Source organism: Streptosporangium sp. NPDC048047 (assembly GCF_040653115.1).
Taxonomy (GTDB): domain Bacteria; phylum Actinomycetota; class Actinomycetes; order Streptosporangiales; family Streptosporangiaceae; genus Streptosporangium.
The window spans coordinates 228,088-285,758 of the sequence record NZ_JBEZNH010000002.1; the positions used below are offsets into that span (position 1 = coordinate 228,088).

Here is a 57,671-nt window from a genome sequence, read left to right on the forward strand (position 1 = left end):
TGATCCGGGTTTCCGGCCTCCGAATCGGCCGGATCGCGGACGACCGAGACGCCGCAGGGATGGCCGAGACCGGGTTCTTTACTCCAGACTGGGAAGGTCACCACCTCCGCTTGGCGTCCGGGGCCGCCGGGAACGGGGAGGGTGGCGCGGGGGCCGGGCCGAGGCTTTGCCGTACGTGGGCCTAAAATTCGCCTTCCGAATGCTTGACGTCGGTGCCGGTGTCACCCACTGGCCAGGCGAGGGTAATCTGCGTTAACCGTGCATTCCCCCCGAAAACTCCCAGACGGCGTAACGAATGAGGGGCCATGAAAGGACGCGTGCTGGTCGTCGACGACGACGCCGCTCTCGCCGAGATGCTCGGCATCGTCCTACGGGGAGAAGGCTTCGAGCCCTCCTTCGTTTCCGACGGCGACAAGGCGCTCGACGCCTTCCGCGACACCCGGCCGGATCTCGTCCTGCTCGACCTGATGCTGCCGGGGGCCGACGGCATAGACGTCTGCCGCCGCATCCGCGCCGAGTCCGGCGTGCCGATCGTCATGCTGACGGCCAAGAGCGACACCATCGACGTGGTGCTCGGCCTGGAGTCCGGCGCCGACGACTACATCGTCAAGCCGTTCAAGCCCAAGGAGCTGGTCGCCCGGGTCCGCGCCCGGCTGCGCCGCACCGACGAGCCGACGCCGGAGATACTGCAGATCGGCGACATCACCATCGACGTGGCGGGACACTCGGTCAAGCGCGGCGAGGAGACGATCAATCTCACGCCGCTGGAGTTCGACCTGCTCGTCGCGCTGGCCCGCAAGCCGCGCCAGGTCTTCACCCGCGAGGTGCTGCTGGAGCAGGTGTGGGGCTACCGCCACGCGGCCGACACCCGCCTGGTCAACGTGCACGTCCAGCGGCTCCGGGCGAAGATCGAGAAGGACCCCGAGCACCCTGAGATCGTGGTGACGGTCCGCGGGGTGGGCTACAAGGCCGGACCTGCCTGAAGACCCGTCGCGGCCTCCCCGGGATCCCGACATGCCCTCCGGTAAGCGCCTCCGCACCTCGCGCCGGGTGGCGCGGGGCCTCCGCCGCCGGGCCCGATGGGCTGCCGGCTGGCTGCGCCGCGTCTTCTGGCGTTCCCTCCAGCTCCGCGTGGTCACCAGCACGATGGTGATCTCCATCGCGGTGGTCGCCGTACTGGGGGTCTTCCTCATGCAGCAGATCGTCGCGACCACGCTGGAGTCCCGGGAGCGCGCGGCCAGGAGCGAGGCGCAGGCCGACCGGAAGGCCGTGCTGGGCTACCTGAAGAACCAGCCCGACGGTGAGACGCCCAAGCAGCAGGCCGACATGGCGGGGGCGCTCCAGGCGGGCGGGGACAGCCCGCTCGGCCAGGCGATCGTGGCGCTGGCGGGGCGGGCCGGCGCCGTCCCCCGCTACTCGGTGGTCATCCGCAACGACAACCGGCCCGGCGAGTTCTACGTCACCACCAACATCGACCCGGTGAGCATCCCCGAGCGGCTCCGCGCCGACGTGCTGAAGAAGCAGCCCGAGGAGGTCACCACCTACTACGGCAGGCTGCGCTACGAGGGCGGCGACTCGCGGCCCGGCATGATCCTCGGCACCCGCCTGGACACCTCCGGCACACCCCTGGACAGCGGCTACGAGATCTACCACCTCGTCCCGCTGGACCAGGAGGAGAAGACCCTCACCTCGGTCCTGCGGATGCTCATCCTGGTCGGGGTCGCCCTGGTGCTCCTGCTGGCCGCCATCGCCTCGCTGGTCACCCGCCAGGTGGTCACCCCGGTACGGCTGGCACGCCAGGCCGCCGAGCGGCTGGCCGCCGGGCGCCTGGACGAGCGGCTCAAGGTCCGCGGCGAGGACGACCTGGCCCGGCTGGCCGCCTCCTTCAACGAGATGGCCGCCAACCTGGCGCTGAAGATCCACCAGCTGGAGGAGCTGTCGCAGGTCCAGCGGCAGTTCGTCTCCGACGTCTCGCACGAGCTGCGCACCCCGCTGACCACCGTGCGGATGGCCGCCGACCTGCTCTACGACGCCCGGGAGGACTTCGACCCGATGGCCGCGCGGTCGGCCGAGCTGATGCAGAACCAGCTCAACCGGTTCGAGACGATGCTCGCCGACCTGCTGGAGATCAGCCGCTACGACGCGGGCGCGGCCGAGCTGGACATCGAGCCCGTCGACGTGAGAGACGTGGTGCTGAGCGCCGTCGCCGACTCCGAGGCGCTGGCCGAACGCCACTCCACCCGCTTCGACCTGCGGCTGCCCGGCGAGCCCTGCATGGCCGAGATGGACAGCCGGCGGATCGAGCGTGTCCTGCGAAACCTGCTGTTCAACGCGATCGAGCACGGCGAGGGCCGCGACATCATCGTCACGGTCGGCGCCGACCGCGACGCGGTGGCGGTGGCCGTGCGCGACCACGGCGTGGGCCTGAAGCCGGGCGAGGAGAACATGGTCTTCGACCGGTTCTGGCGGGCCGACCCCTCGCGGGCGCGCACGATCGGCGGCACCGGCCTGGGGCTGGCGATCTCCCGCGAGGACGCGATGCTGCACGGCGGCTGGCTCCAGGCGTGGGGCTCGCCGGGGGAGGGCTCGCAGTTCCGGCTGTCGCTGCCCAGGACGGCCGGGTCGCCGCTGCGCGGGTCGCCGCTGCCGCTGGTCCCGCCGGAGGTGGAGATGCGCCGGACGTGGCGGGCGCACATGACGCCGGTGCTGTCGCCGGCGACGGCCGACGGGGGACGCGATGCGGACTGAGACGCTGTTCCGGGAAACGGAACGGCCCGCGCCCCCCGAGCGGGCGGCGGGCGGCCGGCGGCCGGCCCGTACCGGGCGGCGCGTGGGCGTGGTGGGCCTGGTACTGGCGCTGGGCTGGATGTCCGCCGCCTGTTCGGTCATCCCGGTCGGAGGCCGGTCGGCCGTCGTGGACGACGTGCGCAAGGGCAACCCGCTGGGCGACCCGTACGCGCGGGTCATCGCCGTGCCGCCGGAGCCCGGCTGGACGCCCGAGCAGGTCGTCGCCGGGTTCCGCGCCGCGATGGCCAGCGTCGACGACCGCGACCGCGGCATCGCGCGCAGGTACCTCACCGACGACTTCGCCGGGAAGTGGAAGCCGCAGAGCGGGGTGACGGTCTACAAGCAGGGCGAGGTCCAGCCCCCGCCGGAGCAGGGCGACGGGACGGCCCGGGTCGTCCTGAAGGGGACCCTCACCGCGATCATCGACCAGGACGGCCGCTACCGGCCGACCGGCGGCCCGCTGAACGAGCCGTTCAGCCTGGTCAAGGGGCCGAACGGATGGCGGATCAACGCGGCGCCCGACGGGCTGCTGCTGTCGGAGGCCGACGTCGAGCGCGCCTACCTCAAGGCGGACCTGTACTTCCTGGACTCGGCGTGGAAGGGACTGGTGGTCGACCAGGTCCGCGTGCCGATCGACCCCACCGCCAACTTCGCCAAGACGATCGTCCAGAGGCTGCTGAAGGGGCCGAGCAGCCTGCTCAAGGGCGCGGTGAACACCGCCTTCGAACCCGACACGCAGCTCCTCGGCGTCGACACCCAGGACGACCGCGTGGTCATCGACCTGTCCAAGCCGGTCGACTCCGACCTGATCGGCCCGATGTCGGCCCAGATCGCCGGGACGCTCGCCGAGCTGACCAAGGGCGGCTGGGACTTCGAGGTCCGGGTGAAGGGCGAGCCGTACTACTCCGACAGCCTGCTGCCGATCGACGCCCAGGAGCACATCGACTTCGACGCCTGGATGACCCCCGGCGACATCCACCCCTACTTCCTCGCCGACGGCGCGCTGCGCACGCTGGGCCGGGACAACGTCGGCCAGCCGGTGCCCGGCCAGGCGGGGGGGAAGGACGGCTCCCGCACCCGTCCGGCGATCAGCGACCAGTGGCAGGTGGCGGCGTTGTCGTCCGGCGACCGGGAGGTCGCGGTCGCCCCGATGAACCCCGGCGGCCAGTGGCGGCCCTGGATCTCCGGCACCTCCCTGACCCCGCCCTCCTGGGACCGCTACCACACCCTGTGGACCGTCGACCGGCCCGACGACCACACCTCGAAGGTGCTGCGGCACGACGGCCGGAAGCAGTACGCCGTCTCCGCCCCCGACCTGGAGACGGTCTACGTCAAGGCGCTCCGGGTCGCCCGGGACGGGGTGCACGTCGCGGCGGTGGTGCGGAGCGGCACCGAGGAGGAGGTGAAGATCGGCACGGTCATCGGCCAGGGGGCAGCCACCAAGATCACGAACCTGCACCCGGTGGTGAACGTCGAGCCGAACCAGACCATCAAGGACATCGCCTGGAAGGACGGCGCGACCCTCTACGTCCTCACCGGCAAGTCCGAGCTGCTGGAGGCGTCCGTCGTCGCCGAGCCCAAGCAGCTGCCGTCCAACCCGCAGATCCAGAGCATCACCGCGCTGAACGGCTCCCTGCTGGCCGGGGCGAAGGACGACGACGGCAACTGGCAGCTGCTCTCCTGGAACCGCAACTCGGCCCAGTGGGAGGCCGTGGTCAAGAACGAGAACGGCTCCGCCTCCTTCACCAAGGACGGTCCCGCCTACCCCGCCTACCCGCTGGGCTGAGCCGCGGCACGGCGCTCCGCCGGAGACGCGGGCCGTGCCGGGCGGTCCGGCCGGAGGCGCGAGCCGTGCCGGGGAGCCGCGTGCGCGGGCTCACGGGCGTTTTTGTCGGTGGCGCGTGAAACCGTGGGCACGTGTCGACCGCTCTGCTCGATCTGGTCCTGCCGCCGCGCTGCGCCGGGTGCGACGCCCCGGGCGCCCTCGTCTGCCCCCGCTGTACGGCGGAGCTGCACGGCGAGCCCGCGCGCCGGATGCCCCATCCCCGCCCGTCCGGCCTGCCCGAGTGCTGGTCGGCGGCCGAATACGCCGGCGGCCCGCGGCGGGCGATCCTCGCCTACAAGGAGCGCGGCCGTACGGCTCTCGCCCACCCGCTGGCCGGTGCCCTGGCGCTGACGGTGGCCGCGGCGGCGGGCGAGCGGCCCGTCATCCTGGTCCCGGTGCCCAGCGCCCGCCCCGCGCTGCGGCGGCGCGGGCACGACCCGGTGGCCGGGCTCGCCGAGCTGGCCGCCGGATACCTCCGCGCGGCCGGGTGGCCGGCGACCGTCGCCCGGGTCCTCACCCAGCGCCGCCGGGTCGCCGACCAGGCGGGCCTGAGCGCCCGCAGGCGGGCCGAGAACCTCGGCGGGGCGTTCCGGGTCGCCGGAGGCCACAACCGCGCGCGGCTCGGCTTCTGGGCCGGGCGAGGGGCCGTCGTGCTGGTGGACGACGTCCTCACCACCGGTGCGACGCTCGCCGAGGCGGCCCGGGCGCTGCGCGAGGCGGGCACGGAGGTCCCGCTGGCCGCCACGGTCGCCGCGACACGCCGAGAGAGCGGATTCCGGAACGATCACCGTACGTAATGTAACGGCCGGAAAACGGTCTCGTCCGGTGCCGGCGTCCGTCTGTCCGGATCGGCTCCGTCCGATCCGCCCGGTCCCCTGAGAAGCGGGCGCGCGCCGCGGCCGCGCCGGGGAAACGGCCGTCCTCCCCTCTCGGCCGCGCGGTGAAGATCACGCAAAGTGACCGGCAAAGGCGGGGCCAAGCTGACATTCGGCCGCGATGCGGATAGCGTCTGAACATGGCACCCGCCCGGGTCCGTGGTTGCGCCGGACCGGCCCCCGCGAAGGGGTCGGCCCGGCTAGCCGATGCCAGCCGCAGGCTAAACGGTCCACGTAAGACGACTTCTCGTCGATCGATCACGGTGCGGCTTAGAGGTAAGTCCTGCCTTCCCGGGGAGCCAGATGTTCCTCGCCAGAAGAGAAGGGCAGTAGTGGCAGAGAGCTGCGAGACCCTCAGCAGGCGGATGTGGGGACGAAGACCAGGTCGGCCGGGTGGGTGCCGCCGCTCCAACACCGTCGAGGTTTCGAAGGGGGGCTGTGCATGGACATCATCGTCAAGGGTCGGCACACGGGAGTGAGTGACCGGTTCCGAGACCACGTGAGCGCCAAGCTGGCCAAGATCGAGCGTCTGGACAACAAACTGATCCGGATCGATGTGGAGGTGTCGAAGGAGACGAACCCGCGCATCAGCGGCCAGCGAGAGCGGGTCGAGCTCACCATCCACTCCCGGGGTCCCGCCATCCGTGCGGAGGCCTCGGCCGACGACCGTTTCTCAGCCCTCGACATCGCACTCGGAAAGCTCGAAGGCAGGCTCCGGCGCCTCGCCGACCGGCGCAAGGTCCACTACGGCAACCACTGTCCTCCCTCGGTGGCCGAGCTGACCGCCGGCGCGCTCGCCGAGTCCTTCGAGATCGACCCCGCCGGGGTCCGCGTCGAGCCCGCGACCGTCGGTGGTGGCGGCGACGAGTACCGCTTCGAGCCCGGGCCGTCCGCGGAGGCCGACGACCTCTCCGAGGACAGCGCGATCGTTCCCATCCAGATGGACGGCGACGGACCGCTGGTGGTCCGTGAGAAGACCCACAAAGCCGATCCGATGACCATCGACCAGGCGCTGCTGGAGATGGAGCTGGTCGGCCACGACTTCTACCTCTTCCGTGACAAGGAGAGCGGCCTGCCGAGCGTCGTCTACCGTCGGCGAGGCTACAACTACGGAGTGTTGCGACTCGTCGAACCCTGACGAACCCGGACGAAGATCCTCTCCGACCACCCCGAGGACCTGAAACCGTGTAATCATGGCGGTCCAACGGCTCTGGCCCCCCGAGGAGGAGGCGTGACGGAATCCGATGAGACGACCCGCCCTGCCAGGAGCGGTGACCCGATCCGCGTGCTGATCGTCGACGATCACGCGTTGATCCGCCGCAGTCTGGAGATGGCGCTGTCCACGGAGACGGACATCGAGGTGGTCGGCGAGGCGAGCGACGGGCAGGAGGCGGTCGAGCTCGCCGACCGCCTCACCCCGGACGTCATGCTCATGGACGTACGGATGCCCCGCCGGAGCGGCATCGAGGCCACGCGCGAGATCAAGGCCTCGGTGCCGAGCACGCGGATCATCATGCTGACGGTGAGCGACGAGGAGGAGGACCTCTTCGAGGCGATCAAGGCGGGGGCCACCGGCTACCTGCTGAAGAACGTGCAGCTCGACGAGGTGCCCGAGGCCGTCCGCGGTGTCCACGAAGGGCAGTCGCTGATCAACCCGGCGATGGCGGCCAAGCTCATCACCGAGTTCGCGAACATGAGCCGCAAGGAGGCCGAGCGGCCTCCCCAGCTCCCGGTCCCGCGCCTGACGGACCGCGAGATGGAGGTGCTGCGCCTCGTCGCGAAGGGGATGAACAACCGCGAGATCGCCAAGCAGCTGTTCATCGCCGAGAACACCGTGAAGAACCACGTCCGCAACATCCTGGACAAGCTCCAGCTCCACTCCCGGATGGAAGCGGTGGTCTACGCGGTCCGCGAGCGGATGCTCGAGATCACCTGACCGGCGGGGCCCCGTGAGCCCTTCCTCACGGGGCCCGTCCGGCGTGGTCTCCGCGGTCCTCGGCGGTGTGCTCCGAGTCCGCCGTAGGTCGGCCCGGGGCGGTCCGGGTGGTCAGAGCGCCTCGTCGAGTGCCGCGGACAGCGCGATGGTCACGGCCGGATCGGCCCGCTCGACGCGTACGGCGTCGCAGCCGACCCAGGCCGCCGCCTCCGCGAGGGCCCCCGCCAGCGCCTCGACGGCTCCGCGGCCCGCACGGGGTTCGAGGCCGACCTGCCGGGCGACCAGGGTGGTGCCCTCCCGCGCCGGGTCCACCCGGCCGATCAGGCGGCCGCCGGCCAGGACCGGCATCGTGAAGTAGCCGTGGACCCGCTTGTCCTTCGGGACGTACGCCTCCAGCCGGTGGTCGAAGCCGAAGACGCGCGAGGTGCGGGGGCGGTCCCAGACGAGGGAGTCGAACGGCGACAGCAGGGTGGTGCGGTGCCGTCCCCGCGGCTCGCTCTCCAGCGCCGCCGGGTCGGCCCAGGCGTCCGCCGCGCGGTCGGGCCAGCCGGAGACCCGCACCGGGACCAGCCCGGCGGCGCCGGTGGCGAGGGCCCCGTCCAGGAACGCGGCCTCGGGCGCCTTGAGACGGAGGAAGTCGACCAGGTCGGCCCGGGTGGCGACGCCCAGGGCGCGCCCGGCGGTCCGGGTGAGGCGGGTGACGCACTCGGCGTCGGAGAGGTCCTCGGCCAGCAGGTGGGCGGGGACGGCCCGCTCGGTCAGGTCGTAGACCCGCCGCCATCCGACGCGGCGGGCGCAGACGACCTGCCCGGTGTCGAGCAGCCACTCGATGGCGATCTTCGCGTCCGACCAGTCCCACCAGGGGCCGCCGTTCTTGGCGCCGCCGAGGTCGGCGGTGGTGACCGGGCCGTTCTCCCGCACCTGGTGCAGCACCTTGTCGACGGTCGGCGGCACCTCGTGCCAGCGGTACTTCCTGGCCGCGTAGTACCGGCGGCGGAAGGCGTAAAGGGGCCAGTCGCCGATCGGCAGCACGCACGCGGCGTGGCACCAGTACTCGAACGCGCGGGCCGGGTCGTCCCAGTAGGCGCGCTCGACCTTCGCCCGGCCGACGGCGCCGAGACGGGAGTAGGCGACGAGCTCGTGGGAGCGGGCCAGGACGGAGATCGTGTCGAGCTGGACGGCGCCCAGCCGGCGCAGCACGGCGGGGACCCCGCCGCGGCGGGCGTCGGCGCCGAGGAAACCCTGGGCGCGCAGGATGATACGGCGGGCCTCGTCGGCGGAGAGCGTGACCGTCATGAGCGGCCCCGGGGCAGGCATCGCGTCAGCATGACGCCGAGACTAGCGCCCCACACCGACGAAAACGGTATGCCGGTTAGCGGCTCGGGTGAGGAGACGGGGGCGGGCCGGTCAGCCGCGCGGACCCGGGGCGGCGCGGCCGGTCCGGGCGTCCGGGAACTCGCGCGGAACCTCGACCGAGACGTCCTTGAACGCGCCGAACGCCGCGACGAGGACGCCGCCGAGGACGCAGACGGCCGTGCCGGCCCAGAACAGGAACCAGTCGGGACCGCGGCACAGGCCGATCCCGGCGGCGGCGAAACCCAGGATGAGCACGGTCACGGCGAGCCAGGACGAGGCCCTGCCTCCGTGGCCCGCGCCGTGGTCGGAATGAGGGGGGCCAGGTGCGCCGTCCGGCATGGCGGCGTCTCCTTCCGAGGGGGTGACCCGAGGGGGCGACGCGCCCGTACGGCACCGGCCGTCATCGTGCGCGTGGGGCAATCGGCATACCCTTTAGTCTGGGAAGTAGTCCTGATACACGGACACGATGGACCCCGCGGTCGTGGAAGGCGTCGCCGAGGATGGCTGTGCCGGGTGGCGGAACCGCCTACGATGGCTGCGGAGAACCATGTCTCGTCCTCATCCGGGCCCGTCCGGTCCGGAAGACCTGCGAGGAGCCTTACCTAAAGTGCCAGCCTTTCTCGACAAGATTCTTCGCGCAGGCGAAGGCAAGCTTCTGCGTAAGCTCAAGCGGATCGCCGACCAGGTCAACTCCATCGAGGACGACTTCACGAGCCTGACCGACGCCGAGCTGCGCGCGCTCACCGACGAGTACAAGCAGCGCCACGCCGACGGCGAGTCCCTCGACGATCTGCTTCCCGAAGCCTTCGCCACCGTCCGCGAGGCCTCCCGGCGTGTGCTGGGCAAGCGCCACTTCGACGTGCAGATCATGGGCGGGGCCAACCTGCACATGGGCAACATCTCCGAGATGCGCACCGGTGAGGGCAAGACCCTGACCTGTACGCTCCCCGCCTACCTCAACGCCATCTCCGGCAAGGGCGTGCACGTCATCACGGTCAACGACTACCTCGCCAAACGCGACGCCGACGAGATGGGCCGCATCCATCGCTTCCTCGGCCTGGAAGTCGGCGTGATCCTGGCGAACATGGCGCCGGAGGAGCGTCGCAGGCAGTACAACGCCGACATCACCTACGGCACGAACAACGAGTTCGGCTTCGACTACCTGCGCGACAACATGGCCTGGTCGCTGGAGGAGTGCGTCCAGCGCGGCCACAACTTCGGCATCGTCGACGAGGTGGACTCGATCCTCATCGACGAGGCCCGCACGCCGCTGATCATCTCCGGCCCCGGCGAGCAGTCCGGCAAGTGGTACGCCGAGTTCGCCAAGATCGCGCCCCGGCTCCGCCGCGGCACCGAGGGCAAGGACGGCGAGGAGAGCACCGGCGACTACGCCGTCGACGAGAAGAAGCGCACCGTCGGCATCTTCGAGTCCGGCGTGGAGAAGGTCGAGGACTGGCTCGGCATCGACAACCTCTACAAGCCCGAGCACACCCACCTGGTCGGCTTCCTCAACAACGCGCTGAAGGCCAAGGAGCTCTACAAGAAGGACAAGGACTACATCGTCGTCGAGGGCGAGGTCCTGATCGTCGACGAGTTCACCGGCCGCGTCCTGCACGGCCGCCGCTACAACGAGGGCATGCACCAGGCCATCGAGGCGAAGGAAGGCGTCAAGATCAAGGACGAGAACCAGACTCTCGCCACGATCACGCTGCAGAACTACTTCCGCCTCTACACCACGCTCTCCGGCATGACCGGCACCGCGGCGACCGAGGCCAACGAGTTCCACCAGACCTACAAGCTCGGCGTCGTCCCGATCCCGACGAACCGGCCGATGATCCGCAAGGACCAGGCCGACGTGGTCTACAAGACCGAGGACGCCAAGTTCCTCGCCTGCGTCGAGGACATCAAGGAGCGCTACGACCGGGGCCAGCCGGTCCTGGTGGGCACCACCAGCGTGGAGAAGTCCGAGCGGCTCTCGAAGGAGCTCAAGCGCCGGGGCGTCCAGCACGAGGTCCTCAACGCCAAGAACCACGCCCGTGAGGCGGCGATCATCGCCGAGGCCGGCCGCAAGAACTCCGTGACCGTCGCCACCAACATGGCCGGTCGAGGCACCGACATCATGCTCGGCGGCAACCCCGACTTCCGCGCCGACCTGGAGCTGCGCAACCGCGGCCTCGACCCGGTCGAGACCCCGGAGGAGTACGAGAAGGCCTGGCCAGAGGCGCTGGAGAAGGCCAGGGCCGCCGTGGCGGCAGAGCACGACGAGGTCACCGAGCTCGGCGGCCTGTACGTCCTGGGCACCGAGCGCCACGAGTCGCGGCGCATCGACAACCAGCTCCGCGGCCGGTCCGGCCGTCAGGGCGACCCGGGCGAGTCGCGGTTCTACCTCTCCCTCGAGGACGACCTCATGCGCCTGTTCAACTCGGCCCGGGTCGAGATGATCATGACGCGGCTCAACATCCCGGACGACGTGCCGATCGAGTCCGGCATGGTGTCGAAGGCCATCGCCTCCGCCCAGCACCAGGTCGAGCAGCAGAACTTCGAGATCCGCAAGAACGTTCTGAAGTACGACGAGGTCATGAACCGGCAGCGCAAGGTGATCTACGCCGAGCGCCGCCGGGTGCTGGAGGGCGCCGACCTGCACGAGCAGATCCGCGGCTTCGTCGGCGACGTCGTCGACGGCTACGTCACGGGCGCCACCGCCGAGGGCTTCGCCGAGGAGTGGGACCTCGACAAGCTGTGGAAGGCGCTGGGTCAGCTCTACCCGATCACCCTCACCGTCGACGACGTCGTCGAGGAGGCCGGCAGCCGCGAGGAGCTCACCGCCGAGGTGCTCTCCGAGAAGATCAAGGCCGACGCGCTGGCCGCCTACGACCGCCGCGAGGAGGAGCTGGGCTCCGAGGCGATGCGGGAGCTGGAGCGCCGCGTCATCCTGTCGGTCCTCGACCGCAAGTGGCGCGAGCACCTCTACGAGATGGACTATCTCCAGGAGGGCATCGGCCTGCGCGCCATGGCGCAGCGCGACCCGCTGATCGAGTACCAGCGCGAGGGCTTCGAGATGTTCTCCGCGATGCTGGAGGGCATCAAGGAAGAGTCGGTCGGGTACCTGTTCAACCTCGAGGTCGAGGTGCAGACCAACCCGATCGTCGAGGAGCACGACCACGCGCACGAGGACTCGGCGATCGCCGAGACCCGTTCGATCATCGCCCGCGGGCTGCGCGGCCCGGAGCGTCCCTCCGAGCTCGAATACTCCGCGCCCGGTGAGAGCGGCGAGATCGAGCACACCCGCGTGAGCACGAAGGCCGAGCGCGACGCCTACGGCGACGTGGAGCGCAACGCCCCCTGCCCCTGCGGCTCGGGCAAGAAGTACAAGCGCTGCCACGGCGACCCGAGGAACGTCCAGGCCTGACCTCGCCACACACCCGAAAAGGGGCTCGCACGGCCGACGTGCGGGCCCCTTTTCGGGCTTTCCGGGGCTTTCCGGGGCTTCCGGGGCTTCCGGGGCTTTCAGGGGGTGGTCTCCACGTCGGTGCACAACCACCGCGCCCCCCGCCGTTCCAGGCGCAGCGCCAGGACGCGAGGCCGGTCGCCGCAGTGCACCAGGACGCACATCTCCACCACCCCGTCCTCGGGCTGGGACACGTGCGGGGTGCCGACCAGCGGCGGCCGGGCGCCTCCGATGACCTTCCCGGCCCGGACCAGCTCGGCGTGGGCCCGGACGGTCATGTGGGCGGACAGGCTCGCCGTCGGCCGGCGCCCGGACAGGGCCTCGGCGACGGCCTGGCCCAGGGCGCGCAGCCGCCGCCCGTCGGGGACCGGGCCCGGCTCCCCCCACACCGGCGGCAGACGGTCACCGCGCCCGGCCGGCCGGGGCTCCCGGACCCGGGCCGGCCCGGGCTCCCCGGTCCGGGCCGGCCCGGTTTCGCGGGCCCGGGTCGGCTCGGGCTCCGGGACTCCGGCCGGTTCGGGCTCCCGGGCCCCGACCGGCTCGGGCTCGCCGGCCAACGCGAGGGCGCCTTGAACGTACGGCGGGCCGGGCGGCGGGTGTTCGTCGTCGTAGGGCGGCTCCGCCGAGGGGTGCGGCGCGAGCCGGGGGAGCGGCACGGGACGCGGCGGACGGGAGAGGCGCGGCGGGCGTGGCGAACGGAGGGAACGCTGCGGGCGTGGAGGGACCGGCAGGCCCGGAGGGTGTGGAGGACGCGGCATGGGGGGCTCCGATCGTCGTCGGCTTACCTGACGCGTTCAGGAGTTTCCGGCCACCCGTCCAGATACCGCCGCCGCCAACTTTCCACTCGGCCGTGCCGGTTCGTCCCGGTAGGAGAGGAAGGCCACGTCGACCTGGTGCGGTCCCCGGCCGGGCGGGACGGGTTCCGGGACGGCTCGCGATGGCCGGCGGACGTCCGGAACGCCCCTCAAAAGGCCCGGCGGGACCTCGGAAGATCCCGGCGGGACCTCAGGGTTCGGCGGGACCTCAGGGGGTGGACTCCGCCGAGGGAGCGCCCTCGTCCGGTTCCCGCCCCGGCGTGGCGAGGTTCATCCTCCTGATCAGCACGGTGAACAGCAGGTAGTAGACGACGAAGTAGACCAGGCCGAAGCCGATGACCAGGACGAGCCGGTGGGTGTTGGACTTGCCCGCGTTCAGCAGCATGTCGATGGCGCCCGCGGAGAAGGTGAACCCCAGGCGGGCGTCCAGCTCGGCCATCAGGGCCATCGACAGGCCGGTGAGCAGCGCGTGCACCACGAACAGCACGGGCGCGACGAAGATGAAGGCGAACTCCAGCGGCTCGGTGATGCCGGTGACGAAGGCGGTGAGGCCGGCCGACAGCATGATCCCGCCGACGGTCGCGCGTTTGCCGGGCGGGGCCGCCCGCCACATCGCGATGGCCGCGCCGAGCAGGCCGAACATCATCACCGGGAAGAACCCGGTCATGAAGATGCCTGCGCCGTCCTGGCCGGCGAAGTAGCAGTTCAGGTCGCCGGCGGCGTTCCTGGTCGCGCCGTCGACGCCCGCCCGGCACTCCGGCAGGGTGAACCAGACGATCGTGTTCAGGAAGTGGTGCAGGCCGACCGGGATGAGCAGCCGGTTCGCCACGCCGTACACGCCGGCGCCCACCGGGCCGTGCAGCGCGAGCCAGTCGCCCGCGGACGCCAGCCAGTCGCCGACCGGCCGCCAGAGCAGGCCGAAGACCACGCCGAGGAGCAGCGCGGCGACGGCGGTGACGATCGGGACGAACCGCCTGCCGCCGAAGAAGGCGAGCCAGGCGGGGAGCTTGATGCGGTAGTAACGCTGCCAGAGCAGGGCCGCGACGATGCCGATGACGATGCCGCCCAGGACGCCGGTGGGGTTCTGGGCGCCCAGGTCGAGCGCGGGCGCGGGCCGCCCCTCGGGCCCCACGACGGTCAGCGCGACCTTACGGTAGACCGCCGAGTCCTGCGGGGCGGCGAAGAACAGCGTCCGGGAGACCCGGTCGAAGACGAGGTAGCCGACGAGCGCGGCCAGGGCGGTCGAGCCGTCGCCCTTGCGGGCGAACCCGATCGCCACGCCGATCGCGAACAGCAGCGGCAGGTTGTCGAACAGCGCGCCGCCCGCCGCCGCGAACACCCCGGCCACCTGGTCGAGGACGGGATTGTCGGTACGGCCGAGCAGGTCGTCCTGGCCGAAGCGGAGCAGGAGCCCGGCGGCGGGCAGCACCGCGATCGGCATCATCAGCGAGCGCCCGACCCGCTGGAGCACCGCGAAGACCGACGACCACGCCGACGACCATGGCGACGGCCGGTGCTCCGCCGCCGCGCTCATCCCGCGCCTCCCTCACCGCGTGGGGCGCGGGGCGCGGGACGGGCCGCCGGGCCGTCCGGAAGGGTCGCCGGGCCGTCAGGGAAGGCCGCCGGGCCGTTCGAAAAGGTCGCCGGGCCGCCCGGGAAGACCGCCGGGACGGGAGCCGGGAAAGAGGATCGCTTCACTGGTGTTGTCCCTTCCGTTCGCAGGCGGGCGGGGGCGTGTCAGGCGCGGCGCGGCGTCTCCAGGACGGTGCGCAGCTGGTAACGATCGGCTCGGTAGGTGGATACCCCCAGCTCGGCGCAGACTCCCCCGGCGAAGGAGCGCCGCTGCAGCAGCAGCACGGCCCCGCCGCGCGGCAGCTTCAGCAGGTCGGCGTCGCCGGGGTCGGCGATGCCGCCGTCGATGGTCAGCTCGCCCGCGTCGAGCACCAGCCCGTAGCGGGTCTCCAGCAGGGCGTACAGCGAGCGGCCGCTCAGGTCGTGGTCGCCGAGGTCGGGTGCGAGGGAGACCGGGATGTGGGCCCGCTCGATGCACATGGGCTCGGCGTCGGCGGTCCGCAGCCGTTCGATGAAGTGCACCTCCTCGCCGGGACGGATGCCGAGTTCCCTGGCGAGGTGGGCGCTGGCCCGGACCACGCGGCGGTCGAGGTCGCGGGAGCCGGGCTCCATGCCCCGGGAGCGCATCTCGTCGCTGAACGAGGTCAGCCGGAGCGCCATCTCGATCTTCGGGCGGGCCACGAAGGTGCCCTTGCCCGGGACGCGTTGCAGCCTGCCCTCGGAGACCAGGTGGTCGACCGCCTGCCGTACCGTCATGCGGGACAGGCCGAAGCGCTGGCAGAGCTCGCGTTCGGACGGGATCGCCGTGCCGATGACCAGCTCGTCGCTCTCGATCATGTCGAGCAGGATCTCCCGGAGCTGGAAGTATTTCGGCACCGGGCTGTCCGGATCGATCCGGGCCACGGCGTCCCCCTCTCTGACCGGCAACCAGCCACTCGATCTGTATGTGGTGATGAGCTATGGTTCGTACTGGTCTAGTCCGGACTAGACCACGTGCTGGAAAAGGGTGTCAACGTACGGACCGGAGACGGATGGATAACGGCCCGATCTCGTCCGTCCGAGCCGAAGGATGAACGAGATGACGACCAAGATGCGCAGCGAGATCGCCGAGCAGCCCGCCGCGTTGCGCGCCACCCTGGACGCCCTCCTCCCCCGGGTCGGAGAGGTGGAACGGCTCGCCCGGCGGACCCGCCAGCTGCTGTTCATCGCCCGCGGCACCTCCGACAACGCCGCAGTCTACGGCCGTTATCTGGCCGAGGCGCACGCGGGCCGTCTGTCCACCCTCGCCGCGCCGTCGATCGCCACCACCTACCGCCGCAGGCTGGATCTCGACGGTGTCCTGGCCGTGGCGCTCTCCCAGTCGGGCCGGACCGAGGAGATCGTCGAGACCCTCTCCTGGGCCAAGGACTGCGGCGCGACGACCGTGGCCGTCACCAACGGCGGCGAGGGCAGCCCGCTCGCCCAGGCCGCCGACCTCGCCCTGTGCACGCTCGCGGGCGAGGAGAAGGCCGTCCCGGCCACCAAGACCTACACCACCCAGCTCGCCGCCCTGGCCGTCCTGGGCCTGGGCCTGGGAGCCGACGTCGACCCGGGCGACCTGCGGCGCGTGCCGGACGCCGTGGAGAAGCTGATCGCCGAGCCGGGGGACCTGGAGGCGGTCGTCGAGGGCCTGGCCGACAAGCCGGGCGCGGTGGTCTCCGGCCGCGGGCTGGCCTTCTCCACCGCCCTCGAACTGGCCCTCAAGCTCAAGGAGGCGTGCTACCTGCACGCCATGGGCCTGTCGTACGCCGACCTGCTGCACGGCCCGATCGCGGTGGTGGACGCCGACACCCCCGCCGTCCTCGTCGCCGCGGGCCAGGGCCCCACCCTGGCCGGTACGGTGGCCCTGGCCCGGCGGGTCACCGAAGCGGGCGCCCAGGCGTTCACCGTCGGCGGCGGCACCGAGCTCGCCTCCGCCTCCAGCGCCGCGCTGAACGGCCCCGACCTGCCCGAATGGGTCGCCCCGCTCGGGCTGATCGTTCCGGGGCAGCTGCTGACCGAGGCCCTGGCCCGCCGGCTCGGGATCGACCCCGACGCCCCGCGCGGCCTGAACAAGGTGACGCAGACCGACTGATCACCGAGCGTCGTTTAGCCTGGTCACAGACCGACGGCAAGGGAGGACGACATGGCGGCTGACGCCGACGCGATCATCGCGGGTCTCGGGGGCGCGGGCAACATCATCGAGATCGAGCCGTGCATCACCCGGCTCCGCACCGAGGTGCGCGACGCCTCCAAGGTCGACCAGGCGGCCCTCAAGGCCGCCGGCGCGCACGGGGTGATGGCCACCGGCAACGTCGTCCAGGTGGTCGTGGGCCCCGAGGCCGACACGATCGCCGGTGACATCGAGGACATCATCGGCTGACGCGCCGGTCCTCCCCCGCCCCGGCGGGGGAGGACCGGACACCGATCCGCGCGGCGGCCCGCGGGCGCCCCGCCCCGGCGAGCGGGGGAGGACCACGGGCCGGTCCCGCCCGGCGGCCGGACGGTGTCCCGCTCCGGCACGCGGGGGAAGACCGAGGGGGATTTGCGATGATCACGGTTATGACCCCCGTCACGGGGACGGCGGTGGGTCTGGACGCGGTGCCCGACCCGGTATTCTCCCAGGGCCTGGTCGGTCCCGGGATGGCGGTCGAGCCCGAGCGGACGGCCGGCCCGGCGGTCTCGCCGATCACCGGCACGATCGTGAAGCTGCACCCGCACGCCTTCGTCGTCGTCGGCGACGACGGCCGCGGGGTCCTGGTGCACCTGGGCATCGACACCGTGCAGCTCAAGGGGGAGGGCTTCGAGACGCTGGCCGCGGAGGGGGAGCGGGTCGGCGCGGGACAGCCCGTGGTGGCCTGGGACCCGGCGCGGGTGGCGGCGGGCGGGCGCTCGCCGGTCTGCCCGGTGGTGGCCCTCGACGCCCCCGCCGAGGCCGTCACCGCGCTCGCCCGGGGCCCCGTGCGCGCCGGAGAAGAGCTCTTCCGGTGGACGTGAGCCCCTTGAACCGGTACGCCCCGTCCGGGCGCGCCCGGACACGTCCGGGCCCCGACACGGCGCGCACGGGCGCGTCCGGTGCCCGGCACGGCGCACGCCGCATGGCCGGGTCCCGCGCGGGCACGGGACCCGCAGCGGCCGATCACCGGCCGCCGTACGGTGGAGGCCGCCCGGGTTCCGCCGGGCGACAGGACGCCGGGTGGTCTGGACCGCCCGGCCGGCACTCGCAGGAGGAGTCCGTGACCCAGCGTCAAGTCACCGTCGAGGCCGAGGTCGGCCTGCACGCCCGCCCGGCGGCGATGTTCGTGCAGACCGCGGCCAAGGCCCCCCTGGAGATCACCATCTCCAAGGGGGGCGGCAAGCCGGTGAACGCCAAGAGCATCCTGTCGGTCCTGTCGCTCGACGTGCGCAAGGGCGACACCGTGGTGATCGCCGCCGAGGGCGACGGCGCCGACGAGGTCCTGGACCGGCTGGCCGAGATCGCATCGGCTCCGTGAACGAGCTGACGGGGACGGGCGTCAGCCCCGGCGTCGGCTTCGGCCCGGCCTTCGTGCTCGACTGGGAGCCGCCCGTCCCCGAGCCGGGATCCGGCCACGGCGGCGACGCCGAGGCGGAACGGGCGCGGGCCGAAGGCGCCCTCGCCGACGTCGCCGCCGACCTGGAGGAGCGCGGGGCCAGGGCCGGCGGCGAGGCCCGGGAGATCCTGGACGCCCAGGCGATGATGGCGCGCGACCCCGGCCTGGCGTCCGGGGTGGCCGAGCTGATCGACGCCGGGAGGTCCGCCGCCCGCGCCGTCTACGAGGCGTTCGGCGGCTACCGCGCGATGCTGGCCGACGCCGGGGGATACCTGGGCGCGCGCGTCGCCGACCTGGACGACGTCCGGGACCGGGCGATCGCGGTGCTCGACGGCCGGCCGCCGCCCGGCCCGCCGTCCTCCCTGGACGCCCTCGACGGACCGCCGGGACCGTACGTCCTCGTGGCCCGCGACCTGGCGCCCGCCGACACGGCGGCGCTGTCGCCGGACGTGGTGGCCGCCTTCGTCACCGAGGAGGGCGGGCCGACCAGCCACACCGCGATCCTCGCCCGCGCGATGGGCGTACCGGCCGTGGTGGCCTGCCCGGGGGCGGCCTCGATCGCGGCGGGCACGCCGCTGCTGGTGGACGGCGCGGCCGGGACGGTACGGACCGCCCCGCCGGACGCCGACGTGGCCGCGGCCCTCGGGGTCGCGGCGGGCAGGGAGGCCGCCCTGACCGCGGCCACCGGCCCCGGCGTCACCGCCGACGGGCACCCGGTGCCGCTGCTGGCCAACATCGGCGGCCCGCACGACGTCGAGGCGGCCCTTGCGAACGGCGCCGAGGGCGTCGGTCTCTTCCGGACCGAGTTCCTCTTCCTGGACCGGACCGCGGCGCCCGGCGAGCGGGAGCAGGAGGAGGCCTACCTCGCGGTGCTGGACGCCTTCCCGGGCGGCCGGGTGATCGTCCGGACGCTCGACGCGGGGGCGGACAAGCCGCTGGCGTTCCTGCCGCCGCCGCGCCCGGAGCCCAACCCGGCGCTGGGCGAGCGGGGCCTGCGGCTGCTGCGCGCCCATCCGGGGATCCTGGAGACGCAGCTGCGCGCCCTGGCCCGCGCCGCGTCGCGCTCGCGGGCGGATCTCCGGGTGATGGCCCCGATGGTCGCCACCGCGCGGGAGGCCGCCTGGTTCGCCGCCGCCTGCCGGGAGGCCGGGCTGCCGTCCGCGGGGGTGATGATCGAGATCCCGTCGGCCGCGGTGCGCGCCGCCGACCTGGCCGCGGAGGCGGACTTCTTCTCCGTGGGCACCAACGACCTGGCCCAGTACACCCTGGCCGCCGACCGCCAGGTGGGGTCGCTGAGCGCGCTGCAGGACCCCTGGCAGCCGGCCCTGCTCGACCTGGTCGGCCTGGCGGTGGCCGGCGCGGCCGAGCGCGGCAGGCCGTGCGGGGTGTGCGGGGAGGCGGCCGGCGACCCGGCGCTGGCCTGCGTGCTCGTCGGGATCGGCGTCACCTCGCTGTCGATGGCCGCGCCCGCGTTGCCCGCCGTACGGGCGGCCCTGGCGCGGCACTCACGGGAGGAGTGCGTGCTCGCCGCGGCGGCGGCCGTGGCCGCGGGCTCGCCGGACGAGGCGCGCGCCGCGGCGCGGGCGAACCTGCCGGGCCTGGCGGAGCTGGGCCTTTGAGCGGGATGGCCGGGATAGACGGGATGGCCGGGATGGCCGGGAAACGGGGGATTTCCGGCCCGGAGATGGGGCGGCGCGGCGTGTCCGCCCGCGGACGCGGATAGCGTGGGGCGCATGGTTCGGTGCATTCGTACGACTGGTCTGGCAGTGATCGCGACTATGGTGGCCGGCTGCGCCGCCTCGGGAGCGGACTCGCCCGCCCGGCCCGCCGCGGGCCGGGACGACGGCGCCGTCGCGAGCGCCACCGCCACGTCCGCCGCGCCCCCCACCCCGTCCGCGACCCCGGACGGATCGCAGGCGCCCCCGGCGTCCCGGGCGTCCGCCTCCTCGAAGGTCGAGGCCGTGCTCGCCCGGATGAGCCTGGAGGAGAAGGTCGGGCAGCTCTTCATGCCCGTGGTGTACGGCGCGGCCCCCGACACCGCGTCGGGGGAGAACAGCGCGCGGTTCGGCGCGGACACCCCCGCCAAGGCCGTGGCGAAGTACCGGCCGGGCGGGGTGATCCTGTTCCCCTGGGCGGGCAACGTCAAGAACGTCCGGCAGCTGGTGTCCCTGACCAACGGGCTGCAGAAGGCCTCGCCGAAGATCCCGCTGCTGATCGGCGCCGACCAGGAGAACGGCCGGGTCTCCCGCCTCGCGCCGCTGGTCACGACCATGCCGGGCGCGTCCGTCATCGGCTCGACCGGTGACCCCTCGCTGGCACGGAAGGCCGCCGAGGTCACCGGGAGCGAGCTGCGCGTCCTGGGGATCAACCTCGACTTCGCCCCGGTCGCCGACGTGAACATCAACCCGCGCAACCCGGTGATCGGCCCGCGCGCCTACGGCTCCGACCCGGCCAAGGTCTCCCGGATGGTCGCCGCGGCGGTCAAGGGTTTCCACGACGCGGGGACGGCCACGGCCGCCAAGCACTTCCCCGGCCACGGCGACACCGACGTCGACAGCCACACCGGGCTGCCGGTGATCCGGCACTCCCTGTCGCAGTGGCGGAAGCTGGACGCCCCGCCGTTCGCCGCCGCCATCGGCGCGAAGACCGACGTGGTGATGAGCGCCCACGTGGTCATGCCGAAGCTCGACCCGTCCGGGGATCCGTCGACGCTGTCCAAGCCGATCCTGACCGGGCTGCTCCGCGACCGGCTCGGGTTCGACGGGGTCGTCTCGACCGACGCGCTCGACATGGCCGGAGTGCGGAAGAAGTACGGCGACGCGCAGGTGCCGGTCCGGGCCATCCTGGCCGGGGTCGACCTGCTGCTGATGCCGCCCGACTTCACCAAGGCGTACGACGCGGTGCTGGCCGCGGTGAAGTCGGGGAAGATCACCCGGGCGCGGCTCGACCAGTCGGTGCGGCGGCTGCTGACGCTGAAGGAGGCGCGGGGGCTGCTGGAGCGCGCGCCGGTGGCGGACCCGGCGAAGGCCGAGAAGACGCTGCGCTCGGCGGAGCACCGCAGGGTGGCCCGGCTCATCGAGTCGCGGGCCCGCTGACCGGGAGGCCGGGGCTGAGCCGGGTCTAGGCCGGCTGGAGGCCCCGGCGCTCCAGGACGGAGGCGACGATCGCCCGGATGGCGTAGGCGGCGATGGCTTCGAGCGCGATGACGGCCAGCTTGGCCAGCAGCGACGTCAGGATGGCGGGCATGACGACCTCACAACAGGGGAGAAATCCTCTTATAAGCGATAATTCATGACAAACATGGACTAAACGCCCAGGTCAGGTTACCTGCGGATGAACAGGCGATGACACCTTGCGGGCCGACGCCTGCAGCGCCGCCTCCACGACCGTCGCGGCGACGGCGCTGCCCAGGGCGACGGTCCACCCCACCGGCCCGAGCGGGCGGGAGCCGAAGAACCGGCTCACCCCCGGAGCCGACACCGCAAGGCCCAGCACGGCCAGCGAGACGGCCGAGGCCAGCAGGACCACCCGGTCCCGGCGGCCGAGCGCCAGGGTCTGGAAGAGCTGCGCCGACACCAGCGCCACCAGCCCCATCGTGTTCGCCCGGCCCGCCGTGCCGGTCATCCGGCCGATCCACCAGGCCGCCCCGGCCGCGCTCGCCGTGGTGACCGCCCGCAGGTAGATGTCCCGGGTCAGGGAGGCCCCCAGGGACGCCTCGGGCCCCTCGGCCAGCAGCTTCTCCGGGCTCGTCGCCGCCGGAGGCCGGACCGCCACCGCCAGCGCCGGCAGCATGTCGGTGAGGAGGTTGACCAGCAGCAGCTGACGGGCGTTCAGCACGTTCCGGCCGGACAGCAGGCTGGAGCCGACCGTGAAGACGATCTCCCCGATGTTGCCGCCGAGCAGGACGCTCAGGGCGTCGCGCACCGAGCTCCACATGGCCCGGCCCTCGATGATCGCGTCGACGATCGTCTCGATGCGGTCGTCGGTCACCACGACGTCGGCGGCGGCCCGGGCCGCGGCGGTGGCGCGGGAGCCCAGGGCGATGCCCACGTCGGCGACGCGGATCGCGGGCGCGTCGTTGGCGCCGTCGCCGGTGACCGCCACGACCTTGCCGGAACGGCGCAGGCAGCGGACGATCCTGGCCTTGTGCGCCGGGGTGGTCCTGGCGAGGACGGCCGCGTCCGACAGCGCCTCGGCCAGCTCCTCGTCGTCCAGGTCGTCGATCTCCGGGCCGGTCATGACCCGCCCGCCGTTCAGCGCGTCCAGCTCGGCGGCGATCGCCTCGGCGGTGCTGGGATGGTCACCGGTGACCATGACGATCCGGACGCCCGCCCCCATCAGCCGGCGGACGCTTTCGGCCGCCGTGGGCCGGATCGGGTCGGCCAGGCAGAGGAACCCGAGGAAGCGCAGCTCGCGGATGCGCTCCTCGTCCAGGTCGCGGCGGTCGGAGGCTCCGCGCTCGGCCACCGCGAGCACCCGGTACCCCTGCAGGGCCAGCCGGTTCACCTCCTTCTCCAGCTCCGCGCGCACAGGATCGGTCATCGGGGTCTCGCGGCCGTCGCGCAGCACCGCCGTACAGCGGGTGATCACGATCTCCGGAGCGCCCTTGACGCTCAGCAGCGCCCCCGCCCCGCCCGCGCCGAGCACGGCGTGGTAGCCGCGGCCGGGTTCGAAGGGCAGCTCGTCGATCCGCACCCACCCCTCGGCGCCGTCCTCGGGCGTCACCTCCAGCCGCCGGGCCCCCTCCAGGACGGCGCGGTCGGTGGGATGGGCGACGGGCCGCCCGGGGTCGCTCCGGGGCCCGGCCCGCATCCCCGCGGCCACGATCCGCCGCAGCTCCGGCGTCAGCGCCTCCACCGGCTGCTCGGTCCGGCCGTCGGAGACGCGCCGCAGGTTGATGCGTCCCTCGGTCAGGGTGCCCGTCTTGTCGAAGCAGAGCACGTTCACCCGGCCCAGGGCCTCGATGGTGGAGGGGTTCGGCACCAGGGTGTTGCGCCTGGACAGCCGCCGGGCGGCGGCGAGTTCGGCGACCGAGGCGACGAAGGGCAGCCCCTCGGGCACGGCGGCGACGGCGAGGCTCACCGCGGGCGCCAGCGCCTGCGCCGCCGGTCTGCCCCTTACCAGGTCGGCGACCAGGAGCAGCAGGCCGGAGCCGATCGCGGCCGGGAGGATCTCCCGGCTCAGCCGCCGCAGCCGCAGCTGCACCCCGGTCGGCGGGGGCCGCTCCGCGGTGATCCCGGCGGTACGGGCCGCCTCGGTCGTCCGGCCCGCCGCGACGACCACGGCGAGACCGTGCCCGGCCGCCACCGTCGTGCCCTCGTAGACCATCGAGGTCCGCTCGGCCAGGGCGGACGCGCCGACCGGCGCCGGTGACTTGGCGACGAGCTGCGACTCGCCGGTCAGACTCGCCTCGTCGACCTCCAGGCCCACCGCCCTGACCACCCGGCAGTCGGCAGGCACCGCGTCGCCCGCCCGCAGCTCGACGACGTCGCCCGGCACGAGGTTCTCCACGGTCGTGCTCTCCTGCCCGCCGGGGCGGCGCAGCCGTACCCGGAGCGCGACGGTCTCGGTCAGGCGGCGCAGGGAGCGGTCGGCGGCGAACCGCTGGCCGCCCCCGATGAACGCGTCGATGACCATGACCGCGGCGATCAGCACCGCGTCGGGGACCGAGCCGACCAGGGCCGACAGGCCCGCGCCCGCGGTCAGGACCGGTGTCAGCGGGTTGGCCAGCTCCTCGGCGGAGGCGCGCAGCAGCGAGGCGGGGGCCTCCGGACGGGCCCCCGAGGCGGTACGGCGCCGCAGCGCCTCGGCCTCGCTGAGGCCCCGGGGCGAGGAGCCGAGCCGGGCCAGGACGTCCTCGGCCCGCATGGCGTGCCAGGGGGTCGGGTCGGTGCGGACCGGCGCCGCCACGCGCCCGGCGTCGCGGCCCGACCACTCGCCGACCGCGATGGCCACCAGCGCCGTGCCGTCGCTGACGAGCTGTGCCCAGCGCACCGTCGCGGCCCTCGGTCCGAGGAAGGTCAGGCCGGTGCCGAGCAACGCCGTCGCGGCGCCGAGCCACACGCACCGCTCGCTCGTCCGGCGCGCCGGGCCCAGGGAGCTCAGCAGCAGGTGGGCCTCACCGGGCTCGCAGATCACATCCGCGTCCCACGGCACCGGGCCCGACGGCCGCAGCACGCCGACGCCCAGGTCCGCCTGGGCCAGCGCGGCGAGGGGACGGTCCGACACCACGGCCACGCCGTGCCCGTCCGCCTGGAGCGCGCGGACCCTCGCGGCGAGCCCTGAGCCGCCCGGGACGCTCTCGGCGACCCCCAGCCGCCGGGCGAGCTCCGCGAGCTCCGCGGGTTCCGCGGCCCCTGCGTGCTTCGGGCGTCCCGCGTGCTCCGGGCGTTTCGCGCGGCCGCCGGCGAGCAGTACGGTGCCCGCACCCCGGGCCGCGGCGACGAGGGCGTCGGCCAGGGGATCGACCCCCGGAGCCACGCCCACCAGGGCCACCGGCACGCCCTCCCTCCTCACACCGACCGCCCGCAGCCCCCGGCTCTCCCACTCGCCGAGGTCGTCCGGCGGGGGAGGACCGCCCGCCGGGAGGAACCCGGCCGGGTCGGCGAGCGGTTCGGCCGTCCACCCGTCGTGCTCGCACCGCGCGGCGGGGTCGGAGAGGTCGATCAGCCCGTACAGCCGGGCCCGCAGCTCGTCGCCGTCCGTGCCGCCGTCCGTGCCGCCGTCCGTGTCACTGTCCGTGTCACTGTCCGCGCCACCGGTCGCGTCGCCGGTCAGCGGGACGACGCGGTCGATCGTCCAGGAGCCCGTCGCGAGGACTCCGGCGTCGAGGATGACCGTGTCCACGCCGTCCATCCGGCGCAGGGCGTTGCCCCTCAGCACGATCGCGCCGCGCCCCGCCGCGGCCCGGCCGACCGCTCCCGCGAACGCCTCGCGGCCCAGCTTCGCGGCCTTGGGCGTCGCGTTGACCAGCATGGCCAGGCCCTGCTCGCGGCTGCCGCTGAGCAGTCGGGTCAGGCCGGAGACGCCCACCGCCAGCGGGCTCGCCGCGCGCTCGAACCGGTCCACGGGGCTGTGGGCCATCGGGGCCGTACGGGGCGTCCGCGCCGACCGGATGTGACGGTAGCCCCCCTCTCGGTTGGCCAGCTCCTTCTCGTGCTCCCGCCAGGCCCGAAGGGTGCCGCGCGTCTCCGCGTAGCGGGCGGCCGCGGTCACCGACTGGACCACCATCCCGAACGGCCGCAGCGCGAACGTGTGACCGACGATCCCGGCGGTGGTGAACAGCGTGTCGGTGACCGCGCGCCCGAGGCGGCGCTCCAGCGCGGTACGGACGAACGGGGTGGAGTCGACCAGGTTGAGGATGGTGGGGACGGAAGGGGGGAGCGGCGGCGTCCGCAACACGCGTCCGGCGACGGCCAGCCCGGCCCCGAGCAGGCTCGCGCCCAGCCGGAGGCCGGCCCGGGCGTGGTTCTCCGCCAGCCGGGACGAGGGGGAGCGCGGGCACCGGTCCTCCGTGGTCTCGGCCTCCTCCACGGGGCCCGGTTCGAACTCCTCCTCCCCGGCCCCGCCGTCGAACTGCTCGACGATCGACAGCAGCCTGCCCAGGTCGGCCGCGGCGCTGTCGCAGCCGACGAAGACCCAGCCCAGAACGCCGTTGACCTCCGCCCGGTCGATGCCCTTCACCGACAGCAGCCGGTCCTCCAGCCGCCGCGCCATCCGGCCGGTGCCCGGACCACCGATTCTCCGCAGATCGATGCGGACCCCGCCGGGACAGGCCCGCGCCTCACGGGAGCCCGGAAGGGCGGCGCGGAGCGGGTCGGGCACGAGTCCCCAGAGCGCCTCGATCGGCGACCTGAGTGCGTGCGGCACGAAGGTCACCCGGAGGCGCTCTTCGCGGTGGCGGCCCGGGTGGTCCGTGATGCGGATCGGGCGGCCGGTGTGGCGGCCCGGGTGGTCCGTGAGGTGGCCCGTGTGGTTTTGGCGGCCGGGGACGCCGTCTTGGTGGCCCGGGTGGTCCGCGACGTGGACCGAGCGGCCGGCGTGGCGGCCCGGGTGGCTCGTGACGTGCTTCCGCCGCCCGTGGTGGATCGGGTGGCGCGCGTGGTCCCTCCCGTGGCCGCGGAGGTGGACCGGGTGGTCCGGGCGGTGCCGCCGGTGGCTCGTGACGTGCTTCCGGGGGTCCGCGCGGTGCTCCGTGTGGTGGCGCGGGCGGTGGTGCGGGCGGCCCGGGTACGAGAGGTGCCCGCCGTACCGGTCTTCCCGGAGCCTTCGGCGACGTCCGGGGCGATCACGGAGCCCGGGACGGGCGACGCGGCCTTCGAGGAGCGGGAGGCGGCCCGCTCCCGGCGGGCGCGCTGGGCGATCACCGTACCGACCCCGATGGCCGCCGCCACCGGCCACTCGATCAGTCCCGCGACCGCGAGCGCGCCGAGCCCGCCGTAGTAGACGATCCGTTCCGGTGACGGGAGGAGTGACCGGGCCGTGTCGACGGCCTGGCCCGCCTCCTGCCGGCTGAGGTGCGGAAGATGCATGTGCGGGGGGCGCAGCTGCACGGTCAGCATCGGCAGGTTCAGCGTCAGCGCGTGGCCGTCGGTGCTCTGCCCCGCGGTCCCGTGCCGCTCCGTCTTCCGGCCGGTCGTCGCGGGCGCCGACGCCTTCGCGGTGGAACCCGTCGCCGCGCGACTGCGCGACGGCCGGGACGCCTGACTCGACGCCCGGGTCGCACCCCGGCTCGACGCCCGGGTCGGCGTCCGGCTCGACGTCTGGCTCACTGTCATGGTCCCTCCAGGACGGAGTTCTGAGAAACGATCGGAACAAAGCCCGCAGAAGACCCATAAGGCCATCTACGTACGGTTCCATGGTCATGCCGCCGTTTCCATAGCGTTCCTCCCAAGCCGCGTCCGAAACGCATTTCTCCTGCTCAGGTGGGCATTCACCATGCAAAGGCATCTGCATTCCACGCACTTTCCCGAAATATCAAGAAGAGACGATGAAGGGGGTGTTTCGCCCCTCGGCGATCAGGGGGAAGATAAGACCCCCGTTGAGTTCGTCCGGATACGTCATAATCTGGGGCTGGTGTCGAGAAGGAGGCGGGATGCTCAAAGGTGTGCTCATCGACTGGGGCGGGGTGCTGACGACGAACCTGTCCGAGGCGGTCGCCTCCTGGATCGTCGCCGACCGGATCGACGCCGACCACTACCGCGACGTGATGCAGCAGCTGGTGCAGCACGCCTACGAGGGGTCGGGCCCGGCCGAGAACGTCGTGCACGCCCTGGAACGCGGGGAGATCTCCGGGCCCGACTTCGAACGCTCCCTGGCGGCCATGCTGGTGACGACGGACGGTGTGCCACCGGCCGCCGAGGGGCTGCTGGAGAGGATGTTCTCCGGGTTCCTCCGGATCGAGCCGATGTACGACATGCTGCGCGCGGCGCGCGCGGCGGGACTGCGGACCTGCCTGGTCTCCAACTCCTGGGCCAACGAGTACCCCCGTGACGGCTGGGAGGAGTTCTTCGACGAGGTCGTCATCTCCGGCGAGGTCGGCATGCGCAAGCCGGAGCCGAGGATCTTCGAGCACGCCCTGGGACGGGTGTGCCTGACCGGTGAGGAGTGCGTGTTCGTCGACGACATCGAGGCCAACATCGTCGCCGCCCGCGCGCTGGGCATCGTCGGCGTGCACCATCGGGAGGCGGAGAAGACCATCGCGGAGCTGGAGACGCTTCTCGGCCTGCCGCTGCGCTGACGCCGCACCGCCGTCCCCGCCCCGGTCCGATCGCCCCGGTCCGCTCGTCTCGTTCCGCCGCGCCGTACGGCCGTGCCCGCGCCGTACGGCCGTGCCGGTGTCGCGCAGCCATGGCCGCGCGGTGCCCGCCGGGCGGCCGGGTGCCCGCGTCGCGTGCGGCCCGGCCGTCCGGGCTGGCACACTCGATGGGTGATCGGCGCCGCACCGGCGCCGGTGTGGGATGAACAGATCGAGGCATGGATGCGCGTCTACCTGCCCTGCACGCTTCCGGCGCTGGCCCGCGTGCTCGCCGAGGGTGAGCTCGGCTCCGCCCCGCTGACCGGTTACGCGGTCACGCCCGCGCTGGTCGAGTGGTACGCCTCGGGTGACACCGAGGAACTGGAGTACGTCGCCCTGACCGACGCCGCCCGCGCGTCCCTGCGGATGCTGGCCGCCGACCGCGCCGACGGGGTCAAGGCGGCCGCGCGCCGGGTCGTCGTCGCCGCCGAGGTGCCGGACGGCGAGGTGGGCATGGGCGCGGATCTGGAGGAGCGCGCCCGGGTACGGCTCGCCGCCGCGGTCCCCATGGCGCGGATCGCCGCGGTTCACGTGGACGAGGAGGCCGCAGTGGCGGACGTCGAGGCCGCGATCGCCGCGCTGCCCGAGGCCGACCTCGGGGACGAGGACGCGCGGTTCACGGTGGACGGCGCCGAGGCCCACGAGCTGCTGTGGTACGCCACCCAGGAGATGCCCGACCTGGTCGGCTGATGGCGGCCGGCTGATGGCGTACGGCGAGGTCAGGCGGCTTTCCTGTCTTAAAATCCGATATTTGCTTATTTCCCTTTACTTTTCGGTCTAGGGTTGATCCCCGTCTTCAGATCCATGTCCGAAGAAGGGGGCACAAAATGAGGATTCGAACGGTCGCGACCGCGCTGGCGGTCGCCGGTGTGACCCTGGTCGCCGCGGCGCCGGCGAACGCGCAGAGTTACTACGACCACAAGGATCCGTACCGCACCGGCTGTGGCAACACGGCCCGGGTGGTGAAGAAGGCCGACATCACGAGCCGGGCCAACGGGACGGTCGGCACGGTCAAGCTCATGTGGTCCAGCCGCTGCAAGACCAACTGGACCGAGATCTCCGTCAGCAGCACGGCCCGGGGGTCGGTCCGTGTCTACACCAACCGGAGCTCGGACACCTTCCGCTTCAAGGCGGGCAACCACGGCCGGCACTGGGGCAACATGCTCCGGGCCCCGGGTGTCTGCGCGTGGGGCGCGGCGAGCATCCAGTGGGGCACGGGCGCCGGCGGCCAGAACGGGGCCGGCGTCACCGCCAAGGCCTGCCGTTGATCATCCCGGAAAAGCGTCGGACCCCGCGGGGGACCGGCGCTTTTCCGCTGGGTCGAGCCGCGTCGGACGGCGACGGCGTCCATGGCACGAGTGCCCTGTCGGTGCGGCGGGCCGGCCCGGCCATGCCGAGGCGGCACGGTTTCCGTCGAACCGGCAGGCGGCACGGGGCTTCAGTGGTCGTCCGCCGCCTGGTCGTACCGTTCACGGCGGTTACGAACGAGGCGCTGCTGAATCCGGGCGTACAACAGGCCCATGCAGCCGGAGAGGGCGGCGATGACGATCACGGCTGGAATGCGTCCGACGGGGACGATGCCTGCCACGACGAACATCGACACCAGGAACGCGGCGAGGCCGAGCGCGGCGTAACCCCTGTTCTGAATGTCCTCCCAACGCCGCATTCTTGGGCTGGCCTGCGGGTCACCGCTGCGGGTCTCGATGAACAGGACGATCAGCAGGACGGGGACCACCTGCATCGCACCTTCGTAAAGGGTCATGCTCATTACCTTTTCGGCTCATTCGTCGCCCGCAGGGCGAGGGGAGGGGTTCAAGCGGATCCGCGCCGTTCCGCCGTGACGGTACGCGCCGTCGTCAGGGCCGTTCCGACCGCGGCCACGAGCACGGTGCCGGCGCCACCGGAGGCGGCGCCGGCGGGCTCGAGCCCCGGGTCATCGGCTCGTCCGGATGAGGCGTTTGGTGCTGCGCCGGAAAGCCCACAGGACCACCAGCGCGGCCAGCACGGTGAGCGGGGTGCCCATGGCCACCCGGGCGATGCCCAGGGCACCGGTGCTGTCAGCCAGATAGAGCCACTGCTGAATCACGAACCGCGCCCCGAACACCGACGCTGCGGCGAGGGTCGCGACATCGTGCGCCACACGCACGGCGCGGTCGGACCGCCACGCCCACGTCCCGCCGTGCAAGGCGTTCCAGATGACACCGGTCAGCGGCCGACGGGCCAGAACCGACCCGAACGTGACGACGAACCCGGCCAGCGACGCCCAGATCCCGATCACGAAGAAGTCCCGCGCGGAGCCGGTCCACGCGATGATCCCGGCGGCCAGCGCCACCCCGAGCAGGCTCCCGGCCGCGGAAACAAGGCGTTCCCCGCGCAACAGCCGGAAGACGGACAACGCCAGCCCGGTCGCGACTGCGACGCCGACGGCGACCGGCAGCGGCAGGAACGCGTTCGCCGTCACGAACACGACCACCGGAACCGTCGAATAGACGAACCCGGCGATGCCCCCCATCTGGTGCAGCACGGTGGGCCTCGGGGCCTCGGCACCGTAGTCAGGGCGGGCAGGCCCACGATTCTGCTCCGGCATCAGGTTCGGTTCTTCGTCGGTGCGCATCCGCACAATTAACAGGTATGCCGCAACGGCACACTCAAGCCTGTACGACGCGAGGGTGACCGACCTCACAGGGGAACGGGCAACGGGCCGGTCGCCCCGTGGTCGGGGCGGCTTCACCCGACGAGCCCGCCATCCCGGCGGCTCGGCCTCGAACAGCAGCCGTCATTCCGAGCGGCGGCTGCCCTACTAGGCTGGAGCGGTTATGGCGAAACATATTGTCTGGGACTGGAACGGCACCCTTTTTCACGACATCGACGCCGTGGTGGAGGCGACGAACGCGGTCTTCGAGCCCTACGGTCTGGCCCCCTACGACGTCGAGGGCTTCCGGGCGGTGTACTCCCGCCCCATCTGGACGGCCTACGAGCGCATGCTCGGCCGTTCCCTCCTCGACGGTGAGTGGGAGAAGCTCGACCTCGGGTTCCACGACCACTACCACCGGCTGATGCCGGGGTGCGGTCTGGCGGCCGACGCGCTGACCACCCTGCTGAGCTGGGAGGAGTCGGGCGGCGGGCAGTCACTGCTGTCCATGTGGGCGCACGACCGGCTGGTGCCCAAGGTGACCGAGCTGGGGATCGCCCGGCACTTCCTGCGGATCGACGGCCTGCTCGCCGGTTCCGGCAGCCGCAAGGCCGAGTCGATGGCGGCGCACCTCGCGGCGCTCGGCACCGATCCCGCCGACGTGCTGGTGATCGGTGACAGCCTCGACGACGCGCACGCGGCGCAGCACGTCGGGGCGCGGGCGGTGCTCTACAGCGGCGGCGTGACCGGCAGGGCGGCCCTGGCCACCTGTGGCGTCCCGGTCGTCGACACCCTCGCCGAGGCCCTCAGCCACGCCTGACGTTCTCGGCATCGGGTGGAGCGCGGGCCCGGCGGCGGCCGTACCCTTGGCATCCGTACCACCGGCGTCCGTGAACCCCCACCCGGTGGCATCCGCGCCCCACCCCCGGGAGGCCACGATCAACCGCCTGGTTCTCTGGAACATCGATCTCACGCTGGTCGACGTGTCCATCGTGACCCGCGACGCGTACGCAGAGGCGTTCCGGCGGGTCACCGGCCGTCCGCTGGTCAAGCTGACCCAGCACAACGGCCGCCCGGACTCCGAGATCGTCTTCGAGATGCTGGCCCTCAACGGGGTCGTCGCCACCGACGACCACCTGCCGGCGTTCCTCGACGCGCTGGCCGACGCCTTCGCGGCCCGGCGCGGCCTGCTGGCCCGGAACGGCCGGACGATGCCCGGCGCGGCCGAGGCGCTCAGAGCCGTGGCCAGGCTGGAGGGCACCGTCCAGGCGGTGCTCACCGGCACGATCAAGAGCAACGCCGTGCACAAGCTGACCGCCTTCGGCCTGGACCGGCACGTCGACTTCGAGGTCGGCGGCTACGGCGAGGAGGTCTATCCCAAGGCCACCCTGCTCCAGGTCGCCCAGGGCCGGGCCAAGGCCAAGTACGGCACGGCCTTCGACGGCGGCAACACCGTGATGATCGGCGACTCGGCCCGCGACGTCCAGGCGGCCCGGATCGCCGGGGCCGCGATGATCGGTGTCGCCACCGGCCGTTCCCTGCCGGCCGAGCTGCACGAGGCGGGCGCCGACGTGGTGCTGCCCGATCTGGCCAACCCCTCCGAGGTCGTCGCCGCCGTGGCCGGCCTGACCTCCCCGTCCCGCAGGGCGGGCTGAACCGCGAAGCGTCCCGTGCCGGCCGATGGCGTCAGGGCCTGGCCGTGACCGGTGCCGCCGTACCTCGGCATTCCGCCGGGCTCAGGGCGAGGCGAGGCCGTTGAGGAAGCGGGCGGCGATCGGGGCGGCCACCGCGGCTCCCTCGCCGCCGCCCTCCACGATCACCGAGAACGCCAGGTCGTCGCGGTAACCGATGAACCAGGAGTGGGTGGGCGGCTCCTTCCCCGAGGTCCCCGAGCCGAACTCCGCGGTCCCGGTCTTGCCCGCCGTACCGGGGGGGAAGGAGACCCCCTTGGCCGTGCCGTCCGTCACCACCGCGGGCATCAGGGTGCGCAGCGCCCGCACCACCGCGGGCTCCAGCTTCCTGGACGGGGCGGCCGGCAGCAGGGAGGCGTCCACGAGGCGGGGCGGGCGCCAGGAGCCGTCGGCGATGGCGGCGGCGACGGTGGCCATGTTCAGCGGGCTGGTCAGGACGCGGCCCTGCCCGATCGAGGCCGAGGCGAGGTCGGTGTCGTCCTTCGGCTCCGGGAACTGCGCCCGTACGGCGGGCACCCCCGGGTCCACCGGCCCCCCGAACCCGAAGCTCGCCGCAACCGAGGCCAGGCGTTCGGCGCCGAGCCGTTCCACGCCCAGCGACCCGAACGTGGTGTTGCAGGAGTGCGCGAACGCGGCCCGCAGCGGCACCGTGCCGAACTCCTCGAAGCCGGCGTTGTGGAAGGCGTAGCCGCCGATGTTCCGCTCGGCGGGGCAGCCCACCGGCTGGTCGGCCGTCATGCCGCCCGCCACCAGGGCCGAGGCCGTGACCACCTTGAAGGTGGAGCCGGGCGGGTAGTGGCCGAGCAGAGCCCGGTTGAACCCGCCCGGCTGGTTGGCCACGGAGAGGATCTCGCCGGTCGAGGGGCGCAGCGCGACGAGCGAGGCCGGCTTGGTCACGCCGTCCATGGCGTCGGCGGCGGCGCGGTGCACCCGCAGGTCGATCGTGGTGGTCAGCTTCCGGCCGGGCCGCGCGCCCGCGGTGGTGAGCGTGGCGACCCGTTCGGCGCCCCGTACCAGGTCCACCCGGCCGCCGGAGGAGCCGGTGAGGCGGGCGGCGTATCTCTCGGAGAGCCCTTCGACGAGCTGCTGCACCGAGCCGGGCGTGGAGGGGGTGTCGATCCTGGCGCCGTCGGCGGCCAGGATCGGCGCCCGCTCGGACCGGGACGGCATGGCCTTGATCCGCAGGCCCCGGCCGAGGCGGGGGTGGATCGCCGCCGGGGTCCACCGCACCCGCCAGGCCCGCTCGTGCTCGACCACCCGCAGCGACCCGTCGTAGGACCAGGGCACCGGGCCGTCCAGCGTCGCCCGGAACCTGACCGTGGAGCCGTCGGAGCCGCCCGAGTCGCCGGAGTCGTCTGAGCCGCCGGAGTCGTCGCCCGCGGTGACCCGGAAGGCGGCCTTCGACAGCTTCAGGTCGGACCGGAAGCGGGTGTACCAGCGGTCGAAGTCGTCCGGCGGGTCGACGGTCAGCGCCCGCATCGCCCGGTGGTCCTGCCGGGCCCAGGCGGCGAGGAAGTCCCGGGCGGTGTCCTCGGGCGACCCCGGCGTGCGCAGCAGCCACACGCCCGCGCCCGCCGCGACGGCCAGCGTCACCGCCGCCGCACCGTACCTGTATGTGTTCCTCATGGTTCGTCCCCCTGTCTCGCGGATCGAGGAGACCAGAGGGATACCGGTGGTGTCCAATATTGATATCTGGTGTCGCTTCATAGCGGAACCGATATGGTTGCTGCTCATGGACATCGTCCGCCATCTGCGCTACTTCACCGTCGTCGCCGAGGAGCTCCATTTCGGCAACGCGGCGATCCGGCTCGGCATGGCCCAGCCGCCGCTCAGCCAGCGCATCCGGCGGCTGGAGGAGGAGCTCGGCGTGCGGCTGTTCGACCGCTCCGCCCGCCAGGTGCGGCTGACCGAGCAGGGGCGGCTGCTGCTGCCCGAGGCCCGCGAGATCGTGTCGCGGGTGGAGCGGCTGCGTGAGCTGGCCGGGCGCGGCGAGGGGGCGGTGCTGCGGGTGGGGGTCCTGCCCGACCTGGGGTCGGCGGTGATCGCGGCGCTCATCGCCGGATTCCGGGAACGGGCCCCCGACGTACGGCCGGCGCCCGCGGAGATGTGGAGCGCCGACCAGGTCGCGGCGCTGCTCGACGGCGCCCTCGACGTGGGCGTGGTCCGCCACCCGGTGGCCGTGCCGGGTCTCCGCTTCGGGCCGGTGCTCGTCCAGCGCCCCGGCGTGGTGCTGGCCGAGTCCGACCCGCTGGCGGCGTCGGCGTCGGTGCACCTGGCCGACCTGGCCGGGCGGCGTCTCGTGCTCTACCCTCACGAACCCGGGCTGCACGAGGAGACGCTCACCGAGTGCCGCCGCCACGGGTTCGTCCCGGAGGAGGTCCACGAGGCGCAGACCCTCGGCCTGGTCATGGCGGGCACGGCCGTCGCCTTCGGGCCGCAGGTCACCCTTCCCGGGCTGCGCTGGCGGCCGCTGCTGGGCAGCCCGCTGACCTGGCAGGTCTCCACCGCCTGGCGGGGAGAGCCCGGAGAGGCTGCCGTAGCCTTCGGTGCGGTGGCGGCACGAGTGCTGAGGGAGAACGCCGGGATGACGGACGACGGTGTGGCGCCGGCCCGGCGGGTGCGGGCCCGCCCCGCCTCCGGGTTCCTCGCGTGACCACCTCCGCCCCGGCCCCGGCGACCGGGCTTCCCCCTCGCAAGGAGATTCGATGACCGGCCTCGGTACCCTCTTCCGTTCCGCCGGGGTGACGGGTTTCCTGCACGCCGTGGACATCGACACCGGCGCCGACGTCGCCCACGGCGCCGACGAGGCCGTGGTCACGGCCTCGGTGTTCAAGGTCGCGCTGCTGGTGGAGTTCTTCCGGCAGGCGGACCGTGGGCTGCTGGACCCGGCCGAGCGGGTCACGGTCATGGCGGACCGCCACACTCCCGGGCCCACCGGGGTGTCGGCGATGTCCGACGACGTGACGATGTCCCTGCGCGACCTGGCCTATCTGATGATGGCGGTGAGCGACAACACCGCCGCCGACACGCTGATGGGCCGGGTCGGGCTGTCGGCGGTCAACACCATGCTCGCCGGTCTGGGGCTGACCGGCACACGGGTCGAGCACGACTGCCGCGAGCTGTTCGCGAGCATCGTCGAGGACGCCGGGCAGGAGGAGATGCCCACCGACCCCTCGGTGCTGGCGCGACTCCGGGTGCTCGACCCCGCGCGCACCAACCGCAGCACCCCGCGCGAGACGACGCGGCTGCTCGGCATGATCTGGCGCGACGAGGCGGCCTCGCCCGGATCGTGCGCCGCGATGCGCAGGCTGCTCGGCCTGCAGGTGTGGCCGCACCGCCTCGCGGCCGGCTTCCCCTACGACGACGTCGCGGTCAGCGGCAAGACCGGGACGCTGCCCACGATCCGCAACGAGGCCGGCGTGGTGGAGTACCCCGACGGCGGGCGCTACGCCGTCGCCGTCTTCACCCGCTCGTACGGCACGGCGTACAACCAGCCCCGCGCCGACGCGGTGATCGGCTCCGCGGCGCGGGCCGCCGTGGAGTGGCTGCGCGACTGAGCCACGTGTCCGGCCCACACCCCGTACCCGGCCGGTGTGTGCGTCCCGGGGATGACATTCGGGCGGGCCGCCGACAGGATGGGGACCATGGTTGAGGAAGGTGCGCTGCTCTGGGAACCCGCCCCGGAGGTCGTGAGGGACGCCAAGGTGACCCGCTACATGGAGTGGCTCGGACGGCCGGGCGACTACGACTCCCTGTGGCGCTGGTCGGTGGACGACCCGGCCGGGTTCTGGACGTCGGTCTGGGACTACTTCGGGGTGGTCGGCGAGCGCGGTGACGGGCCCGTGTCGTCCGGGACGATGCCCGGCGCGGAGTGGTTCGCCGGCTCGACGCTGAACTACGCGGCCAACGCGCTGCGCCGGGCCGCGTCCGACCCGGACCGCCTCGCGGTGGTGTCGCGCGGCGAGACCGGTGAACGCCGGGCCCTCACGCTGGGGGAGCTGGCCGGAGAGGTCGCGCGGGTCCGCGCGGGCCTGGCGGCGCTGGGCGTCGGCAGGGGCGACCGGGTCGCCGCCTACGCGCCGAACGTGCCGGAGACGCTGGTCGCCTTCCTCGCCACGGCCTCGCTCGGGGCCGTCTGGTCGTCGTGCTCCCCGGACTTCGGTGCCTCCAGTGTGATCGACCGTTTCACCCAGATCGAGCCGAAGGTGCTCATCGCGGTGGACGGCTACCACTACAACGGCAGGCGGTTCGACCGCTCCCAGGTCGTGCGGGACATCGCGGCCGAGCTGCCGACCCTGGCCGCCCGGGTGCGCGTCCCCTCCCCGGACGCGCCCGCCGGAGCGGGAACGCCCGCGACCGGGGACGGCGAGGACGGCGGGCGGGTGATCGACTGGGCGGAGCTGCGGGCCGCCGAGGGACCGCTCGACTTCGAGCCGGTGCCGTTCGGCCACCCGCTGTGGATCGTCTACTCCTCCGGCACGACCGGCCTGCCCAAGCCGATCGTGCACGGCCACGGCGGCATCGTGCTGGAGCACCTCAAGTCGCTCTCCTTCCACCAGGACCTGGGTGAGGACGACGTCTTCTTCTGGTACACCACCACCGGCTGGATGATGTGGAACTACCTCGTCGGCGGCCTGCTGGTCGGCGCGACGGTGGTGCTCTACGACGGGTCGGCCGCCCACCCGGGCACCGACGCGCTGTGGCGGCTGGCCGCCGAGGAGGGGGTCACGTACTTCGGCGTCGGCGCGCCGTACATCGTGACGTCGATGAAGGACGATGTGCGGCCGGAGGGGCTGGAGGCGCTGCGCGGCGTGGGCTCCACCGGCTCGCCGCTGCCGCCCGAGGGGTTCGCCTGGATCGCGGAGAGGCTGCCGCGGGTGCAGCTCGGCTCGTTCTCCGGCGGCACCGACGTCTGCACCGGCTTCGTCGGCGCGGTCCCGCTGCTGCCGGTCCGCGCGGGCGTCATCCCGTGCCGCTGCCTGGGCGCGAAGGTGGAGGCGTTCGACCCGTCGGGGCGGTCGGTGGTCGGCGAGGTCGGCGAGCTGGTGCTGACCGCGCCGATGCCCTCGATGCCGGTCATGTTCTGGAACGACCCGGACGGCGCCCGCTACCGGGAGAGCTACTTCGCCGACTACCCCGGCGTCTGGCGGCACGGCGACTGGATCAAGATCCTGCCGGACGGCGGCTGCGTGATCTACGGCCGCTCCGACTCCACCCTCAACCGGGGCGGGGTGCGGATGGGCACCAGTGAGTTCTACCGGGTGGTGGAGCGCTTCACCGAGATCGCCGACAGCCTGGTGATCGACACCGGTCAGCTCGGCCAGGACGGCCGGCTGCTGCTGTACATCACCATGGCCGAGGGGGCCGGGCTCTCCGACGACCTGCTCAGCCGGCTGCGCACGGCGCTGCGCGAGGAGCTGTCGCCCCGGCACGTGCCGAACGAGATCATCGAGGTCCCGGGCATCCCGCGCACGCTCAGCGGCAAGAAGCTGGAGGTGCCGGTGCGCAAGATCCTCCTCGGCGTCCCGCCGGAGAAGGCCGCCAACCTCGACGCCATGGCCAACCCTGAGGTGCTGTCGCACTTCACGCCGAACCGGGAGTGACCCAGATCACTAAACTGCAGTTGACTAAACTCTAGTTTAGTAGAATCGGCATATGCCGGTTACCAAGCCTGAACGAATCTTCGATCGCGACAGCGACTGGAACGCGCTGGTCTCGTTCGTCGAGTACGCCGAGCCGGAGCCGACCCTGGGAGTGATCAGTGGTCGGCGACGGCAGGGCAAGACCTACCTTCTCACCGCGTTGGCCGAGAGCATGGGCGGCTTCTACTTCCAGGCGGACGAGTCGACCGAGACCGAAGCGCTGCGCATGTTCGGCGCGGCACTCGCCCGCTTCACGAACGCTCCCGCGCCGATCATGTTCTCCGGCTGGGACGACGCCCTGACGCACTTCTTCTCCCTGGCGGCGGACCGGCCCATCCCGCTGATCATCGACGAGTTCCCGCTCCTGATGAAGGCGAGCCCCGCACTGCCCTCGATCGTGCAGCGTCACCTCGACACGTACTGGCACGTCAGCCGTGAACGGTGCTTCGCCCGTGTCCTGCTCTGTGGGTCGGCGATGTCGGTGATGGGCGGTCTGCTTTCCGGGCAGGCCCCGCTCCGGGGGCGTGCCGGACTCGAACTGGTCGTCAAGCCGTTGCGCTACCGGTCCGCCGCCGCGTTCTGGGGAGCGGACGACCCGACGCTCGCCGCGCTTCTCCATGCCGTCGTCGGCGGCACGCCCGCCTACCGGCGCCAGTTCGTCCGCAACGACACTCCCGATGGATCGGGCGACTTCGACGACTGGGTGCGCCGCACGGTTCTCAACCCCCAGACGCCGCTGTTCCGCGAGGCGCGGTATCTCCTCGCGGAGGAGATGGGAGCGCGGGACTCGGGTCTCTACCACTCGGTTCTCGGTGCCATCGCCGCTGGAAACTCCACCAATGGTGGGATAGCCGCTTATGTGGGACGCAAGTCCGCGGAGATCGCTCACCCGCTCAACGTGCTTGAGGACTGTCAGCTGATCGTGAAGGATCACGACGCCCTCAAGAGCGGTAAGCCCGTCTATCGGATAGCGGAACCCCTCATCACCTTCTACCAGGCGGTGATGAGGCCGCAGTGGGCCGCTCTCGAACTCGGGGAGGCCGAGCGGGTGTGGCGGGGTTCGCGGCCGAGATTCCTGTCCCAGGTCGTCGGTCCAGATTTCGAACAGACATGCCGCGACTGGGCGATTCTGGCTGATGACGCCTTCGACGAGCCACCCGGAGAGGTGGGCTCCACTCTCGTCGTCGACCACGCGAAGCGGGAGAACAACAAGATCCAACTTGATGTGGTGGCGGTGTCGCCTTCGTTGCTCGGCGAGAAGCGGCGGGTCCTGTCGATCGGTGAGGTGAAGTGGGACAGGGTGATGGGGCTCGGGCATCTGGAGAGGCTGCGTCGCGCCCGTGAGGTGCTCGCGGCACAGGGGCACAGGGTGGAGGAGGCGAAACTGGCCTGCTACAGCGGGGCGGGGTTCGACGCCGACCTCGCCGCGGCCGCCCGCCGGGACGACCGCGTCCTCCTGGTGGACCTTCCCACGCTGTACGGCTGACACGGGAACGTGGGCGGGTGGCCGTCGGAGGCGGTCAGCCGCTCTCCGTCGTACGGCTGACGCCGAAGAGCGGCAGGCAGGGCTCCAGTCCGTGGATCTCGACGTCGTCCCGGGCGGTCCAGGCATCGCGGGCCAGGCGCAGCCGGAGGAGCTCGGCGGGCTCACCCCTGCGGCTGCGGATCTCCACACCGTCGGGGGCGTAGCCGAGCCTGCGGGAGACCCCGAGCGAGGCGTGGTTGTCGGCGAACGCGCCCGAGACGGCGTGGCGGGCACCGAGACCCGCGAAGGCCAGGTGCAGTACGGCGGCGCGCATCTCGGTGCCGATGCCCCGCCCCTGGAACCGGCGGCCGATCCACGAACCGGTCTCGGCCTGCCGGGTGACGGCGAAGTCGGAGGCCCAGACCTCCTGGGTGCCGGCGACCGCCCCGTCCACGACGGTGACGAAGGCGCAGGCCCACTTCTCCGGGGACCAGTCACCCCACTGCCGGAAGTGGTAGGAGACGCTCCTCCGCGCCCGCTCGGCGGGCTCGGCGTCGGTCCACGGGAACAGGAACGGCATGGCGTCGGGGTCGTGGACGCCTTCGGCGGCGAGGTCGGCCAGGGCGTCGAGGTCGTCGAGGGACGGGAGTCGCAGCTCCAGGCGAGGGGTGGTCACCCTCAGTCCGAAAATGGGCCAGTTGCGCATCTCCCGATGGTGTCAACCCGGGTGGACGGCGCTCCACCCGTTTTCGGCGGATCTCCGGTCCCCATGGCCCATCCCGTCCCGCCGTACGGTCCGTCCCGCCGTACGGCCGGTCGCGGGCGGGCCGTCCGATGGCCTCAGCCGTCGTGCGGCCGGGGACCGTCCGGTGCCCCCGGCCCGCCGTACGGCCGGCGGGGTGGTCCGGCGGGGCGCCGGTGATGCGCGAACCTCGCGAAGACACCCTCCAGGGGCTCTACCATGGGGGGAGGGCGGGGTTTCCCCTCGCCGCCCGGATCGCACGAGGCGCCCCCGGTATCCGGCCGGACCGTTCCGGCGGCCCGCCGGAGCATCGACGCCACGTTGACGTTTCCTGGCTTTTCGGGTGATATGCAGGGCGGCGGCATATTCCGGTCAACGGGGACCGGGACAGCGGCCGCTGGAGGTGTTGTGCCGCGGGCCACGCCCGGTGGGCGGAGTTTCGGTGAGCGGGGGGCGCGGTGTCGCCGCCTCATCCAGGCCACCCTGTGCGATGCTGGCCTCACCGCCCGCATCCGGCGGGGACCGTCCCTCCCGCACCACGGGACCGCCGGTCCCGCGCAGGCGACGGCGGCTTCCGCGCCGACGGCGGCGGGGAGCCGCGGGGCCCACGACGCACCCTGCCACGGCGACCGGCGGCGACCGGTCATCCGCCGCGACGGTCACGCCGGCCCTTCCGCCCGCTCCGTCGCGGGGACACCGCGCCGCACTCCGCCTCCGCTCCCGTCCGCGCCGGGCGCGGGCCGTCCGGGGGCGAGGTGCCACGGTGTGGGCCGTGCGGCGGGAGACCCGCCGCCGGGAGATCCGCGGCTTCCGTATTACTTCCTCCGCCCCTGGGAACTACGGGTTAAGCCGTAGATCCCTCCAACTATGAAAAATCCCTCACAAAGGAGTGAGAGCGACATGCCGCTCAACGAGGCCAAGGACGAGCTACTCAGGGGTGCCGCCGAGATGTGCGCGCACACGCCGGGTAGCGAGCACGTGGGCACCGAGGAGGCCCTCGCCTATCTGCGGCTGTACTACCGGCATGTCGCCCCCGAGGACCTGCTGAGCCGCGACCCGGTCGACGTCTACGGCCCGGCCATGGCCCAGCGGCAGCTCGCCGAGCGGCGCCCCCAGGGCCGCGCCCTGGTGCGGGCCTACAATCCCACGCTGGAGGAGCACGGCTGGGACCCCGGATACTCGGTCATCGAGGTGGTCACCGACGACATGCCCTTCCTGGTCGACTCGGTGACGATGGAGCTCGACCGCCACGAGATCGGCGTCCACCTGGTCGTCCACCCCCAGATGCGGGTGCGCAGGGACATGACCGGCAGGCTGCTCGGCCGCGGCGAGGACGACACGACGGGACAGATGCTCGTCGAGTCCTGGATGCACTTCGAGGTCGACCGCCAGGCCGACGCCGCGACCCTCAGGGTGATCGAGGAGGACCTGGAGCGGATCCTGTCCGACGTGCGCTTCGCCGTCGAGGACTTCGTCAAGATGCGGGCCCTGGCCGTGCAGACCGCCGAGGACGTCTCGCTCAACCCGCCGCCGCTGGAGCCGGCCGAGGCCGAGGACAGCCTGGAGCTGATGCGCTGGCTGGCCGACGGCCACTTCACGTTCCTCGGCTACCGCGAGTACCGCCTGGAGGAGGGCGAGGACGGCGACAGCCTGCGCCAGGTCCCCGGCACCGGCCTCGGCATCCTGCGTCACGACAAGGCGGGCTCGGAGAGCTTCGCCGCCCTCAGCCCCGAGCTGCGCGCGAAGGCCCGCGACCGGCAGCAGCTGATGATCATCACCAAGGCCAACACCCGCGCCACCGTGCACCGCCCGGCCTACCTCGACTACGTCGGCGTCAAGATGTTCGACGCCGCCGGGGAGGTCGTCGGCGAACGGCGCTTCCTCGGCCTGTTCACCCACGTGGCCTACAGCGAGTCGATCTCCCGCATCCCGGTGCTCCGCCGCAAGCTGGCCGAAGTCCTGGACCTGGCGGGGTTCGCCGCCGACAGCCACGACGGCAAGGACCTCATCGAGATCCTGGAGACCTTCCCCCGCGACGAGCTCTTCCAGACCTCGGTGGAGCAGCTGCTGCCCATCGCGCTCGGCGTGCTCAGGCTCCGCGAGCGCAAGCAGGTCAGGCTCTTCCTCCGCCCCGACGACTACGGCCGCTACATCTCCTGCCTGATCTACCTGCCGCGCGACCGCTACACCACCAAGATCCGCGTCAAGCTGCAGAACCTCCTGCTCAAGGCGATCGGCGGCACCTCGCTCGACTACAGCGCCATGATCGGCGAGTCGGCCCTGGCCCGGCTGCACGTGGTGGTGCGCGGCGAGCGCGGCCGGCCGCTGAGCGCCGACGCGGTGAACGTCGAGGAGCTGGAGGCCAAGCTGGCCGCGGCCACCCGCTCCTGGGACGACGACCTCACCTCCGCGATCGTCGAGCTGAGCTCCGAGGAGGAGGCCCCCGCCCTCGTGCGCCGCTACGCCACGGCGTTCCCCGAGGGGTACAAGGCCGACTTCCCGCCGCGGATGGCCGTCGCCGACCTGCGCCGCCTGGAGGAGCTCGCGGAGTCGTCCGACGAACTGGGGATGAACCTCTACGAGCCCTACGACGCGGCCGAGGGCGAGCGCCGGTTCAAGATCTACCGGATCGGCGCTCCCGTCTCCCTGTCGCAGGTGCTGCCGCTGCTGCAGCGGATGGGCGTCGAGGTGGTCGACGAGCGGCCGTACGAGATCGACCGCGACAACGACCCCGACACCAAGGACGCCTGGATCTACGACTTCGGCCTGCGCTACACCCCCTCGCAGGAGGTGGACCGCGACGAGTTCAAGCGGCTGTTCCAGGACGCGTTCGAGGCGCTGTGGCACGGCCGGGTGGAGAGCGACGGCTTCAACGCGCTGGTCCTGGCCGCCGGCCTGACCTGGCGGCAGGCCGAGATCCTGCGGGTCTACGCCAAGTACCTCCGTCAGGCCGGCACCACCTTCAGCCAGCACTACATCGAGCAGGTCCTGCTCGGCAACGTCCGCGTGGCCCGGCTGCTGGTCCGCTACTTCGAGGCCAGGCTCGACCCCCGCCGCGCCGAGGACGTCCGCGCCGAGCTGCAGGACGCGCTGCACGAGGAGATCCTCGGCGCCCTGGAGGACGTCGCCTCCCTGGACGAGGACCGCATCCTGCGCGCCTACCTGGAGATGATCGGCGCAACCCTGCGGACCAACTGCTTCCAGACCGTGGGCGGCGAGCGCAAGCCGTACATCAGCCTCAAGCTGGACTCGCCGTCGATCAGCGTGCTGCCGCTGCCCCGGCCGAGGTTCGAGGTGTTCGTCTACTCGCCGCGGGTGGAGGGCGTGCACCTGCGCTTCGGCAAGGTCGCGCGCGGCGGCCTGCGCTGGTCGGACCGGATGGAGGACTTCCGCACCGAGGTGCTGGGCCTGGTCAAGGCACAGATGGTGAAGAACACCGTCATCGTCCCCACCGGTTCCAAGGGCGGCTTCGTCGTGAAGAACCCGCCGAGGTCGGGCAACCGGGAGGAGGTCCTGGCCGAGGGCGTCGCCTGCTACCGGATGTTCATCTCCGGCCTGCTGGACATCACCGACAACCTCGTCGACGGCCGGGTCGTCCCGCCCGCCGACGTGGTCCGGCACGACGAGGACGACACCTACCTGGTGGTCGCCGCCGACAAGGGCACCGCGACGTTCTCCGACATCGCCAACGAGGTCGCCAAGGACTACGGCTTCTGGCTGGGCGACGCCTTCGCCTCCGGAGGCTCGGTCGGCTACGACCACAAGGCCATGGGCATCACCGCCCGGGGCGCCTGGGAGTCGGTCAAGTACCACTTCCGCACCATCGGCGTGGACGTGCAGAGCACCGACTTCACCGTGGCCGGCATCGGCGACATGTCCGGCGACGTGTTCGGCAACGGCATGCTGCTGTCCCAGCACATCCGGCTGGTCGCCGCCTTCGACCACCGGCACGTCTTCGTCGACCCCGACCCGGACGCGGCCCGCGGCTACGCCGAGCGCGCCCGGCTGTTCGCGCTGCCCCGCAGCTCCTGGGCCGACTACGACACCTCGCTCATCTCCAAGGGCGGCGGCGTCTGGCCCCGTACGGCCAAGTCGATCCCGGTCTCCCCGCAGATGCGCGCCGCGCTCGGCCTGGCCGACGAGGTGACCTCGCTGGCGCCCAACGACCTGATCAGCGCCATCCTGCGGGCCCCGGTGGACCTGCTGTGGAACGGCGGGATCGGCACCTACGTCAAGGCGTCGAGCGAGTCCCACGCCGACGTCGGCGACAAGGCCAGCGACGCGCTGCGGGTCGACGCCGCCGAGCTGCGCTGCAAGGTGGTCGGAGAGGGCGGCAACCTCGGCTTCACCCAGCTCGCCCGGATCGAGTTCGCGCTCAACGGCGGGCTGGTCAACACCGACTTCATCGACAACTCCGCCGGCGTGGACACCTCCGACCACGAGGTGAACATCAAGATCCTGCTGGACCGCGCGGTCCGCGACGGCGAGCTGACCGACAAACAGCGCGACCAGATCTTCCTCGACATGACCGACGAGGTCGCCGACCTGGTCCTGCGGGACAACTACGACCAGAACGTGGTGCTGGCCGCCGCCCGCGCCCAGGCGCCGGAGATGCTGCACATCCACGCGCGCCAGCTCCGCAGGCTGGAGCGGGCCGGGCTGCTCAACCGGGAGCTGGAGTTCCTGCCCTCGGACAAGACGATCGCCGAGCGGCGCCAGGCCGGGCTCGGGCTCAGCGCGCCGGAGTTCTCGGTGCTGCTGTCCTACACCAAGCTGGTGACGGACGCCGAGATCCTCGCCTCCGACCTGCCCGACGACCCCTACCTGGCCTCCTGGCTGGTGTCCTACTTCCCGTCGGCACTGCGCGAGCGGATGCGCCCCCACATGGACGCCCACCCGCTGCGCCGGGAGATCATCACCACCTGCGTGGTGAACGACATGATCAACTCCAGCGGGACCACCTTCATGTTCCGGCTGGGGGAGGAGAGCGGCGCGTCCGCCCCCGACATCACCCGCGCCTACCTCGTCACCCGCGAGGTCTTCGACCTGCCCAGCTTCTGGCGGCAGGTCGAGGAGCTGGACAACAAGGTGGACACCGCCACGCAGATCGCCATGGAGCTGGAGGCGCGCAAGCTGGCCGAGCGCGGCACCCGCTGGCTGCTCGGCAACCGCCGGGCGCCGCTCGACCTGGCCTCCACGGCCGACTTCTTCGCCAAGGGCATGAACGGCCTGCTGCCGCACCTGCCCAAGCTGCTGACCGGCTCGGACCTGGCGGCGTTCGAGGAGCGCCGCGACTCCTTCGTCGCCCGGGGCGTCCCCGGGGAGCTGGCCGAGCGGGTCGCGTCGATGGTCCCGGCCTACTCGACGTTCGACCTGGTGGAGGTCGCCTCACAGCTCGGCCGCCCGGTCGGCGAGGTGGCCGAGGTCTACTTCGACCTGGCCGACCGGCTCCAGCTGGCCGGGCTGCGCGAGCGCGTCATCGCGCTGCCGCGGGACAACCGGTGGAACTCCATGGCACGGGCCGCGCTGCGCGACGACCTCTACGCCGCGCACGCCTCCCTCACCCGCGACGTCCTGGCCCACAGCTCGCCGGGCCTGTCGCCGGAGGAGCGCCTGGCCCGCTGGACCGAGGCGAACGCGGCGGCGGTGGCCCGCGCCCGGCAGACCCTGTCGGAGATCTGGGAGAGCGACAACTTCGACCTGGCGACGCTGTCGGTGGCGCTGCGCGCGATCCGCGCGCTGGTTGCCACGGTCAACCTGCCGATCCGCGAGGCGTGACCCCGGCGGGGCTCCGGTGACCGGCCGGTCACCGGAGCCCCCCAGGCGGGTCAGGCGAGGGTCAGGCGGGTCAGGTGCCGAAGACCTTGGTGACGGAGCCGAGATAGGCGATGATCCGCGCCGGGGCGTGGGCGTTGCGGCGCGGGACGACGCTGACGTAGGGCTGCGTCTCCGCGATCCGCAGCTCCTTGACCACCGTCGTCGGGCCGGAGTACAGCGGCTCCAGGTGCTCCGGCACCCTGATCATCGCGCAGGGCGGGACCTTGTTCGTCAGGGTGTCGGTCCTGATCAGCGCGTACATGACCATGGCCCCGCCGTCGGCGGTGCGCAGGGCGCGCACCGGGTAGCCGCTCGCGCCGAAGATCGAGTCGTAGCCCTGGCAGTCGTCCTTCTTGTACTTCGCCCGCTCGGCCGCGATCTCCTCGGCGTAGCCGGTGGTGCGCCGGCCCTTCTCGACCAGCCCGGCCGCGATCCCCCGGGTGCCCTGCTCCGCCGCGGTCGCGTGCAGCGGCGGCATCAGCCGCGGGCTGATCTCCACCGACCGGTCGTCCTGGTCGAGCGCCGTGGCGTAGCCCTCGGCGTCCTCGGCGATCTCCGGGACCCGCTCGCCCGGCTCCAGCAGCGCGGTGGAGCTCACGCACCACCTGTCGTCGCGCTCGGTCAGGGTCAGCACGGCGGTGCGGGAGCCGCCCGCGGAGTCCTCGTTGCTCACCACCGCGGCGAACCAGTACGGCGCCCGCTGGACGCGGGGGACCAGCAGCCGCGGCCGGCCCCAGGTGCGGTGGGGCGGCGCGTCACGGGAGACCTTGAAAGCGGCGAAGGTGAGGTCGTACTGCGCGTCGCAGGTCTGGGCCAGCGCGTTCCTGCGGTCGGCGCTCAGGTGCGGCGTGGCGCCGTTCAGCACGCCCTCGACGGCCAGGACGCCCTCCAGGGCCTCGTCCGCCTCCGCGAGCGTGACCGGCGGCGCGGCCAGGGCCGCGGGGGTGGAGGTCGAGCCGGGCGGCATCCCGCCCTTGAGCGGCGTCTGGTCGCCGGGGCCCGAGCAGGCCGCGGCGCAGGTCACCAGCGCGAGGGCGAGCGCGAGCGGCCCGCGTCTCCGATGTGCTCGCACTGCCGGCCTCCTCGTGGTCCCCTCGCGCGCCCATGCTAGCCACCGGCGGGACGCGAGCCGTACCCAACGGGGTTCGGCGGTCGCGTACCCTTTACAGACGTGGCAGTCATCGATCCGGCCGAAGAGATCAACGAGCTTACCGGCACGCTCGCCAGCATCCAGGACGTCCTCGACCTCGGCGTGATGCGCAAGCAGATCGAGGAGCTCGGGGAGCAGGCAGCCGCGCCCGACCTGTGGAACGACCAGGAGCGGGCCCAGCAGGTCACCAGCAGGCTCTCCTACCTCCAGGGTGAGGTCAACAGGATCGAGTCGCTGGGGCGCCGCCTGGAGGACCTGGGCGTCCTGTACGAGCTCGCCGCCGCCGAGGACGACGAGGAGACCCGCGTCGAGGCCGACCGCGAGCTGGAGTCGCTCAGGAGCGACGTCGGAGCCCTGGAGGTGCGCACCCTCCTGTCGGGCGAGTACGACGCCCGCGAGGCCGTCGTCACGATCAACTCCCAGGCAGGCGGCGTCGACGCCGCCGACTGGGCGCAGATGCTCCTGCGGATGTACCTCCGCTGGGCCGAGCGCAAGGGCTACCCGACGGAGGTCTACGAGACCTCCTACGCCGAGGAGGCCGGTATCAAGTCGGCCACCTTCACCGTCAAGGCCCCCTACGCCTACGGCACGCTCCGCGGCGAGCACGGCACCCACCGCCTGGTGCGGATCAGCCCGTTCGACAACCAGGGCCGCCGCCAGACCTCCTTCGCCGGTGTGGACGTGGTGCCGGTCGTCGAGACGACCGACCACATCGACATCAACGAGGACGACCTGCGCGTCGACGTCTACCGCTCCTCGGGGCCCGGCGGCCAGGGCGTCAACACCACCGACTCGGCGGTCCGCCTGACCCACCTGCCCACCGGGATCGTCGTCTCCTGCCAGAACGAGCGTTCGCAGCTGCAGAACAAGGCCACCGCCATGGCGGTCCTGCAGTCGAAGCTCCTGGAGCGCAAGCGGCAGGAGGAGGCCGCGGCGCTGAACGAGATCCGGGGTGAGGCCACCACGTCGTGGGGCACCCAGATCCGCAACTACGTGCTGCACCCCTACCAGATCGTCAAGGACCTCCGTACGGGCTCGGAGGCCGGCAATCCGGCCGCGGTGCTCGACGGCGACCTCGACCAGTTCATCGAGGCGGAGATCCGCTGGACGCGCCGCCAGGAGGCGGACGCCGAGTGACGGCCGGGTGACGCCGGGCGTCGGGCGACGCCGTCGGGCGTCCGGGCGGGACCGCCGTACGGCGGGGCGCCTGGGCGCCGTCCGGCGCCCGTCGGGGGCCTTCTCAGGCCCCCGTGAGGTGGTTCAGGGCCAGGGACAGCAGGAGCAGCGCGACCAGCGCCAGCAGCACCAGCGTGGCCGTCGTGCCGTCCAGGCCGTGGTGGTGCATCCGCTCGCGGGCGGCACGGCACTGAGGACAGCGGCCCTCGGCGACAGGGTGCGCGCACCGCGCGCAGACCAGGTCCTCACAGCTCATACGTCCTCCTCCTAGCCTTCAGAACCACCTTATGCGGTCGTTACCGGGCGGCCGAATCGTTTTGTTTCCGTTATGGACTTTCCAGGCCGGTCTTCCCTCTAGACTGGGCTCCGCCCACCGGAACGTCGATCGTCGGTAAAGACCGGCGCCCCCCGGCCGGCGAGAGGCGAAGGCGAAGCTCCGCCACTACCTCGACCGTCCTACCCCCTAGACTGGCATGCCGTGATGCGCCCGTGATCCATTTTGATAATGTCACCAAGGTCTACGCGAACCAGAACCGGCCCGCGTTGGACCACGTCAGCGTCGATGTCGACAAGGGTGAGTTCGTGTTCCTCGTCGGCCCCTCCGGGTCGGGGAAGTCCACCTTCCTGCGCCTGGTCCTCAAGGAGGAGCGCCCCGACTCCGGGGTGATCCAGGTGGCCGGCAAGGATCTCTCCCGGTTGACCAACTTCAAGGTGCCGCACCTGCGGCGCCGGATCGGCTGCGTGTTCCAGGACTTCCGGCTCCTCCCCAACAAGAACGTGTACGAGAACGTCGCGTTCGCCCTGGAGGTGATCGGCAAGCCGCGGCGGTTCATCCGCAAGGTCGTGCCCGAGGTCGTCGAACTCGTCGGCCTGGAGGGCAAGGCCCACCGGATGCCCGACGAGCTTTCCGGTGGTGAGCAGCAGCGGGTCGCGATGGCCCGCGCGTTCGTCAACCGGCCGATGATCCTCCTGGCCGACGAGCCCACCGGCAACATCGACCCGGCCACGAGCATCGGCATCATGAAGGTGCTCGACCGCATCAACCGGACGGGCACCACCGTCGTCATGGCCACGCACGACGCGGCCATCGTCGACTCCATGCGCAAACGCGTAGTGGAACTGGAGGACGGCAAGATCGTCCGAGACCAGTCGCGTGGCGTTTACGGCCAGGCGTACTGACACACCAGTACCGGCAGCAGCGACAGGAAGAGCATGCGGGCAAACTTCATCTTCTCCGAGGTCTGGATCGGCCTCCGGCGTAACCTCACGATGACCGTCGCGGTGATCGTGACAGTGGCGATCGGCATGGCCCTGCTGGGCGTCGGCCTGATGATCAACTCCCAGATCTCCACCATGAAGGACTTCTGGTCGGACAGGGTCGAGGTCTCGGCCTTCCTGTGCAAGAAGAACGACCCCTTCCCGCAGTGCAAGGGCAGCGGCGGGGTGAACGCCCAGGAACAGGCGGCCCTCAAGCAGCGGATCGAGTCGCTGCCCCAGGTGGAGTCGGTCTCCTTCGAGGACGCCGCGCACGCCTACGAGGTCTTCAAGTCGCAGAACGCCGGCAACACCGTGCTGCTCTCGGCGATCCGGGCCGAGGACATGCCGGAGTCGTTCCGGGTGAAGCTCAAGGACCCCGACACCTACCCCGCGGTGATCGAGCAGCTCAAGGGGGCTCCCGGCGTCTCCAACGTGGTGAACCAGAAGGAGCTCCTGGAGAAGTTCTTCGCCCTCCTGGAGAGTCTGCGCTGGGCCGCCCTGGTGATCGCCATCATCCTGGTCTTCGCGGCCACGCTGCTGATCGGCAACACCGTCCGGCTGTCGGCCTACAACCGCAGGCGCGAGACCGGGATCATGCGGCTGGTGGGCGCCTCCAACATCTACATCCAGCTCCCGTTCGTCATGGAGGGCGTCATCGCCGGCCTGATCGGCGGTGTGATGTCCGGGGTGCTGCTGATCGTCAGCAAGGTGTTCCTCTTCGACAAGGTGCAGGTCTACCTCGCCAACACCGTGCTCACCTGGGAGAAGGTGACCTCGGTCATCCTCCTCACCCTGGTCATCGGTGTGGTGATCTGTATCCTGGCGTCGTTCGTCACGCTCCGCCGCTACCTGCGGGTATGACGCCGCGATGACCCCCGCGCCGGACATGCGCGCGATCTCGGGCGCGGTACGCCGTCCCGGTCACCGGTAGGCTCGAAGGCATGCCACGTGAGACCGGGCGGAAGGTCATCGCCCAGAACAAGCGTGCCTGGCACGACTACCACATCGAGGAGACCTACGAGGCGGGCCTCGTGCTGCAGGGCACCGAGGTCAAGTCGCTCCGCCTGGGGCGGGCGTCCCTCGTCGACGGGTACGCCACGATCAAGGACGGCGAGGCCTGGCTGATCAACGTCCACATCCCCGAGTACACGATGGGGACGTGGACCAACCATGCGGCGCGCCGTACCCGGAAGCTGCTGCTCCACCGCAAGGAGCTCGACAAGCTGGCCTCCAAGACCAAGGAGGGCGGCCTCACGCTGGTGCCGCTCGCCCTGTACTTCAAGGACGGCAAGGCCAAGATCGAGATCGGCCTCGCGAAGGGCAAGAAGGACTGGGACAAGCGGCAGACGCTGGCCGAGCAGCAGGCCAAGCGGGAGATGGCGCGCGCGGTCCGGTACAGGAACAGGTAACCGTGACGAGGAAGGCTCGGCGCGCCGCCGCCGCGGCGCTCACGCTGGCCGCGACCGTCCCCCTGCTGTCGGCGTGTCTGGAGGAGCCGTCGGCCCACGAGGCGGTCCGCGACTTCCTGGTCGGCTGGCAGACGGGCGACTACGCCGCCGCCGCCAGGCGCACCGACGGCGACGAGAAGGCGGTCCGCAAGGCGCTGGAGGACGCGAAGATCCAGCTCGACGCGGCCTCGTTCCGCTTCCGGCTGACCGGCCTGCGCGCCGGGCAGGACGACCGGGACGAGCAGGCCGAGGCCGACTTCGCGGCCGAGGTCGACCTGGGGGAGAACAACCCCCTGTGGGAGTACGACGGGAGGCTGCCGCTGCGCCTGGTGAACGGCCAGTGGAAGGTGCACTGGTCGCCCAGCGTCCTCCACCCCGACCTGCACGAGGGCCAGCGGTTCGCGGTGGACATCAAGCCGCAGGGGCGCAACCCGATCCAGGACCGCACCGGCGCCCCCCTCCAGCAGGAGACCACCCTCTACGTGGCGAACGTCACGCCGGCCGAGCTGAAGAACCCGTCCGAGGTCTGCGAACGGCTGGCCAAGGTCACCGGGTTCCCGCAGGACCGCCTGCTGAGCCGGATCCGGTCGGCCCGGCCCGACGCGGCCGTGCCGCTGGCCACCTTCGGCGGCCGGCGCTACGCGCAGCTGGAGTCGCAGCTGAAGGCCATCCCGGGCATCACCATCGCCAAGGACCCGCAGCCCCTGGCGCCCGACTCGCCCAAGCAGATCGTGGGCGTCGTCTCCGCGGTCACCGCCGACCTCCAGCAGCAGCTCGGCGGCCCCCAGCGGGCGGGCGACACGGTCGGCCGCACCGGGCTGCAGAAGGCCTACCAGGAGTACCTCACCGGCTCGACCGAGACCAGCGTGATCACGCTGGACGTCAGGACGATGAAGGAGGTGGCCGAGCTGAAGAAGTGGTCCGGACGGCCCACCTCGCCGGTGCGGACCACCCTCGACCGCGGCGTCCAGAAGACGGCCGACGACGCGTTGTTCGGCGCCACGCCCGGGATGCTCGTCGCGGTGCAGGCCTCCACCGGCGAGGTGCGGGCCGTCGGCGCGACCAAGGAGTACAACCAGAAGGAGGACGCCCTGGCCGGGCGGTTCCACCCCGGCTCGGCGTTCTCGCTCATGGCCGTGGAGGGGCTGATCAAGGCGGGGACGAGCTTCAAGCAGAAGCTCGCCTGCCCCGGGGAGCGGAGCGTCGGCGGCGCCCGCTTCCGCCAGTCCGGGCCGCCCGCCCCGAGCACGCCCACCGTCCAGGGGGCGTTCGCCACCGGCTGCGTGACGGCGCTGGCCTCGCTGGCCCGCAAGGTGGACGGCGCCGAGCTGGAGGCCGGCGCGAAGAGGTTCGGCCTCGGCACGCGCTGGAACCTGCCGCTTTCGACCTTCAGCGGCTCGATACGGCCGCTGAAGGGCGACGCGGCCACGGCACGGGCCATCGTGGGTCAGAACGTGCTGGTCAGCCCGCTGACCATGGCCCTGGTGGCGGGGGCGGTCGCCTCGCCCACGGGCACCTGGCACCCGCCCGTCCTGGTCACCGACCCCAAGGAGCCCGACCCCTCGGCCGAGACCAGGCCGGCGCAGCCGCCCGCGCCGATCAAGCTCGACGACAGGACGGTCGCCACCCTCAAGACGCTCATGCGGGCCGGGGTGACCTCGGGTTCGGCCCGCGCCGCCGCGGCTCCGGGCGACCCGGTGTACGGCGTCACCGCCACCGCCATCCGCGGCCGCAAGCCCCTGTCGTGGTTCGTCGGCTGGCAGGGGGACACGGCCGTGGCGGTGCTGATGGAGAGCTCCGACCCCGCCGCGGGGGCCACCGTCGCCGGGCGGTTCTTCCGGGGGCTGCGCGCGGGCCTGTGACCCGCCGCACGCGGGAGCCGGCCGTGTCACCGGCCTCGCACGCATTCCCGGCGACAATCTCGCCGCCCCGAGCAACCATCGGGCGCCCGCGCTGCGTCCTTCCAGGTGACCGGGCACCGCCTGGGGGGTTGCGGGCCCGGTCACTGTGATGGGACCGGGGCCTCGTCTCGGGGAGGCCCCGTCGGCCCGGACCGGCTCGACCCTGCCGGTCGATCCCGGGGGCGCGCGGCGCGACGCCCGCGCCCCCAGGATTTTTGGATCTTCCCGCCCGGAAGGGCTCCCGGGCGGGAATCAGGTTGGCATCGACGGTGTTGTTACGGGTATCTTCGGATAGCCCGCCCTTCGGGGCCGGGTTGACAACTCAACAGGGGGGTGACTGGTTTCGACTTTGGCTTTGCATCTCAGGGGAAGCGGGTCGAGGACTGCGGACATAACCTCGTTAACACTGTGACCGCGACCAACAAGTGCCAATAAGACGCACTCCGAGGTCAGCCAGGGCAACCTGGCCCTCGCCGCCTAAGCAGCGAGTGACCTCTGCCGGCCCGGGAGCGCCTCCGGCCCGGATCCGGCATCGCTAGGAGGCTCAACCGATCGACCCGGCCACGGGGGAGATCGGGAAATCTAACAGTGGCTGAGCCCGTCGGCGACTTGCCTGCGTGATCGCCGGGGCTGAGAAAAGCACAGCGGGCTGCACCCGGAGAAGCCCTGTTTTGGAGCTGAAGGACGCGGGTTCGATTCCCGCCACCTCCACCACCCCGTGAAGAAGCCCGCCGGGGCGAGTAGCACTCGCCCCGGCGGGCTTCTTCGCATCCGTCCGCCCCTCAGACGGGACGGATGAGACCTCGGCTCGGCTTCGCATCCGTCCGCCCCCTCGGGCGGGACGGATGCGATCTCGGCGACGTCCACACCGCGGGCCCGCGGGATCTCCCCGGTCCGTTCCTTCGGGTGCGGCCTTCCCGACTTTCCCGGCCGTCCGGCGAACCGTGCGGTGCGCAGGGCAGGGCCGGACGTGAGAGCAGCGCGTGAGAATCGTGCTGGAAAGCTACGCTAAGCCCGATGAATCCTTCGGAACGGGGCATATCGGCCGAGCAGCCCGCCATCGGCGGGTACCTGCTCCGGCGGGTGCTCGGGCGCGGCGGCATGGGCACCGTCCACCTGGCGACCTCCCCGACCGGGGCGCTGGCCGCGGTGAAGGTGATCAACCCGGAGCTGGCCCGCGACCCGGATTTCCGCAGGCGCTTCCGGCGCGAGGTCGACGCGGCCCGCCGGGTGGCCCGGTTCTGCACGGCTCCGGTGCTGGACGCGGGCGTCGAGGGGGACGTCGCCTACCTCGTCACCGAGTACGTCAAGGGACCCGACCTGGCGCGGGCCGTACGGGAGCGGGGGCCGATGACCGGCTCCGACCTGGAGGCGCTGGCGGTCGGGGTCGCGGTGGCGCTGAACGCGATCCACGGGGCCGGAGTGATCCACCGGGATCTCAAGCCGTCGAACGTGCTGCTCTCCCCGATGGGACCGCGCGTGATCGACTTCGGGATCGCGAAGCTGGTGGACGGCGAGAACCTGACCAGCCAGGTGATCCTGGGAACCCCGGCGTTCATGGCTCCCGAGCAGGTGCGCGGAGAGGAACTCACCCCCGCGGCCGACGTCTACGCGTGGGGCGGCGTCATCGTCTTCGCGGGGACCGGGCGGCTGCCGTTCGGCGGCGGGGCCCCGGCGGAGGTCCTCTACCGGATCGTCAACGAAGGCCCCCGGCTCGACGGCCTGGACGAGCGGATGCGCGGTGTCGTCGAGCGGGCCATGGCCAAGGACCCCGCCAGGCGGCCGAGTGCCCGGGAACTGCTCGCCGAACTGGTCGGCGGGCCGGAGCTCACCCCGGACACGGCCACCCGGGTCGTCGAGCGCACCTGGACCGGCGGCGTCACGGGGACCGGTCCCGGCCCCCGGTACGGCACGGCCCCCGCCCCCGGGTCCGTCCCCGCCCCCGGGTCCGCCCTCGCCCCCGGGTCCGCCCCCGGGCCCGGGGCGGCCCTTGACCGCGGGTTCGCGTCCGAGCCGCCGCCCGGTCACGCGCCCGGCGCGGTGGCCGGCCCTCCGTCCGCCTCCGGTACGGCGGACGCCCGCGCCCCGCGGCCGGCGCCCGCCACGAGCGGGTGGGGCGGCCCACCGGCGTCCCCTGCCTCGCCCGGCACGGCCGGTACCGCGCCTGACACGGCCGGGCGGGACGAGCCCCGGGCCGCCGGGCGCGGACGGCGGATCCGGCCGGCGGCCCGTCTGGCCGCCGCGGCGGTGGCGGTGACGGTGGTGGCCGGCGGGGCGGTGTGGTGGGCGACGACCCGGCCGGGCGGGCAGTGGTCGTTCCAGGCCGGCTTCGGCGACGCCCGGCACCCCTGGTCGGAGGGGACCACCGACGCCGGAAGCGCGCGGGTGACCGATGGCGCCTACCTCCTGTCGGTGAACCCGGGGTGGCGGCTGTGGAAGTCGGCGCCCGTGCCGGACGAGCCCGAGACGGGAACGGTCGTCACCGGTTCGGCCAGGCTGACGGACGGAACCGGCGAGTTCGGCGTCTGGTGCCGGGGCGGCGCGGGAGGCGGCGACCGCTACGAGTTCGCGGTCGGCTCCGCGGGAACGGTGTCGATCACCAAGCGGCGGGCGGGCCGCCCGCCCGCCGTCCTCTACGGTCCCGTCAAGAACGCGGAGGTCAGGGCGTCGGCGGACAATCGCGTCGTCGCCGAGTGCCGTCCCGACGGGCGGAGGATCGCGCTGCGCATGTGGGTCAACGAGGGCTTCGCCGGTGAGGCCGTCGACAGTGATCCGTACGGTCCCGGGCAGACCGGCGTGTACGCGGCGCCGTACGGTGACGCGGTGGTGCGGGTCCGGTTCGCCTCGTTCGGCGCGCGCCCGGCAGGGGACTGACCCGTGCGGTTCGGCGTTCTGGGACCGCTGGAGGTCCGTGACGGCGGCCGTGACCTGACGCCGGGCCCGGCCAAGCACCGGGCGGTCCTGGCGGCGCTGCTGCTGAACGCCGGGCGCGTCGTCACGCTCGACCGCCTGGCCGCCGCGGTGTGGGACGAGGGACCACCGGCCTCGGCGGAGGCGGTCCTGCGGGTCTACGTGAGCGCGCTGCGCCGGTCGCTGGGCGCCGCGACGATCCGGACGGCCCCCGGCGGCTACCTGGCCGACGTCGATCCCGTCCAGGTGGACGCGCACCTGTTCGGCCGCCTGGTGGAGCGGGCCCGCCGGGCGCGCGACGCGGGAGCCGCAGCCGAGGCCGCCGAGGGGCTGCGTGAGGCCCTGCGGCTGTGGCGCGGACCGGCGCTGGCCGGCGTCGACTCGGCCGAGCTGTGGCGGACGCAGGCCGTACGCCTCGAGGAGGCGCGTCTCGCCGCCACCGAGGAGCGGATCGACCTCGACCTGGCGCTCGGCCGCCACGGGGAGGTCGTCGGCGAGCTTCGCGCGCTCGTCGCCGCCTACCCGCTCAGGGAGCGGTCCTGGGCACAGCTGATCCTCGCGCTGGCCCGGGCGGGCAGGCGGTCGGAGGCGCTCGCCGCCTACCAGGACGCCCGCCGCGTTCTGGTGGACGAGCTGGGACTGGAGCCCGGGGCGGAGCTGCGCGCGGCCCACGACAGCGTGCTGGCCGGGCCGGAGCCGCACGCGGCCCGCGTGCCGGCCGGGCCGTACGGCGCGCACACCGCGCACGTCGCCGGGGGAACCGCCGGGGGACACGGCTCGCCGCGGGGGCACGGGCCGGGCGGCGGAGGTCCCGTCCCGCAGGAGACGCCGCCCGACATCGCGGACTTCACCGGCCGCGCGGCGGTGATGGACTGGATCGCCCGTGAGGCCCCCGACACGGACGGCGCCCCGGTTCACCTGGTGCTGCACGGTCCGGCCGGGGCGGGGAAGACCGCCGTGGCGGTCCACGCCGCCACGGTGCTGGGCGGGGACTTCCCCGACGGGCGCCTGCACGCCGCGCTGAGGGCCGGGGGAGACCGCCCGGCGGCTCCGGGCGCCGTGCTGGAGGACCTGCTGCGCTCGCTGGGCTGCCCCGAAGGCGCGGTCCCGGCGGGCATCGAGGATCGGGTGCGGCTCTACCGCAGCATGGTGTCCGGCCGGAGGCTGCTGGTGGTGCTGGACGACGCGGTCGGTGAGGCGCAGGTCAGACCGCTGCTTCCGACGGGACGCGGCTGCCTGACGCTGGTGACCAGCAGGTCGCCGCTGTACGGGCTGGAGGCGTCCCGCGCCTTCGAGCTGGAGGTCCTCGACGAGGCGGAGGCGACGGCGATGCTGGCCGGGGTGGTCGGCGCGTCACGCGTCCGGGCCGAGCCGGAGGCCGCGCGGCGGATCGCCGTGTCGTGCGGCGGGCTGCCCCTGGCGCTGCGGATCGCGGGCTCCAGGCTGGCGCGGCGTCCCGGCTGGACGCTGGCGCACCTGGCCGGGCGGCTGGAGGATGAGCGGGGGCGGCTGGACGAGCTGACCGCGGGCGACCTGGCCGTGCGGAGCAGCCTCGCCCTGGGCTACCGCGACCTGGCCGAGGAGGAGCGGCGTCTGCTGCGCCGCCTCGGGGCGCTGTCGGCGCCGGACGTCGCGCCGTGGGCGGCCGCGGCGGTCTTCGGGGCCGTGCGGGTGGACCGGGAACTGGAGGAGCTGACCCGCGCGGGGTTGCTGCAGGCGCGGGGGCTGGACGACGCGGGGCAGGAACGCTACGGCCGCCACGACCTCACCCGTCTCTACGCCGCCGAACGCCTCGCCGAGGAGGAGGGGACGGCGGAGCGGGTGCTCGCCGTACTCGCCC

45 protein-coding genes and 1 other RNA gene (1 of these 46 running past the window's edge) are annotated in these 57,671 nt (G+C 72.6%); 33 read left to right on the forward strand and 13 right to left on the reverse strand.

The window, feature by feature from the left end; all coding sequences use genetic code 11:
* Positions 1-305 precede the first annotated feature (305 nt).
* From mtrA to AB0D67_RS02830, 6 genes are all read left to right on the forward strand, one after another.
* The gene (gene mtrA / locus AB0D67_RS02805; RefSeq protein ID WP_030509347.1) at positions 306-983 is read left to right on the forward strand and encodes an MtrAB system response regulator MtrA; all 678 of its coding nucleotides are present in this window, start codon (positions 306-308) and stop codon (positions 981-983) included.
* A gap of 31 nt (positions 984-1,014) precedes the next feature.
* Positions 1,015-2,748 (forward strand): MtrAB system histidine kinase MtrB, encoded by a 1,734-nt coding sequence (gene mtrB, locus AB0D67_RS02810; protein ID WP_362929163.1) that lies wholly within the window; start codon positions 1,015-1,017, stop codon positions 2,746-2,748.
* Complete coding sequence (locus AB0D67_RS02815) at positions 2,738-4,573, forward strand: LpqB family beta-propeller domain-containing protein (protein WP_362929165.1); 1,836 nt, start codon at positions 2,738-2,740, stop codon at positions 4,571-4,573. Before mtrB ends, AB0D67_RS02815 begins: the two co-directional genes overlap by 11 nt.
* 131 nt (positions 4,574-4,704) lie before the next feature.
* The gene (locus tag AB0D67_RS02820) at positions 4,705-5,409 is read left to right on the forward strand and encodes a phosphoribosyltransferase family protein (protein ID WP_362929167.1); all 705 of its coding nucleotides are present in this window, start codon (positions 4,705-4,707) and stop codon (positions 5,407-5,409) included.
* A 520-nt stretch (positions 5,410-5,929) separates the two neighbouring features.
* The gene (gene raiA / locus AB0D67_RS02825; RefSeq protein WP_362929169.1) at positions 5,930-6,625 is read left to right on the forward strand and encodes a ribosome-associated translation inhibitor RaiA; all 696 of its coding nucleotides are present in this window, start codon (positions 5,930-5,932) and stop codon (positions 6,623-6,625) included.
* A 93-nt stretch (positions 6,626-6,718) separates the two neighbouring features.
* Positions 6,719-7,423 (forward strand): response regulator transcription factor, encoded by a 705-nt coding sequence (locus AB0D67_RS02830; RefSeq protein ID WP_362929171.1) that lies wholly within the window; start codon positions 6,719-6,721, stop codon positions 7,421-7,423.
* Positions 7,424-7,534: 111 nt separating this feature from the next.
* Here the strand turns inward: AB0D67_RS02830 and AB0D67_RS02835 are convergent, their stop codons facing one another.
* Together AB0D67_RS02835 and AB0D67_RS02840 are read right to left on the reverse strand one after the other, a co-directional pair.
* On the reverse strand, positions 7,535-8,740 hold the full coding sequence (locus AB0D67_RS02835; protein WP_362929173.1) for a crosslink repair DNA glycosylase YcaQ family protein: 1,206 nt from the start codon (positions 8,738-8,740) through the stop codon (positions 7,535-7,537).
* A 90-nt stretch (positions 8,741-8,830) separates the two neighbouring features.
* Positions 8,831-9,118: an HGxxPAAW family protein gene (locus AB0D67_RS02840; protein ID WP_362929175.1), complete on the reverse strand. Its 288-nt coding sequence runs from the start codon at positions 9,116-9,118 to the stop codon at positions 8,831-8,833.
* Between the two features lie 268 nt (positions 9,119-9,386).
* Between AB0D67_RS02840 and secA the strand changes: the two genes are divergently transcribed.
* Entirely contained in the window at positions 9,387-12,188 is a 2,802-nt protein-coding gene (secA, locus tag AB0D67_RS02845) for a preprotein translocase subunit SecA (protein ID WP_362929177.1), read from the forward strand.
* A 98-nt stretch (positions 12,189-12,286) separates the two neighbouring features.
* On the opposite strand, the gene AB0D67_RS02850 is transcribed toward secA, so the two are convergent.
* The 3 genes from AB0D67_RS02850 to AB0D67_RS02860 all read right to left on the reverse strand — a co-directional run bounded on the left by AB0D67_RS02850 (position 12,287) and on the right by AB0D67_RS02860 (position 15,517).
* The gene (locus tag AB0D67_RS02850) at positions 12,287-12,883 is read right to left on the reverse strand and encodes an Rv3235 family protein (RefSeq protein WP_362929179.1); all 597 of its coding nucleotides are present in this window, start codon (positions 12,881-12,883) and stop codon (positions 12,287-12,289) included.
* A gap of 367 nt (positions 12,884-13,250) precedes the next feature.
* The gene (locus AB0D67_RS02855; RefSeq protein WP_362929181.1) at positions 13,251-14,576 is read right to left on the reverse strand and encodes a PTS transporter subunit EIIC; all 1,326 of its coding nucleotides are present in this window, start codon (positions 14,574-14,576) and stop codon (positions 13,251-13,253) included.
* A gap of 203 nt (positions 14,577-14,779) precedes the next feature.
* Positions 14,780-15,517: a GntR family transcriptional regulator gene (locus tag AB0D67_RS02860; RefSeq protein ID WP_362929397.1), complete on the reverse strand. Its 738-nt coding sequence runs from the start codon at positions 15,515-15,517 to the stop codon at positions 14,780-14,782.
* 166 nt (positions 15,518-15,683) lie between these two features.
* Here AB0D67_RS02860 and AB0D67_RS02865 point away from each other — a divergent pair, with 166 nt between their 5' ends.
* The 6 genes from AB0D67_RS02865 to AB0D67_RS02890 all read left to right on the forward strand — a co-directional run bounded on the left by AB0D67_RS02865 (position 15,684) and on the right by AB0D67_RS02890 (position 21,299).
* A complete protein-coding gene (locus AB0D67_RS02865) occupies positions 15,684-16,727 on the forward strand; it encodes an SIS domain-containing protein (protein ID WP_362929183.1) in 1,044 nt (347 codons plus the stop codon).
* Positions 16,728-16,778: 51 nt separating this feature from the next.
* Positions 16,779-17,015, forward strand: coding sequence for a glucose PTS transporter subunit EIIB (locus AB0D67_RS02870; RefSeq protein ID WP_362929185.1), 237 nt, complete (start codon positions 16,779-16,781; stop codon positions 17,013-17,015).
* A gap of 167 nt (positions 17,016-17,182) precedes the next feature.
* Positions 17,183-17,629 carry a PTS glucose transporter subunit IIA gene (locus AB0D67_RS02875; protein WP_362929187.1) on the forward strand — a complete coding sequence of 149 codons (447 nt, stop codon included), beginning with the start codon at positions 17,183-17,185 and terminating at the stop codon, positions 17,627-17,629.
* Positions 17,630-17,868: 239 nt separating this feature from the next.
* Positions 17,869-18,126 (forward strand): HPr family phosphocarrier protein, encoded by a 258-nt coding sequence (locus AB0D67_RS02880; protein WP_362929189.1) that lies wholly within the window; start codon positions 17,869-17,871, stop codon positions 18,124-18,126.
* Positions 18,123-19,823: a phosphoenolpyruvate--protein phosphotransferase gene (gene ptsP / locus AB0D67_RS02885; RefSeq protein ID WP_362929191.1), complete on the forward strand. Its 1,701-nt coding sequence runs from the start codon at positions 18,123-18,125 to the stop codon at positions 19,821-19,823. Before AB0D67_RS02880 ends, ptsP begins: the two co-directional genes overlap by 4 nt.
* A 147-nt stretch (positions 19,824-19,970) precedes the next feature.
* Positions 19,971-21,299 carry a glycoside hydrolase family 3 protein gene (locus AB0D67_RS02890; RefSeq protein WP_362929193.1) on the forward strand — a complete coding sequence of 443 codons (1,329 nt, stop codon included), beginning with the start codon at positions 19,971-19,973 and terminating at the stop codon, positions 21,297-21,299.
* A 25-nt stretch (positions 21,300-21,324) separates the two neighbouring features.
* Here the strand turns inward: AB0D67_RS02890 and AB0D67_RS02895 are convergent, their stop codons facing one another.
* Together AB0D67_RS02895 and AB0D67_RS02900 are read right to left on the reverse strand one after the other, a co-directional pair.
* Positions 21,325-21,450, reverse strand: coding sequence for a hypothetical protein (locus tag AB0D67_RS02895; RefSeq protein WP_268246288.1), 126 nt, complete (start codon positions 21,448-21,450; stop codon positions 21,325-21,327).
* A gap of 72 nt (positions 21,451-21,522) precedes the next feature.
* Complete coding sequence (locus AB0D67_RS02900) at positions 21,523-26,073, reverse strand: HAD-IC family P-type ATPase (protein WP_362929195.1); 4,551 nt, start codon at positions 26,071-26,073, stop codon at positions 21,523-21,525.
* Here AB0D67_RS02900 and AB0D67_RS02905 point away from each other — a divergent pair.
* From AB0D67_RS02905 to AB0D67_RS02925, 5 genes are all read left to right on the forward strand, one after another.
* Positions 26,065-26,646 carry a hypothetical protein gene (locus AB0D67_RS02905; protein WP_362929197.1) on the forward strand — a complete coding sequence of 194 codons (582 nt, stop codon included), beginning with the start codon at positions 26,065-26,067 and terminating at the stop codon, positions 26,644-26,646. The genes AB0D67_RS02900 and AB0D67_RS02905 overlap by 9 nt on opposite strands.
* Positions 26,647-26,733: 87 nt before the next feature.
* Positions 26,734-26,910, forward strand: coding sequence for a hypothetical protein (locus AB0D67_RS02910; protein ID WP_362929199.1), 177 nt, complete (start codon positions 26,734-26,736; stop codon positions 26,908-26,910).
* A gap of 388 nt (positions 26,911-27,298) precedes the next feature.
* Positions 27,299-27,943 (forward strand): HAD family phosphatase, encoded by a 645-nt coding sequence (locus AB0D67_RS02915; protein WP_362929201.1) that lies wholly within the window; start codon positions 27,299-27,301, stop codon positions 27,941-27,943.
* Between the two features lie 240 nt (positions 27,944-28,183).
* Positions 28,184-28,690, forward strand: coding sequence for a hypothetical protein (locus AB0D67_RS02920; RefSeq protein WP_362929399.1), 507 nt, complete (start codon positions 28,184-28,186; stop codon positions 28,688-28,690).
* Between the two features lie 137 nt (positions 28,691-28,827).
* Positions 28,828-29,268 carry a DUF2690 domain-containing protein gene (locus tag AB0D67_RS02925; RefSeq protein WP_362929202.1) on the forward strand — a complete coding sequence of 147 codons (441 nt, stop codon included), beginning with the start codon at positions 28,828-28,830 and terminating at the stop codon, positions 29,266-29,268.
* A 170-nt stretch (positions 29,269-29,438) separates the two neighbouring features.
* Here AB0D67_RS02925 and AB0D67_RS02930 read toward each other — a convergent pair whose 3' ends face one another.
* Both AB0D67_RS02930 and AB0D67_RS02935 read right to left on the reverse strand, forming a co-directional pair.
* Positions 29,439-29,762: a hypothetical protein gene (locus tag AB0D67_RS02930; protein WP_362929203.1), complete on the reverse strand. Its 324-nt coding sequence runs from the start codon at positions 29,760-29,762 to the stop codon at positions 29,439-29,441.
* A gap of 171 nt (positions 29,763-29,933) precedes the next feature.
* Positions 29,934-30,614 (reverse strand): DUF3159 domain-containing protein, encoded by a 681-nt coding sequence (locus AB0D67_RS02935; RefSeq protein WP_362929205.1) that lies wholly within the window; start codon positions 30,612-30,614, stop codon positions 29,934-29,936.
* A gap of 202 nt (positions 30,615-30,816) precedes the next feature.
* On the opposite strand from AB0D67_RS02935, the gene AB0D67_RS02940 reads away from it, so the two are divergent.
* Both AB0D67_RS02940 and AB0D67_RS02945 read left to right on the forward strand, forming a co-directional pair.
* Positions 30,817-31,452 carry an HAD hydrolase-like protein gene (locus tag AB0D67_RS02940; protein ID WP_362929207.1) on the forward strand — a complete coding sequence of 212 codons (636 nt, stop codon included), beginning with the start codon at positions 30,817-30,819 and terminating at the stop codon, positions 31,450-31,452.
* 85 nt (positions 31,453-31,537) lie between these two features.
* Entirely contained in the window at positions 31,538-32,287 is a 750-nt protein-coding gene (locus AB0D67_RS02945) for a haloacid dehalogenase-like hydrolase (RefSeq protein ID WP_362929209.1), read from the forward strand.
* An 81-nt stretch (positions 32,288-32,368) separates the two neighbouring features.
* Here the strand turns inward: AB0D67_RS02945 and AB0D67_RS02950 are convergent, their stop codons facing one another.
* Complete coding sequence (locus AB0D67_RS02950; RefSeq protein ID WP_362929211.1) at positions 32,369-33,949, reverse strand: penicillin-binding transpeptidase domain-containing protein; 1,581 nt, start codon at positions 33,947-33,949, stop codon at positions 32,369-32,371.
* A 106-nt stretch (positions 33,950-34,055) separates the two neighbouring features.
* Here AB0D67_RS02950 and AB0D67_RS02955 point away from each other — a divergent pair, with 106 nt between their 5' ends.
* The 4 genes from AB0D67_RS02955 (at position 34,056) to AB0D67_RS02970 (ending at position 39,451) form a co-directional block, all read left to right on the forward strand.
* A complete protein-coding gene (locus AB0D67_RS02955; RefSeq protein ID WP_362929213.1) occupies positions 34,056-34,976 on the forward strand; it encodes a LysR substrate-binding domain-containing protein in 921 nt (306 codons plus the stop codon).
* 52 nt (positions 34,977-35,028) lie between these two features.
* Entirely contained in the window at positions 35,029-35,880 is an 852-nt protein-coding gene (locus AB0D67_RS02960) for a serine hydrolase (protein WP_362929215.1), read from the forward strand.
* 87 nt (positions 35,881-35,967) lie between these two features.
* Positions 35,968-37,926: an acetoacetate--CoA ligase gene (locus AB0D67_RS02965; RefSeq protein WP_362929217.1), complete on the forward strand. Its 1,959-nt coding sequence runs from the start codon at positions 35,968-35,970 to the stop codon at positions 37,924-37,926.
* Between the two features lie 52 nt (positions 37,927-37,978).
* Complete coding sequence (locus tag AB0D67_RS02970) at positions 37,979-39,451, forward strand: ATP-binding protein (RefSeq protein WP_362929219.1); 1,473 nt, start codon at positions 37,979-37,981, stop codon at positions 39,449-39,451.
* A gap of 34 nt (positions 39,452-39,485) precedes the next feature.
* Here AB0D67_RS02970 and AB0D67_RS02975 read toward each other — a convergent pair whose 3' ends face one another.
* Positions 39,486-40,136, reverse strand: coding sequence for a GNAT family protein (locus AB0D67_RS02975; RefSeq protein WP_362929221.1), 651 nt, complete (start codon positions 40,134-40,136; stop codon positions 39,486-39,488).
* Positions 40,137-41,072: 936 nt separating this feature from the next.
* Here AB0D67_RS02975 and AB0D67_RS02980 point away from each other — a divergent pair.
* Complete coding sequence (locus AB0D67_RS02980; RefSeq protein WP_362929223.1) at positions 41,073-45,950, forward strand: NAD-glutamate dehydrogenase; 4,878 nt, start codon at positions 41,073-41,075, stop codon at positions 45,948-45,950.
* A 70-nt stretch (positions 45,951-46,020) separates the two neighbouring features.
* On the opposite strand, the gene AB0D67_RS02985 is transcribed toward AB0D67_RS02980, so the two are convergent.
* A complete protein-coding gene (locus AB0D67_RS02985) occupies positions 46,021-47,061 on the reverse strand; it encodes a hypothetical protein (RefSeq protein WP_362929225.1) in 1,041 nt (346 codons plus the stop codon).
* A 99-nt stretch (positions 47,062-47,160) separates the two neighbouring features.
* Between AB0D67_RS02985 and prfB the strand changes: the two genes are divergently transcribed.
* Positions 47,161-48,276, forward strand: a complete 1,116-nt coding sequence (prfB, locus tag AB0D67_RS02990) for a peptide chain release factor 2 (protein ID WP_362929227.1) — start codon at positions 47,161-47,163, stop codon at positions 48,274-48,276.
* 103 nt (positions 48,277-48,379) lie between these two features.
* Here the strand turns inward: prfB and AB0D67_RS02995 are convergent, their stop codons facing one another.
* Positions 48,380-48,571 carry a hypothetical protein gene (locus AB0D67_RS02995; RefSeq protein WP_362929229.1) on the reverse strand — a complete coding sequence of 64 codons (192 nt, stop codon included), beginning with the start codon at positions 48,569-48,571 and terminating at the stop codon, positions 48,380-48,382.
* 233 nt (positions 48,572-48,804) lie between these two features.
* Between AB0D67_RS02995 and ftsE the strand changes: the two genes are divergently transcribed.
* From ftsE to AB0D67_RS03030, 7 genes are all read left to right on the forward strand, one after another.
* On the forward strand, positions 48,805-49,494 hold the full coding sequence (gene ftsE / locus AB0D67_RS03000; protein WP_362929231.1) for a cell division ATP-binding protein FtsE: 690 nt from the start codon (positions 48,805-48,807) through the stop codon (positions 49,492-49,494).
* Between the two features lie 33 nt (positions 49,495-49,527).
* Positions 49,528-50,433 (forward strand): permease-like cell division protein FtsX, encoded by a 906-nt coding sequence (gene ftsX, locus AB0D67_RS03005; RefSeq protein ID WP_362929233.1) that lies wholly within the window; start codon positions 49,528-49,530, stop codon positions 50,431-50,433.
* Between the two features lie 80 nt (positions 50,434-50,513).
* Complete coding sequence (smpB, locus tag AB0D67_RS03010; RefSeq protein WP_362929235.1) at positions 50,514-50,981, forward strand: SsrA-binding protein SmpB; 468 nt, start codon at positions 50,514-50,516, stop codon at positions 50,979-50,981.
* A gap of 2 nt (positions 50,982-50,983) precedes the next feature.
* The gene (locus AB0D67_RS03015) at positions 50,984-52,882 is read left to right on the forward strand and encodes a penicillin-binding transpeptidase domain-containing protein (protein ID WP_362929237.1); all 1,899 of its coding nucleotides are present in this window, start codon (positions 50,984-50,986) and stop codon (positions 52,880-52,882) included.
* 368 nt (positions 52,883-53,250) lie between these two features.
* Positions 53,251-53,635: a transfer-messenger RNA gene (gene ssrA / locus AB0D67_RS03020) on the forward strand.
* Between the two features lie 303 nt (positions 53,636-53,938).
* Positions 53,939-55,795, forward strand: coding sequence for a protein kinase (locus AB0D67_RS03025; RefSeq protein WP_362929239.1), 1,857 nt, complete (start codon positions 53,939-53,941; stop codon positions 55,793-55,795).
* Positions 55,796-55,798: 3 nt separating this feature from the next.
* Positions 55,799-57,671 carry the 5' portion of a BTAD domain-containing putative transcriptional regulator gene (locus AB0D67_RS03030; RefSeq protein WP_362929241.1) on the forward strand. It continues 1,085 nt past the right edge of the window, so only the first 1,873 of its 2,958 coding nucleotides appear in the window; its start codon is at positions 55,799-55,801; its stop codon lies beyond the right edge, outside the window.

Excerpts from the sequence above, each read along its gene's own strand:
- AB0D67_RS02955 (WP_362929213.1), top strand. The coding sequence starts at position 34,056 with ATGGACATCGTCCGCCATCTGCGCTACTTCACCGTCGTCGCCGAGGAG.
- AB0D67_RS02950 (WP_362929211.1), bottom strand. The coding sequence starts at position 33,949 with ATGAGGAACACATACAGGTACGGTGCGGCGGCGGTGACGCTGGCCGTC.
- AB0D67_RS02870 (WP_362929185.1), top strand. The coding sequence starts at position 16,779 with ATGGCGGCTGACGCCGACGCGATCATCGCGGGTCTCGGGGGCGCGGGC.
- AB0D67_RS02960 (WP_362929215.1), top strand. The coding sequence starts at position 35,029 with ATGACCGGCCTCGGTACCCTCTTCCGTTCCGCCGGGGTGACGGGTTTC.
- AB0D67_RS02865 (WP_362929183.1), top strand. The coding sequence starts at position 15,684 with ATGAACGAGATGACGACCAAGATGCGCAGCGAGATCGCCGAGCAGCCC.
- AB0D67_RS02835 (WP_362929173.1), bottom strand. The coding sequence starts at position 8,740 with ATGCCTGCCCCGGGGCCGCTCATGACGGTCACGCTCTCCGCCGACGAG.
- AB0D67_RS02925 (WP_362929202.1), top strand. The coding sequence starts at position 28,828 with ATGAGGATTCGAACGGTCGCGACCGCGCTGGCGGTCGCCGGTGTGACC.
- smpB (WP_362929235.1), top strand. The coding sequence starts at position 50,514 with ATGCCACGTGAGACCGGGCGGAAGGTCATCGCCCAGAACAAGCGTGCC.
- AB0D67_RS02940 (WP_362929207.1), top strand. The coding sequence starts at position 30,817 with ATGGCGAAACATATTGTCTGGGACTGGAACGGCACCCTTTTTCACGAC.
- mtrB (WP_362929163.1), top strand. The coding sequence starts at position 1,015 with ATGCCCTCCGGTAAGCGCCTCCGCACCTCGCGCCGGGTGGCGCGGGGC.
- AB0D67_RS02965 (WP_362929217.1), top strand. The coding sequence starts at position 35,968 with ATGGTTGAGGAAGGTGCGCTGCTCTGGGAACCCGCCCCGGAGGTCGTG.
- AB0D67_RS02995 (WP_362929229.1), bottom strand. The coding sequence starts at position 48,571 with ATGAGCTGTGAGGACCTGGTCTGCGCGCGGTGCGCGCACCCTGTCGCC.
- AB0D67_RS02910 (WP_362929199.1), top strand. The coding sequence starts at position 26,734 with ATGTGCGGGGGGCGCAGCTGCACGGTCAGCATCGGCAGGTTCAGCGTC.
- mtrA (WP_030509347.1), top strand. The coding sequence starts at position 306 with ATGAAAGGACGCGTGCTGGTCGTCGACGACGACGCCGCTCTCGCCGAG.
- AB0D67_RS03025 (WP_362929239.1), top strand. The coding sequence starts at position 53,939 with ATGAATCCTTCGGAACGGGGCATATCGGCCGAGCAGCCCGCCATCGGC.
- AB0D67_RS02815 (WP_362929165.1), top strand. The coding sequence starts at position 2,738 with ATGCGGACTGAGACGCTGTTCCGGGAAACGGAACGGCCCGCGCCCCCC.
- AB0D67_RS02855 (WP_362929181.1), bottom strand. The coding sequence starts at position 14,576 with ATGAGCGCGGCGGCGGAGCACCGGCCGTCGCCATGGTCGTCGGCGTGG.
- AB0D67_RS02980 (WP_362929223.1), top strand. The coding sequence starts at position 41,073 with ATGCCGCTCAACGAGGCCAAGGACGAGCTACTCAGGGGTGCCGCCGAG.
- AB0D67_RS02840 (WP_362929175.1), bottom strand. The coding sequence starts at position 9,118 with ATGCCGGACGGCGCACCTGGCCCCCCTCATTCCGACCACGGCGCGGGC.
- AB0D67_RS02970 (WP_362929219.1), top strand. The coding sequence starts at position 37,979 with ATGCCGGTTACCAAGCCTGAACGAATCTTCGATCGCGACAGCGACTGG.
- AB0D67_RS02930 (WP_362929203.1), bottom strand. The coding sequence starts at position 29,762 with ATGACCCTTTACGAAGGTGCGATGCAGGTGGTCCCCGTCCTGCTGATC.
- AB0D67_RS02915 (WP_362929201.1), top strand. The coding sequence starts at position 27,299 with ATGCTCAAAGGTGTGCTCATCGACTGGGGCGGGGTGCTGACGACGAAC.
- AB0D67_RS02875 (WP_362929187.1), top strand. The coding sequence starts at position 17,183 with ATGATCACGGTTATGACCCCCGTCACGGGGACGGCGGTGGGTCTGGAC.
- raiA (WP_362929169.1), top strand. The coding sequence starts at position 5,930 with ATGGACATCATCGTCAAGGGTCGGCACACGGGAGTGAGTGACCGGTTC.
- AB0D67_RS02895 (WP_268246288.1), bottom strand. The coding sequence starts at position 21,450 with ATGCCCGCCATCCTGACGTCGCTGCTGGCCAAGCTGGCCGTCATCGCG.
- AB0D67_RS02920 (WP_362929399.1), top strand. The coding sequence starts at position 28,184 with ATGCGCGTCTACCTGCCCTGCACGCTTCCGGCGCTGGCCCGCGTGCTC.
- AB0D67_RS02935 (WP_362929205.1), bottom strand. The coding sequence starts at position 30,614 with ATGCGCACCGACGAAGAACCGAACCTGATGCCGGAGCAGAATCGTGGG.
- ftsX (WP_362929233.1), top strand. The coding sequence starts at position 49,528 with ATGCGGGCAAACTTCATCTTCTCCGAGGTCTGGATCGGCCTCCGGCGT.
- AB0D67_RS02975 (WP_362929221.1), bottom strand. The coding sequence starts at position 40,136 with ATGCGCAACTGGCCCATTTTCGGACTGAGGGTGACCACCCCTCGCCTG.